Source organism: Budvicia aquatica DSM 5075 = ATCC 35567, from assembly GCF_000427805.1.
Lineage (GTDB): Bacteria > Pseudomonadota > Gammaproteobacteria > Enterobacterales > Enterobacteriaceae > Budvicia > Budvicia aquatica.
In genome coordinates, this window is the sequence record NZ_ATYS01000008.1 from 115,343 (window position 1) to 173,013 (window position 57,671).

General features: G+C 45.2%; 43 protein-coding genes (1 of these 43 cut by a window edge). 11 read left to right on the plus strand and 32 right to left on the minus strand.

What is annotated here, in order from left to right; genetic code table 11:
- Nucleotides 1-1,772: the 5' portion of an aminopeptidase N gene (gene pepN, locus YWE_RS0104910; protein WP_029093508.1), read on the minus strand. It extends 847 nt beyond the left edge of the window; the window shows 1,772 of its 2,619 coding nt (coding positions 1-1,772); it begins with the start codon at nucleotides 1,770-1,772; its stop codon lies beyond the left edge, outside the window.
- 359 nt (nucleotides 1,773-2,131) lie between these two features.
- Between pepN and pncB the strand changes: the two genes are divergently transcribed.
- The 4 genes from pncB to YWE_RS0104930 all read left to right on the plus strand — a co-directional run bounded on the left by pncB (nucleotide 2,132) and on the right by YWE_RS0104930 (nucleotide 7,819).
- Nucleotides 2,132-3,340: a nicotinate phosphoribosyltransferase gene (pncB, locus tag YWE_RS0104915; RefSeq protein ID WP_029093509.1), complete on the plus strand. Its 1,209-nt coding sequence runs from the start codon at nucleotides 2,132-2,134 to the stop codon at nucleotides 3,338-3,340.
- Between the two features lie 258 nt (nucleotides 3,341-3,598).
- Nucleotides 3,599-4,999, plus strand: a complete 1,401-nt coding sequence (gene asnS, locus YWE_RS0104920) for an asparagine--tRNA ligase (RefSeq protein WP_029093510.1) — start codon at nucleotides 3,599-3,601, stop codon at nucleotides 4,997-4,999.
- Nucleotides 5,000-5,281: 282 nt separating this feature from the next.
- On the plus strand, nucleotides 5,282-6,388 hold the full coding sequence (gene ompC, locus YWE_RS0104925) for a porin OmpC (RefSeq protein WP_029093511.1): 1,107 nt from the start codon (nucleotides 5,282-5,284) through the stop codon (nucleotides 6,386-6,388).
- A 240-nt stretch (nucleotides 6,389-6,628) separates the two neighbouring features.
- Nucleotides 6,629-7,819: an amino acid aminotransferase gene (locus YWE_RS0104930; RefSeq protein ID WP_029093512.1), complete on the plus strand. Its 1,191-nt coding sequence runs from the start codon at nucleotides 6,629-6,631 to the stop codon at nucleotides 7,817-7,819.
- Between the two features lie 97 nt (nucleotides 7,820-7,916).
- Here the strand turns inward: YWE_RS0104930 and YWE_RS0104935 are convergent, their stop codons facing one another.
- The 7 genes from YWE_RS0104935 to cmoM form a co-directional block, all read right to left on the minus strand.
- Nucleotides 7,917-8,555, minus strand: a complete 639-nt coding sequence (locus YWE_RS0104935) for an MBL fold metallo-hydrolase (protein WP_029093513.1) — start codon at nucleotides 8,553-8,555, stop codon at nucleotides 7,917-7,919.
- A gap of 147 nt (nucleotides 8,556-8,702) precedes the next feature.
- Nucleotides 8,703-9,275, minus strand: a complete 573-nt coding sequence (gene mepK, locus YWE_RS0104940) for a peptidoglycan L,D-endopeptidase MepK (protein ID WP_029093514.1) — start codon at nucleotides 9,273-9,275, stop codon at nucleotides 8,703-8,705.
- A gap of 264 nt (nucleotides 9,276-9,539) precedes the next feature.
- The gene (gene ldtD, locus YWE_RS0104945; protein ID WP_029093515.1) at nucleotides 9,540-11,339 is read right to left on the minus strand and encodes a L,D-transpeptidase; all 1,800 of its coding nucleotides are present in this window, start codon (nucleotides 11,337-11,339) and stop codon (nucleotides 9,540-9,542) included.
- A 200-nt stretch (nucleotides 11,340-11,539) separates the two neighbouring features.
- Nucleotides 11,540-16,030, minus strand: a complete 4,491-nt coding sequence (mukB, locus tag YWE_RS26670; protein ID WP_051323203.1) for a chromosome partition protein MukB — start codon at nucleotides 16,028-16,030, stop codon at nucleotides 11,540-11,542.
- Nucleotides 16,027-16,743, minus strand: a complete 717-nt coding sequence (gene mukE, locus YWE_RS0104955) for a chromosome partition protein MukE (RefSeq protein WP_029093516.1) — start codon at nucleotides 16,741-16,743, stop codon at nucleotides 16,027-16,029. The genes mukB and mukE overlap by 4 nt, the downstream gene beginning before the upstream one ends.
- Nucleotides 16,724-18,046, minus strand: a complete 1,323-nt coding sequence (gene mukF / locus YWE_RS0104960; protein WP_029093517.1) for a chromosome partition protein MukF — start codon at nucleotides 18,044-18,046, stop codon at nucleotides 16,724-16,726. The genes mukE and mukF overlap by 20 nt, the downstream gene beginning before the upstream one ends.
- Entirely contained in the window at nucleotides 18,043-18,837 is a 795-nt protein-coding gene (gene cmoM, locus YWE_RS0104965) for a tRNA uridine 5-oxyacetic acid(34) methyltransferase CmoM (RefSeq protein ID WP_029093518.1), read from the minus strand. Before cmoM ends, mukF begins: the two co-directional genes overlap by 4 nt.
- Nucleotides 18,838-19,038: 201 nt before the next feature.
- On the opposite strand from cmoM, the gene elyC reads away from it, so the two are divergent.
- Nucleotides 19,039-19,800 (plus strand): envelope biogenesis factor ElyC, encoded by a 762-nt coding sequence (elyC, locus tag YWE_RS0104970; RefSeq protein WP_029093519.1) that lies wholly within the window; start codon nucleotides 19,039-19,041, stop codon nucleotides 19,798-19,800.
- 56 nt (nucleotides 19,801-19,856) lie between these two features.
- Here elyC and kdsB read toward each other — a convergent pair whose 3' ends face one another.
- The 13 genes from kdsB to ansB all read right to left on the minus strand — a co-directional run bounded on the left by kdsB (nucleotide 19,857) and on the right by ansB (nucleotide 34,702).
- Nucleotides 19,857-20,612, minus strand: a complete 756-nt coding sequence (gene kdsB, locus YWE_RS0104975) for a 3-deoxy-manno-octulosonate cytidylyltransferase (protein ID WP_029093520.1) — start codon at nucleotides 20,610-20,612, stop codon at nucleotides 19,857-19,859.
- On the minus strand, nucleotides 20,609-20,791 hold the full coding sequence (locus YWE_RS0104980) for a Trm112 family protein (protein WP_029093521.1): 183 nt from the start codon (nucleotides 20,789-20,791) through the stop codon (nucleotides 20,609-20,611). Before YWE_RS0104980 ends, kdsB begins: the two co-directional genes overlap by 4 nt.
- Before the next feature lie 164 nt (nucleotides 20,792-20,955).
- Nucleotides 20,956-21,942: a tetraacyldisaccharide 4'-kinase gene (gene lpxK, locus YWE_RS0104985; protein ID WP_029093522.1), complete on the minus strand. Its 987-nt coding sequence runs from the start codon at nucleotides 21,940-21,942 to the stop codon at nucleotides 20,956-20,958.
- Nucleotides 21,939-23,684 carry a lipid A ABC transporter ATP-binding protein/permease MsbA gene (gene msbA, locus YWE_RS0104990; RefSeq protein ID WP_029093523.1) on the minus strand — a complete coding sequence of 582 codons (1,746 nt, stop codon included), beginning with the start codon at nucleotides 23,682-23,684 and terminating at the stop codon, nucleotides 21,939-21,941. Before msbA ends, lpxK begins: the two co-directional genes overlap by 4 nt.
- 46 nt (nucleotides 23,685-23,730) lie before the next feature.
- A complete protein-coding gene (locus tag YWE_RS0104995) occupies nucleotides 23,731-26,010 on the minus strand; it encodes a DNA internalization-related competence protein ComEC/Rec2 (RefSeq protein WP_029093524.1) in 2,280 nt (759 codons plus the stop codon).
- Between the two features lie 288 nt (nucleotides 26,011-26,298).
- The gene (gene ihfB / locus YWE_RS0105005; RefSeq protein WP_029093526.1) at nucleotides 26,299-26,583 is read right to left on the minus strand and encodes an integration host factor subunit beta; all 285 of its coding nucleotides are present in this window, start codon (nucleotides 26,581-26,583) and stop codon (nucleotides 26,299-26,301) included.
- A 60-nt stretch (nucleotides 26,584-26,643) separates the two neighbouring features.
- Nucleotides 26,644-28,326: a 30S ribosomal protein S1 gene (rpsA, locus tag YWE_RS0105010; protein ID WP_029093527.1), complete on the minus strand. Its 1,683-nt coding sequence runs from the start codon at nucleotides 28,324-28,326 to the stop codon at nucleotides 26,644-26,646.
- Nucleotides 28,327-28,468: 142 nt separating this feature from the next.
- Nucleotides 28,469-29,146: a (d)CMP kinase gene (gene cmk / locus YWE_RS0105015; RefSeq protein WP_029093528.1), complete on the minus strand. Its 678-nt coding sequence runs from the start codon at nucleotides 29,144-29,146 to the stop codon at nucleotides 28,469-28,471.
- A 242-nt stretch (nucleotides 29,147-29,388) separates the two neighbouring features.
- Nucleotides 29,389-30,675: a 3-phosphoshikimate 1-carboxyvinyltransferase gene (gene aroA, locus YWE_RS0105020; RefSeq protein ID WP_029093529.1), complete on the minus strand. Its 1,287-nt coding sequence runs from the start codon at nucleotides 30,673-30,675 to the stop codon at nucleotides 29,389-29,391.
- An 82-nt stretch (nucleotides 30,676-30,757) separates the two neighbouring features.
- Nucleotides 30,758-31,453, minus strand: a complete 696-nt coding sequence (locus YWE_RS0105025; RefSeq protein WP_029093530.1) for an aspartate/glutamate racemase family protein — start codon at nucleotides 31,451-31,453, stop codon at nucleotides 30,758-30,760.
- Between the two features lie 54 nt (nucleotides 31,454-31,507).
- Nucleotides 31,508-32,593: a 3-phosphoserine/phosphohydroxythreonine transaminase gene (gene serC, locus YWE_RS0105030; RefSeq protein ID WP_029093531.1), complete on the minus strand. Its 1,086-nt coding sequence runs from the start codon at nucleotides 32,591-32,593 to the stop codon at nucleotides 31,508-31,510.
- Nucleotides 32,594-32,858: 265 nt separating this feature from the next.
- A complete protein-coding gene (locus tag YWE_RS26675) occupies nucleotides 32,859-33,545 on the minus strand; it encodes a TIGR02117 family protein (RefSeq protein ID WP_051323204.1) in 687 nt (228 codons plus the stop codon).
- 107 nt (nucleotides 33,546-33,652) lie between these two features.
- Nucleotides 33,653-34,702 (minus strand): L-asparaginase 2, encoded by a 1,050-nt coding sequence (ansB, locus tag YWE_RS0105040; protein ID WP_029093532.1) that lies wholly within the window; start codon nucleotides 34,700-34,702, stop codon nucleotides 33,653-33,655.
- Between the two features lie 211 nt (nucleotides 34,703-34,913).
- On the opposite strand from ansB, the gene ycaO reads away from it, so the two are divergent.
- From ycaO to YWE_RS29495, 6 genes are all read left to right on the plus strand, one after another.
- Complete coding sequence (gene ycaO / locus YWE_RS0105045; RefSeq protein WP_036015165.1) at nucleotides 34,914-36,665, plus strand: 30S ribosomal protein S12 methylthiotransferase accessory factor YcaO; 1,752 nt, start codon at nucleotides 34,914-34,916, stop codon at nucleotides 36,663-36,665.
- Between the two features lie 373 nt (nucleotides 36,666-37,038).
- Complete coding sequence (gene focA / locus YWE_RS0105050; protein ID WP_029093534.1) at nucleotides 37,039-37,890, plus strand: formate transporter FocA; 852 nt, start codon at nucleotides 37,039-37,041, stop codon at nucleotides 37,888-37,890.
- A gap of 62 nt (nucleotides 37,891-37,952) precedes the next feature.
- Nucleotides 37,953-40,235, plus strand: coding sequence for a formate C-acetyltransferase (gene pflB / locus YWE_RS0105055; RefSeq protein WP_029093535.1), 2,283 nt, complete (start codon nucleotides 37,953-37,955; stop codon nucleotides 40,233-40,235).
- Nucleotides 40,236-40,496: 261 nt separating this feature from the next.
- Nucleotides 40,497-41,237 carry a pyruvate formate lyase 1-activating protein gene (gene pflA / locus YWE_RS0105060; protein ID WP_029093536.1) on the plus strand — a complete coding sequence of 247 codons (741 nt, stop codon included), beginning with the start codon at nucleotides 40,497-40,499 and terminating at the stop codon, nucleotides 41,235-41,237.
- A gap of 155 nt (nucleotides 41,238-41,392) precedes the next feature.
- Entirely contained in the window at nucleotides 41,393-42,010 is a 618-nt protein-coding gene (locus YWE_RS0105065) for a cytochrome c oxidase assembly factor Coa1 family protein (protein ID WP_029093537.1), read from the plus strand.
- A 226-nt stretch (nucleotides 42,011-42,236) separates the two neighbouring features.
- Nucleotides 42,237-42,431 (plus strand): GNAT family N-acetyltransferase, encoded by a 195-nt coding sequence (locus YWE_RS29495; protein ID WP_084166988.1) that lies wholly within the window; start codon nucleotides 42,237-42,239, stop codon nucleotides 42,429-42,431.
- A 12-nt stretch (nucleotides 42,432-42,443) separates the two neighbouring features.
- On the opposite strand, the gene YWE_RS0105070 is transcribed toward YWE_RS29495, so the two are convergent.
- From YWE_RS0105070 to lrp, 11 genes are all read right to left on the minus strand, one after another.
- The gene (locus YWE_RS0105070) at nucleotides 42,444-43,589 is read right to left on the minus strand and encodes an MFS transporter (RefSeq protein ID WP_029093538.1); all 1,146 of its coding nucleotides are present in this window, start codon (nucleotides 43,587-43,589) and stop codon (nucleotides 42,444-42,446) included.
- Between the two features lie 262 nt (nucleotides 43,590-43,851).
- Nucleotides 43,852-44,406: a ferredoxin-type protein NapF gene (gene napF / locus YWE_RS0105075; protein ID WP_029093539.1), complete on the minus strand. Its 555-nt coding sequence runs from the start codon at nucleotides 44,404-44,406 to the stop codon at nucleotides 43,852-43,854.
- Nucleotides 44,406-45,053, minus strand: coding sequence for a Tat proofreading chaperone DmsD (dmsD, locus tag YWE_RS0105080; RefSeq protein ID WP_051323205.1), 648 nt, complete (start codon nucleotides 45,051-45,053; stop codon nucleotides 44,406-44,408). Before dmsD ends, napF begins: the two co-directional genes overlap by 1 nt.
- Nucleotides 45,054-45,128: 75 nt before the next feature.
- Entirely contained in the window at nucleotides 45,129-45,983 is an 855-nt protein-coding gene (locus tag YWE_RS0105085; RefSeq protein ID WP_029093541.1) for a dimethyl sulfoxide reductase anchor subunit family protein, read from the minus strand.
- Nucleotide 45,984: 1 nt separating this feature from the next.
- A complete protein-coding gene (locus tag YWE_RS0105090) occupies nucleotides 45,985-46,605 on the minus strand; it encodes a DMSO/selenate family reductase complex B subunit (RefSeq protein ID WP_029093542.1) in 621 nt (206 codons plus the stop codon).
- A 10-nt stretch (nucleotides 46,606-46,615) separates the two neighbouring features.
- Nucleotides 46,616-49,054, minus strand: a complete 2,439-nt coding sequence (locus YWE_RS0105095; RefSeq protein WP_051323206.1) for a DMSO/selenate family reductase complex A subunit — start codon at nucleotides 49,052-49,054, stop codon at nucleotides 46,616-46,618.
- Between the two features lie 563 nt (nucleotides 49,055-49,617).
- Nucleotides 49,618-50,910: a serine--tRNA ligase gene (gene serS, locus YWE_RS0105100; protein WP_029093544.1), complete on the minus strand. Its 1,293-nt coding sequence runs from the start codon at nucleotides 50,908-50,910 to the stop codon at nucleotides 49,618-49,620.
- A gap of 106 nt (nucleotides 50,911-51,016) precedes the next feature.
- Nucleotides 51,017-52,360 (minus strand): replication-associated recombination protein A, encoded by a 1,344-nt coding sequence (locus tag YWE_RS0105105; protein WP_029093545.1) that lies wholly within the window; start codon nucleotides 52,358-52,360, stop codon nucleotides 51,017-51,019.
- A gap of 7 nt (nucleotides 52,361-52,367) precedes the next feature.
- Nucleotides 52,368-52,979: an outer membrane lipoprotein periplasmic chaperone LolA gene (lolA, locus tag YWE_RS0105110; RefSeq protein ID WP_029093546.1), complete on the minus strand. Its 612-nt coding sequence runs from the start codon at nucleotides 52,977-52,979 to the stop codon at nucleotides 52,368-52,370.
- A 234-nt stretch (nucleotides 52,980-53,213) separates the two neighbouring features.
- The gene (locus YWE_RS0105115) at nucleotides 53,214-56,741 is read right to left on the minus strand and encodes a DNA translocase FtsK (protein ID WP_029093547.1); all 3,528 of its coding nucleotides are present in this window, start codon (nucleotides 56,739-56,741) and stop codon (nucleotides 53,214-53,216) included.
- 124 nt (nucleotides 56,742-56,865) lie between these two features.
- Nucleotides 56,866-57,360: a leucine-responsive transcriptional regulator Lrp gene (gene lrp / locus YWE_RS0105120; protein ID WP_027274497.1), complete on the minus strand. Its 495-nt coding sequence runs from the start codon at nucleotides 57,358-57,360 to the stop codon at nucleotides 56,866-56,868.
- Nucleotides 57,361-57,671: the final 311 nt, after the last annotated feature.

Below are 57,671 nucleotides of genomic sequence, written 5' to 3' on the forward strand. Positions count from 1 at the left end.
AAATCAAACATTTCGCCTTGCTGTAAGCGACTAACGTTATCTTTAATATGCTTAGCCAATAACATTTGAGCCGCATCCCAACGGGCAAAGTCATTGGTTGCATATTGCATTAAGAACGACAGTTGCTGGTCGGTATAAGGATAATCCAGCTTTACCGGAGCAGAAAATTCACGCAGTAATGAAATAATTGGCTTTTCAGTCACTTTCTCAAAAACAAATGTCTGTTCAGACTGAATAACATTCAGTACGGAGCCCACTGGCCTGCCTTCTGAAAATAACGGAATAATGCTTCCATCATGAGAATAGAGCTCAATACTTAACGGAATATGTAACGGCAGCTTTTCATGCTGATCCTGCGTCGGTGGCGTCATCTGACGAACGGTCAAGATATATTGCTGTTTTACTTCATTATAGCTATCACGCACCGTGAGTTGTGGCGTTCCTGATTGGCTATACCAGCGTCTAAATAAAGTCAGATCAATGCCGGATGCATCTTCCATTGCCTGAACAAAGTCATCACAGGTCGCAGCACTGCCGTCATGACGTTTGAAGTAAAGCTTCATACCGGCCTGAAACTTCTCTTCACCGAGTAGAGTGTGCATCATACGGATAACTTCTGACCCTTTTTCATAAACGGTCAGCGTATAAAAGTTATTCATTTCGATGACCTTATCAGGTCGGATCGGATGCGCCATTGGGCTGGCATCTTCGGCAAATTGGGCACCGCGCATCACTCTGACAGAATCAATTCGATTAACCGCCCGGGATCCCAGATCGGAGCTGAACTCCTGATCGCGAAATACCGTTAAGCCTTCTTTTAGGCTTAGCTGGAACCAGTCACGACAGGTTACCCGATTACCGGTCCAGTTATGAAAATACTCATGGCCAATAACGGCTTCAATATTAAGATAGTCTTTATCCGTCGCCGTTTCGGCCTTAGCCAGAACATATTTGGAGTTGAAAACATTTAACCCTTTGTTCTCCATCGCACCCATATTAAAGAAGTCGACTGCGACGATCATATAGATATCAAGGTCATACTCCAGACCAAATCGAGTTTCATCCCACTTCATTGCATTCTTTAACGAGGTCATCGCCCAGTCAGCCCGGTCCAGATTTCCTCGATCGACAAATAGCTCGAGATCTACCTTACGGCCAGAGCAAGTAGTAAATGTATCACGTAGCACATCGAAGTCACCGGCGACCAGAGCGAACAGGTAACTTGGTTTCGGGAATGGATCTTCCCATTGGATCCAATGACGTCCGTCATCCAGATCCCCTTGAGCAATGCGGTTACCGTTAGATAATAAGTAAGGATAGGCTTTTTTATCTGCCACAATACGCGTTGTGAAACGCGCCAGCACGTCCGGGCGATCTAAATAGTAGGTAATATGACGGAACCCTTCGGCTTCACACTGAGTACATAATGCTTCACCTGAAAGATACAGGCCTTCCAGAGCACTATTCTTAGCCGGATGAATATCATTAATGATGGTTAAAGTGAAACGATCGGGAAGTTGATTGATGATCAACTGACCATCTGACTGCTGGTAATCAGCCCAAGGTTGTTGATCCACACTGACAGAAATTAAGGTTAGATTTTCACCATCAAGAATTAATGGCGCGTTACGCTCACTATTACGCTGAACCTGCGTCACAGCGGTAACCCGAGTGGTTTCCGGTGACAGTTCGAAATCTAATGCAATATCGGTAATAGTAAAATCAGGTTTGGTATAGTCGTGGCGATATTTCGCCTGTGGCTTGTGAGTCATAAAAAACCTATGTTGTTCAATCAATTCATAAACTGAGTCTATGCTTCTTCATCTGGAGTTGCAAAATGCTCGACGATTAAATCGGAAAAATAATCATTTGCTTCTCATCTGTTATTCAGTATCGTTGACTCTTAGCTATACCCCAAATAATTCGAGTTGCATTGAGGCGGCAAGGGAGCGAGTCACGATGAGCTTACTCAGGTAAGTGATTCGGGGAGCGCGTGCAGCCAAGAAATATGTAGCTTGAAGTATGACGGGTATAAATGCCGGAACATCTTCTCGCTTTTTTAAGTGAATATAACAGGTATACTCTCCGGATATTTCAGGGCGTCACTCAATGAGAAAACAGTAATCGCAACATGAAACCACACGCTACCCCTATCCTTACCTCAATATTAGATACCGACGCTTATAAACTGCATATGCAACAAGCCGTTTATCATCGTTATCGTAATACCACTGTCGTTGCCGAGTTTCGTTGCCGCAGTGAAGATCTTCTGGGTGATTACGCTGATGAAATCCGCCAGCAAGTAGAACTGATGCGTGATTTAGCCCTAACAGAAGATGAATATACCTATCTGGCTTCCCTACCCTTTTTCCAATCTGACTACCTTGAATGGCTAAAAAGCTTTCGCTTTGATCCCTCTCAGGTTCAGGTCATTAATGATAAAGGCAGGCTGAAAATCCGTATTACCGGCCTTTGGTATCAAACGATTCTTTGGGAAGTTCCTTTATTAGCGGTTATCAGTGAAACCATTCATCGTAACCGAACCCCGGATATTGGCGTTGAACAGGCTGTTTCTTATTTACGCGAAAAACTGACTCGATTCCGCCATGACTATGCGGACGTTGATTTATCACAGTTTAAGCTGTCTGATTTTGGTACCCGCCGTCGCTATACTAAAGATGTTCAACATGCGATCGTCAGCGTATTGCAGCAGGAGTTCTCGCCTTATTTAATCGGTACCAGTAACTATGATTTAGCCCACCGACTAAATCTGCCGCCTATCGGCACTCAGGCTCATGAGTGGTTTCAAGCCTTCCAGCAAATTAGTCCGGTATTAGCCAATAGCCAACGTGCGGCACTACAAGGATGGCTGGATGAGTATCCTGACCAGTTAGGCATCGCGTTAACTGACTGTATTACAATGGATGCATTCCTGCGTGATTTTGGCACCTATTTCGCCACCCAATATGAAGGTTTGCGGCATGACTCAGGGGACCCTTTTGAATGGGGTGAAAAAGCTATCGCCCATTATCAGGCGCTTGGGATTGATCCCCTCAGTAAGACATTAGTCTTTTCTGATAATCTGGATTTAGATAAAGCGCTGGCGCTTTATAAAAGGTTCCATAAGCAGATTAAATTAGTATTTGGTATTGGCACCCGCCTGACCTGTGACATTCCCGGCGTTAATCCGCAGAATATTGTGATTAAGCTTATTCAATGTAATGGCAAACCAGTCGCTAAACTGTCAGATAGCCCGGGTAAATCAATCTGTCAGGATAAAGGCTTCGTTAAAGCGTTACACAAAGCGTTTAACCTGCCGCTGGCAAAGCGCGATAACTGATATCACTCAATTAAAACCGCCTTTTGGATATAAAAAGGCGGTTTTTTTTAGTAACGTTATTCGCCGGAACGCCACTCAAAACGTCAAGAAGTTAAGAGTACATCGCTAAATTATGAACAAAGTTCAAATTATGTTGTAGATATTACTTTTTTCTACTTGTCAGATGGCGTGCAACAAGTAACATAGCAAAGTTATTCTCCCGATAAATATGGGAAATAAACCTTATTCAAATACATTAACATCATAAGAGAGAACTTTATGAGCGTAGTGCCTGTAGTCGACGTACTGCAAGGCCGTGCTGCGGTTGACAGCGAAGTCACCGTACGCGGTTGGGTGCGTACCCGGCGTGATTCTAAAGCCGGTATTTCCTTCCTGACCGTCTATGACGGATCATGCTTTAATCCGTTACAGGCTGTCATTAATCATTCTCTGCCTAATTATCAGGATGAAGTGTTACACCTGACGACCGGTTGCTCGGTTATAGTGACAGGGACTGTGGTTGCCTCACCGGGTGAAGGTCAACCTGTTGAACTACAGGCAACCAAGGTAGAAGTTACCGGTTGGGTTGACGATCCGGATACTTATCCGATGGCGGCTAAACGCCACAGTATCGAATATCTGCGCGAAGTGGCTCACTTACGCCCGCGTACCAATATTATTGGTGCCGTAGCCCGCGTCAGACATACGTTGGCCCAGGCTATTCATCGTTTCTTTGATGAGCAAGGCTATTTCTGGGTTTCGACGCCAATTATCACTGCGTCGGATACCGAAGGTGCCGGTGAAATGTTCCGCGTCTCTACCTTAGATTTAGAAAACCTGCCTCGCACAGATAAAGGTGCCATTGATTTCGGTCAGGACTTTTTTGGTCGTGAATCATTTTTAACCGTATCCGGTCAGCTAAATGGCGAGACTTATGCCAGTGCCCTGTCGAAGGTTTACACCTTTGGCCCGACCTTCCGTGCAGAAAATTCAAATACCAGCCGTCATTTAGCTGAATTCTGGATGGTCGAACCAGAAGTCGCCTTTGCCGATTTAAATGATGTTGCAGCGCTGGCAGAAGCGATGCTGAAGTATGTCTTTAAGGCAGTGTTGGCTGAACGGGCTGACGATATGGCCTTCTTTGCTGAGCGTGTCGATAAAGAGGCTATCTCTCGCTTAGAGCAGTTCGTCACTTCGGACTTTGCCCAGGTTGACTACACTGATGCCATAGAAATTCTGTTAAGTTGCGGGCAAACGTTTGAGAATCCGGTGAGCTGGGGGATTGATTTATCCTCAGAGCACGAACGCTACTTAGCTGAAAAACACTTTAAAGCACCGGTGGTAGTGAAAAACTATCCGAAAGATATTAAAGCATTCTATATGCGCATGAATGAAGATGGCAAAACGGTTGCAGCCATGGACGTTCTTGCACCGGGCATCGGTGAAATTATCGGGGGTTCTCAGCGTGAGGAACGCTTAGATAAGTTCGACCAGCGTCTGGCAGAAATGGGCTTAAATAAAGAAGATTACAGTTGGTATCGCGATCTGCGTCGTTATGGCACAGTTCCGCATTCAGGATTCGGTTTAGGATTCGAACGTTTAATTGCTTATGTTACCGGCGTACAGAACGTTCGGGATGTAATACCTTTCCCAAGAACCCCTAGAAACGTATCATTCTAAAAAATGAAATAAGTTCAATTTTTTTAAAGGCCAGAGATTCTGGCCTTTTGTTTTTCAAAACTTAGACCAATATCACAAAGTTCAATCACATTAACATTTAGAAATACATATTTTCCGCTTGTAACTTCTTTAGTATATTAGTAGCATTTAAAGGCTAGATAAACTGCCCCACGAATGAAAAACTGCGGGTGGCTACAAAAATGGCATCAAATGTTTACCAACTTTAAAGTTGGAAGCAGTGGCAGATGTCTAACAACTCCAACGAGGGAAGTTATTAAAATGATGAAACGTAAAATCTTAGCAGTGATCGTTCCAGCCCTTTTAGTTGCTGGTACAGCAAACGCAGCCGAAATTTACAACAAAGACGGCAATAAATTAAGCATCACCGGAAAAATCCAAGGTTCACACCTGTTCTCCGATGATAAATCAGCCGACGGCGATAAGACCTATGCGCGTTTCGGCTTAAAAGGTGAAACCCAAGTCAACGATCAAGTTGTTGGTTACGGTTATTACCAGACTGAACTGAATGCAAGCAACAGTGAAGGTTCTACCAAGAACTCACAAAAAACTCGTCTGGCTTATGCTGGTCTGAAAGTGGGTGATGCTGGTTCTTTCGACTACGGTCGTAACTACGGCGTTCTGTATGACATCGGCGGCTGGACTGACGTTCTGCCAGAGTTCGGTGGCGACTCTTACCAACAAACTGACGTCTTTATGACTCAGCGTGCTGGTGGCTTAGCAACGTACCGTAACAAAAACTTCTTCGGTATGGTTGACGGCTTAAACTTTGCCGTACAGTACCAAGGTCGTAACGACTCAACTGACCGTAACGCTACAGATCGCAACGGTGACGGCTGGGGTCTATCATCTACCTATGATTTAGGTATGGGTCTGTCTTTAGGTGCTGCTATGGCATCATCTGACCGTACTAGTGGCCAATCCGCTGATGGTGAAGGCGATCGCGCTGACGCGTACACTGGTGGTATCAAATACGACGCTAATAACGTCTATTTAGCTGCTATGTACAGCCAGACGTATAACATGACTACCTTTAATAAAAACTCTAGTTCAAACTTTAAATCAGCGTTTGCTAACAAAACTCAAAACGTTGAGTTAGTTGCACAGTATATGTTTGACTTTGGCCTACAGCCATCACTGGCCTGGGTTTACTCAAAAGGTAAAGACTTAGACTACTCTGTTGGTGCTAGAACTTATGATAGCCAAGACTTAGTAAACTATGTTGACGTTGGTGCTACTTACTACTTCAACAAAAACATCTCAACTAAAGTTGACTATAAAATCAACATGATGGATGAGAATGACTTTACTAGAAGTGCTGGCATCACTACTGATGATGTGGTAGCTGTTGGTATCGTTTACCAGTTCTAATTCATATTTTATGAATAGCTGACAAAGGCACCTTCGGGTGCCTTTTTATATTTTATACCATCAGAAAAAACGCCATACCATAAGTATACCAAGGTGACAGTATCATTAGATTTTTCAATATATTCTGCAGCCTTATCGTTTTATTTACTTTTTCATTCTAAACATTTGTCAAACCCGATAAATTGACGTTACTCTGGTTACACTTTTCTCCGTTAATCTAATCCATGGAAGCTACTCACTATGTTTGAACATATTACAGCCGCGCCCGCTGACCCTATATTAGGATTGGGAGATCTTTATAATGCTGAAACCCGCCCTAATAAAATCAATCTGGGCATCGGCGTTTATAAAGATGAAACTGGCCAGACCCCGGTACTTGATAGCGTAAAAAAAGCCGAGCAGTATTTACTTGAGAATGAAAAAACTAAAAACTACCTTGGCATAGCCGGACTGGCAACTTTTGCTACCTGTACTCAAGAATTACTGTTTGGTCGCGCAAATTCGATTATCACAGATAAACGTGCCCGCACCGCACAGGCTCCGGGCGGTACCGGAGCACTACGGATTGCCGCAGATTTTATCGCATCAAATACCAATGCCAAACGCGTATGGATTAGTAACCCAAGCTGGCCTAATCATAAAAACGTTTTTAACGCCGCCGGATTAGAAACGCCTGAATACACCTATTACAATGCTGAACAACATTCTCTGGATTTTGACGGCATGCTGGCCAGCCTGGAAAAAGCTCAGGCCGGTGATGTGGTTTTATTCCACGGGTGCTGTCACAATCCAACCGGTATCGATCCTACCGAAGAACAGTGGAAAGTACTGGCTAAGCTGTCTGCGGAGCGTGGCTGGCTTCCCCTTTTCGATTTTGCCTATCAGGGTTTTGCTAAAGGTTTAGAAGAAGATTCCCAGGGCCTGCGTATTTTTGCCGCATCTAACCCTGAACTGATCGTTGCCAGTTCCTATTCTAAAAACTTTGGCCTCTACAATGAACGGGTTGGAGCCTTCACTTTAGTGGCAACCGACAGCGAAACGGCTGAGCGCGCATTTAGCCAGGTTAAATCGGTTATCAGAGCCAATTACTCCAACCCACCGGCTCATGGCGCTTCCATTGTTGCTGCCATACTCAGTAACCCAAGCCTGCGTGAAAGCTGGGAACAAGAGCTGACGGATATGCGTCAACGCATTCATCGCATGCGCCAGCTTTTTGTTAATACCTTACAAGAAAAAGGCGCTCAGCAGGACTTCAGCTTTATTACCCTGCAAAACGGTATGTTTTCCTTTAGTGGCTTAACCCCGGAGCAAGTACTGCGCTTGAGGAATGAATATGCCATCTATGCGGTTAACTCTGGCAGGATTAATGTGGCAGGTATGACATTAGATAATATGGCCCCGCTTTGTGAAGCTATCGTTGCGGTGCTTTAAGAATATCGCAGCCAGGCGTTGTTAGTACTGATAAAAACCAAAGGACGTTGAAAAACGTCCTTTGGCTATTAACGCTTTTATTAAAAATAACGTTAATCTAAAGCCGATCGGCAACAAAAGGATTAGTCTGGCGCTCGTCACCAAAGGTCGACATTGGCCCGTGCCCCGGAATAAACTGCACATCATTACCCAACGGCCATAGTTTCTCGCGAATAGACGAAATCAAATCAGAATAATTTCCCCGCGGAAAATCCGTCCGCCCTATCCCGCCGCAAAATAGCACATCGCCGACCGAGGCTAATTTAGCTGACGCTGAAAAGAAAATGATATGGCCTGGCGTATGTCCCGGCGTATGGCGAACGAATAATGTTTGATGGCCAAAACTCACTGAATCGCCCTCATCCAGCCAACGATCGGGAACAAAGGCAGTACAGTTTTCTAAACCAAAGCGGGCACTTTGTTCTGCCAGACTTTCCAGTAAGAAGCTATCATCCTTATGCGGACCAACAATAGGTACCCCATAATGTTGAGCAATTTCAGTCGCAGCACCCACATGGTCAAGATGTCCATGGGTTAGCAATACTTTTGCCAACTTAACCCCTTGAGCTTCAATTGCGCTGATTAATAGCGCCGATTCCCCACCGGGATCAACAATGGCCGCTTGTTGGGTCTCTTCACACCATAATAGCGTGCAGTTTTGCTGGAATGGCGTAACGGGAATAATTTGATATTTCAAAGAAACACTCCATTAAGGCTAAACGTCTGTAGGTTTTTAATTAATGTCCCATACTACTGGGTTAAGGCTCATTTGTTTAGCACCCATGATTAAAATTATCCCCATAAAAAACGCTCAATTAAGAGCGTTTTTTATGCAAATTAAAACTTACCAAGTTCTTACCGGTCCGGTATCGACGTGAACAAAGTTACTTCCGGGATAATAACCGACACCGCCTGATTTCAGCTGTAACGCAGCATCCCTCAGATTTTTTAACGGCACACCGACAATACGGATGTCGGCCGCTTTTCCTAAAGTATGATAACTGTGTTTAGCCACGCCACGTTTCTGTGTACGCATACCATTGTTGGTATTCACGCTACGATAACCGCAAATCAATTCAATCGGTTTATTTAACCCAAACTGCTTCTGCAAATAGTAAAGCTTATCGTAGAGCTTTGGATCAATGGTAATCACCTGATCGGTACGACGATCGCGAAAAATATGATTCAACCGAGCCAGCTCGGTTTTGTTATAGCTCTTACCATTAAAATAGGTCGATTTTATCGTCTCATTAGTATTGATATTTTTAATCAGCAAGGTGCGAGTACGAGACTGGCTCTGACTTTTGGTGGTAGCGGTTTTAGGGGCAGCTAACAAGACATTTGGAACTAATGCCAGGCTCAAAGCTGCACCACCAAGAGTCAGCCATTTACGGCGATGATGATCTATTTTATCCATAGTTTCTATTTGTACTCAGTAAAGCAATTTAATTTTACACAACCGATTAATAATCAATCGCATACCAACTTGGTCAATAAGCTATTCGCCAGCATGGCTCGGTGCCTCAGCTGACAGAAAGCATGTTGAATGATTATCGATAAGTATTGGAACCATTTTTACCATAACATAAAATGATTCAGTGGTTGTTTCAACGAGCGCTTAAAATGTAAGCGCTCGTTAATATACATGATATAGGACAACCGAAATGGCGAGGTTACTGCATTAATGCAATAATTTTTCTACCTGAGGTAACTCTTTAATACCCTCTTTGGCTGCCCGGTCGTAGCCATAAATATCAGTACGGAATTCAGGATTGCCATCGGCAGATACCCATGAAGTCATATAGTAAAGTTGTACCGGTATCTTTTCACGGATAGGCGCATAAGTTGTACTGCCACGCTTAAGCGTCCCCTGAATTTTTGCATCATCCCATCCGGCATCATTAAGCAGCATTCCGGCTAATTCAGAGGCCTTGTTTACCCGAATACAACCAGAGCTCAATGCCCGCATATTTCGATCAAACAGGCGGTGATTAGGGGTGTCGTGTAGGTAAATAGCATCATTGTTCGGCATATTAAACTTAAAACGGCCTAACGAATTGCTCCGACCCGGCGCCTGCTGTAAGCGATAATTAGATGAGCCTTCTGACCAGTCAATGGTACTTGGATCAACAGCCTCGGCATTATTGCCCCAGCCGGCATAAACGGTATATCCGGCACGCTTCAAATATTCGGGGTCACGCTTAGCCTTAGGTACAATATCTTCACGAATCAGTTTAGTCGGTACATTCCACGGTGGGTTAACCACCACATTATTCAATGCACTGCTCATCAGCGGCGTTTTTCGGCTCGAAGAACCAACAATAACCTTAGACTCTAAAATCAGCTCACCATTGATATAATAAACCAATGAGAAATCTGGAATATTGACAAAAATGCCGGTATTCATTGCGTCAGGTAACAGACGTAACCGTTGAATATTTAACGCTAATACGGCAGCCCGAATTTGCGGCGCCATATTCAGTGAATCGCGGGTGCTGCGGCCAATCACACCGTCAGCTTCGAGTCCGTACATTTGCTGAAAACGTTTCACGCCATCAACTAAGTCAGGGGTATAAACCAGCAATTCAGATGCAATAGCTTTAGTCTCTTCATCAACCTTCACTGCTGTCGCGGCAGAGGCTTCGGGACTTGGAATCACTTTGTCTTGGGCCGCTTGTTCTGATGACTCTTTTTTCGCGGTCATCACGCCGCTGCGGGTCAAAATATCTCTCAATACCGGAACATCTTGACTGGTATTTCCCGGACGTAAGCTCTGCTTTGAATCTTCCATTTGCGGCCAAGGCTGAGCATCACCAATAATCGGTCTCAATGCTTTATGCATACCGGCATATTGGCTATTTTGTGGCGCCAGACTTTGAATAAACTTGGTCATATCGCCGCCGTGTACGGCAACTTGCCACTGCTGTAATCGTTCGGCTGACGGAGCGGCTAACTTGTAAGAACCTGAGTTATAAAGCCAGCGGCTACCATTGGCACCGACACCTTCAACAAAATGTAAATAGCCCACCAATGCGTCAGACAAAATAGCGTCACGAGCTAAACCTGTAACCTGCGTATCCGCCAGTAATTTAGCCCATTGACCAAACTGAGGATTAATTCCCGCTAACGCCATTTCAGCCAATTGTTGTTGGAATTGTTGCTGAAGCTGAACGTCTGCCCACATCAGTTTCATATCTGACGCGGCATAAATCGGCGCAAGCTCGGATAAATATTTTAAAGACACGTCTACGGGTAATGATGCTGTTAACATCTCCCGGCTCTGGCTCACATTTATCGATGCCGGTGGTTGTTGTACTGCGACAACAGGTGCTACTTCAGCAGCCGTTGATGCAACGTCTTCAACCGCCGAACTGGTGTTTTCAGGCTCAGTAGCCCATGCGCTGACCGGAGATGAAACCAGCGTCGCCAGCGTACATCCCATAATTAAACTATGGAGAGTTTTTCGTTTTACCAACAACATCCCTTGTCCTCTACTTAACTAAAAATATCATGAACTATTGCCCGTGCCCGGGAATAACTAATAAGTGAGCCAGCGTTAAAATAGCTCGATCAATACATCCTGTATTACTTGGTATCCGAAAAATACGGCCGCCTAATGGCGACCGGATTACAGATTATCCTAATGGGCTCTCAATAAACAATGCCATAAGGCTATATTTATTATAGCAACCCTTCAGAAACATTCATTTCTTGATCTTGTTCAATTTGTTGTGGTTTGTCCGCATCAGTTTCAGCGCTCTTCTCTATGCCAAAGCCGCGTAAGCCAACCACGTGTACATGTTCATGATTTTGGAATACTTTACGCACCAGCTTATAGGTTGTCCCTTTTTCAGGGCTGATATTTTCCGGTGCTGCAATGATTAACTGCATCTCCAGACGATCGCAGAGCTCAAACAATGTGGCAATAGAATTAGCATCCAGGCGGGCTGCTTCATCAAGGAACAGTAAGCGGCATGGTGCAATATCTTTACCCCGTAAACGCCTTGATTCTTCTTCCCAGCTCTGAACAACCATAACCAGAATAGACATACCGGTACCGATCGCCTCACCGGTAGATAACGCACCGCTTTCAGCACGCAACCAACCATCAGAACCCCGAAAAACTTCAACTTCCAGCTCAAGATAATTACGATAATCCAGCAGCTCTTCACCAATAGTTTGTGGCGTACGCTGCCCCATATCAATATGCGGATTTAAGCGCTGATAAAGCTTAGCTAAGGCTTCAGAGAACGTCAGGCGGTTACTGCTAAACAGGTCCTGATGTTGTTCCTGCTGCTCCGACAGAACTTCCAACAGCATAGAGTGAGCTTCACGAACGTTAACATTTAAGCGAACGCTCTTAACCTGACCAAATGCAACAGCCTGTAAGCCCTGATTGAGCATTCTGATACGGTTTTGCTCACGTTGAATTGTTTTACGGATAATATTCGCGACGCTCTTCGAACTGATAGCCAGTTTTTGTTCGCGAGCTGTAAGCTCTTCAGTCAGGCGGGCCAGCTCAATTTCCATCTGCTCGATGGCTTCAACCGGATCGTCTGTACGAATGATATCCTGACGAATACGCTCACGCAGGTGCTGATAAACCGCAATGTAGAACTGAATTTTCTTCTCTGGCCGTTTCGGATCTTCCGAAGCGCGCAGCACATCACGTAAATGCTCATTGTCAGCAACGGCCAGGCGCAGTGCACCCAAAGCCTTATCCGACATAGAACGCAGCTCTTCTGCATCCATATAGGCCAATTCACGGCGATGTAAGCGGCGCTGCACATCATTATCTTTAACTAAGCGCATCACCATGCACCAGCCGGCTTTAGCGGTGACTACCTGCTCACGCATCTGGTGATAATCACGCTCAATTTTACGTAATTTCTTCTGCAGGCTATCCATTTCTGCTTCACAGAAAGTAATCTGCTTTTCTAGCTGATTGCACAGCTGGCGGTTAGTGCTCAGACCGGCATAAAGCTCATCGCGACGCTGCCTTGCTCTGGCTTCGGCATTAGGATCGGCCTGAACGCCAATATCCAGCAACTCTTGCCCAAGTTCTTTAAGCATATCGCGCTTAGCTTCATAAGAACTTTTCAATGATGCCAGTACCTGACTGAACTGTGTAAATTGAGTCTGATAACTCCGTAATTGCTCACGCGCACGGGTACGGTCTGCTTCAGCATGCTCCAGCCGCTGACGCAGCTTATCATTAAGATCGGAGTTTTCAGTCAACATCCCGGCTGAGTCACTGTAGCTAAAATGAACCCGACGCTGGACAACTTCAGTGAGAGAGAACGCCTGTTGTTTAGCCTGACGCTGAACGCTCTGGGCCTGAGCATAATTGCTCTGTAAGTTTTCGTGTTGCTGCGGATCGCTTTGCAGTACGGCAACAATCGGCTCCAGCTTAGCCAGCGTTAATCCATGCTGTTGAATATAACGGGCAGCGTCCTGAGCCTCTTCTAAATCTTCACGGATAACATCTACCCGCTCAACCAAGGTTTCATCAGCTAATACATGAAGCTGTGGCATAACGCGGTTAAGTTGGCTAATGCTCTCCTTAACCTGATCTAACTGCTGCTTATGCTGGCGATCCTGATTTTCATGGCCGTTTAACTCACGTTCAATTTCACCACGGCGGCTGGTTAACTGACGGATTTCGGCTTCAGGATCGCTTTCAAAGGCAACAGAAAGGTGGCTGCCGACAAAACGGCTGAACCCCTGATGCAGACGCTGTGTTTTTTGTACGTCAAAAGAAATAGTGGCATAACGCTCAGCCAATTCCTCACGCTCAGCATTTAATATCTCAAGACGATTTTCACGGGCTGCCCGCCCAAAAAGGGGAACCTCAGGGAAACGTGAATAACGCCATTGGCGATCGGAAACCGTAACGACAACGGCACCTGTTACTTCTTCAGCGGCAAATACGCTGTCATCGAATGACTGCGGATCCCCTTCGATCAAATAGAGATCTTCCGGACAGTCATCTAAGGCTTCAAGTTGATCCCTAATCAAAGAGAGATCGGGAACAACGATACCATGGCGTGCCGGACCGTATAACGCCGAAAAATACGGAGCGTCATCCAGAACAACATCATCATAAATTTCAGACAGTAATACGCCACCAAAGCGTTCAGCTAACGCCAGCAAACGGCCATCTTCGGCACCGCTAGGCTGACTTAGTCGCTCAATTTGCCGTTCGATTTCTCGCTTCTGTTGAGAAATAAGATCGCGTTCCACGGTGGTTTCACGCTCTTTTTCTAACAGATATTGCATCTGCTCAGTTACCTGAGCACTGTCTTCTAAGGTTTCACCACATTGCTCACTAAGCTGAGCCAAAGCATCCTGAGCGGCAATCCACACCGGAGCTCTGTCAGACAGCAATTTTATTTTGCTGTTAGCCAGTTCAAGTTCCTGACGCAGAGCCATACGCTGCTCACCAAAGCTTGCCGCTCCCTGAGAAAGCTCTTCTAAGCGTAATTCCAGCTCACTACGCACTTCATCAAGCTCTTCTAACTGGTAGTCTTTGCCCGCTTTTTTGCAGAAATCTCGCAATAAACGCTCGGCCTCTTGTTGCTCACGCAACCGCTGTTCCAGTTCAGAAAGCTGAATGCGTAATGCATTTACTCGCTCTGCCTGATGCTGTTGTGATGACCAGTCACGTAATAAATCTTTAGCTGTCTTCCAGGCCTCTGACCGGCTGACATCACCGGCCATTTTGCACACCAGTTGATAGGCTTCTTCAAACTGGCTGTGTGCTGCATCAGCCACGCTTAGCTTTTGTTCCAGTTCGAGGAGGGCTTCAGTCGCCTGTTGTTCACGGGCAGAGAAGGTATCTAACCATTCATCTGCATTATCGGCGGTCAGCTCAGGTAATTGGCAAAGCTCACGAGCACGCTCTAAAGCTTGTAAAGCATGCTGATATTGAATTGCGCGGGTTTGTTGCACATCCAGTGCTTGCTGATAATCAGCCAGTTGACTTTTTAATTCATCAACTTCGAGTTCTGACGTTTCCGCTCGGGCCTGATATTCAGCTAATTGCTCCGAAGCTTCGGCAACCACTTCATTTTGCTCTTCCAGACGATAGGTTAGTTCGTCTAAGTCACTCTGATAGCGCTCAATCTTTTCCTGCTGGCGCATCGCGGTTTGAACCAGGTTCAAGTGATCGCTGGCAGCCTGATAGTCCATCTCCAAATCGGATTGTGCACCCGATTGCTCTGCCAGTTCACGCGACATCTCCACGTGACGATACTGTTCGGTTACCAGTTGAGCTCGACTGCCCAGCAAATCTCGCCGTAAAACCAAGGCATCATCCAGATGAACTCGACGTTCATTGGCATGGCGCATATAGTCCGCGGCAACATAGGATGTCGCTTCAGAAATAAGGTGCTTAAACAGATCGCGATCGGACTGAGTAACCCGAATCGCTTCCAGCGTCATTCGGTTCTCGCGCAGCGCTGACTCCATATCCTGGAACGCTTTACGTACACCGCTGTTTTCAGGTAATAAATAATCGCGCAGGGAACGGGTGATTGCGCTGGAAATCCCGCCGTACAGCGAGGCTTCAATTAAACGATAAAACTTGCTGCGATCGGATGACGAACGTAAACGCTTAGGAATCACCCCCAAATCAAACATCAGCGCATGATAATCAGCGATAGAGTTAAACTGCTTAAACTGCACGCCTTCCATCGCTTCAACGCGTTCTTTTAACTCAGGCAATGGTAAAACTCTGGCCTGACGTTCACCTACGGTTTCAGTCAAAATTTGAGTGGGCTGGACTGAACTCGGTAGCCCTTGAATAGTGAAAGGTTTGATATCAACTTTACGATCCCGCCCGGCAACCTGCTGCAGGCGCACACCGCACAAAACCCGTTGATTTCGAGAGTTAACCACGTCTAAAGTAGCATAACAGACACCCGCTTTTAACTTACCGTATAGCCCTTTATCCCTGGAACCGCTGGTTGCACCAGCCTCAGTGGTATTACGGAAGTGTAATAACGTCAGATCGGGAATCAGCGCCGTCACAAATGCGGCCATGGTGGTTGATTTACCTGCCCCGTTACCGCCGGATAAGGTAGTTACCAGCTCATCGAGATCAAAAGTACGGGCAAAAAAACCATTCCAGTTAACCAGCGTTAACGAGCGAAATTTACCGCGTTCAATCATTCCTGTTCATCCTCTGCGCTATCCGCTACGTTTTCGGTATTTTGTTCGTCATCAGCCAGTGACAGGCTATTTTCCAGAGGCATTGCTTCACCATCACGGATCATACGTAACTGTGCTTCACGCGCATCATCACTGCTACGAACGTCAGCACCGAAGCGGAAAACGGCTTCAGTAATACGAAATTTGGTACTATCGGTGCCAATAAAGATCACCATGCCAAGCCGGCGTAACCGGTTAAGTGAAGTGCGGACTTTTTCCTGCAATTTTTGGCGGTCTACGTCTGAGCCCGTTGAACGCTGATTGACATACTTTAATAATTTACTTTCATCAGCTAAAGCAATCAGCTCTTCATACAGCTCTTGACCGCTGAAAATACCTTCCTGTGCCAGCCTTTCCGGACTCAGGTAGAGATAACACAATATTTTCCCAACCATCATGTCCAACTCAGACAGCACCGAGCGTGAAATAAGCGTCGTAGAACGCGGACGAAGATAAAAGAAACCTTCCGGAGCGCGGATTAATTCCACATTATAACGCTGATAAAAAAGTTCTAATTCATCCTGATAGTCCATCAGGTAGGCGTGATTATCTAACTCATCAATTCCCACATGACGACCAGAGCGTAACTGGCTATCAAGCGCAGGAAAAATAGGGTTGGCAATTGCCTGAGCCAGCTTTGCTGGCATTACTTGTTCAATATTTGTCGATGACATGGGCCTGCACCTTTGCTCCGAAGTCGTTAATCGGCTGCCATTCGGCAGGCAATCCGGAGAAGTCAGCATCCGCAACACCTAATCTGACGGCCTGATCGACTAATAGCCGGGCGACATCAAAGTGTCGGGTGCGAGGGAATTGAGTCAGATAACTACGCATCACAGCGCCAAGATCAAGCGGGCGAGCCTCTTGTTTATAAACATCCAGGGCTGCTTCAATATGCGCGGCTATTTGCTCTCGCATTTCGGTAAATTCTTCAAATTCTAAATCAGGTGGAAGTTCGCCCGTCACTTCTTCACTTCGCAGCGCCAGTTCTTCATCACGCATATCAAACAGGCGGTCTGCGTTGGCGTAGGTCAATGCCCACGGCTGCTCGAAGTAAGTTTGTAATGACAGTCTCAAGCGTTGAGCAAATACCCGATTCTTATCCATATCGATAGCCGTACGGATAAATTTATGTACGTGTCGATCGTAGCCAATCCACAGGTCGATAGCCTGTTGACCCCAACTGATAATACGATCTAATTTTGATTGCAGATCCAGTACCAGCTTATCAACAAACATCAATTCAGCATTGTTCATGGTTGCATCTTGAATCCGTAACAAACTTGCCTGAAGCTTGTCACCTGCGGCTTCTAACGTATCTTGTAATTCACGTAAGGTACCGGACGTTTCCATCAACAACAGCTCACAGCTTGAAATCGCTGCACGCCAGTCTTTACTTAACAGAGCGGCAATATCATCTTTTACGTTTTGCTGCTGCTCATCCATAATACGCTGAGTTAAATCAATGCTATCGAAGATCTCCGCCACCGAATACTTTAGTGGCGCAAATACGTTTCTGTGCCAATGAAAATCATCACCGCCTTCCTCCGCCGCTTCAGCGGCACGTTTAAGCTCTTGAGCAACAATTGAAAGTTGCATAGAGAGGCGCAAAGTTGAGAATTCACGCTGGCGAATATAATAATCGGTAATCCCAATGCCCAGCGGCGTTAAACGGTAAATTGCATTACCATCGGCCAATTCGCTGGTAAATCGGTTTAATAGACGCTGTTTCACCATGTCGTTAATGGCATTATTTGCACGCACTGAGACCGTTTCATGAGTTTGTTCAAAACCTTTACTCACGTGTCTGAACGCGTCAATCAGTTCCCCTTCACTCATTTCACCGTCTAGTCGATCGCTATTCAGCGTGGCAATTGCGAGCAGAAAAGCAAGACGTTCCGTAGGTAACGACAAAGAGAAGTCATTTTTACGTGCCCAGGCGACCAGTTCAGGTACAGTCTGGGAAAATTCACTCATAATTCATCCTTTACGCCTGACTCTTTTGGCTTTTGTGCCATAACATGAATATAACGCCCAAGACTAACAAATGGCTCTTGCCGGCAGTAACGTAATTCCAACTCTAATAACGCAGCGAAATCCTGTTGCTGCTGTTGTTTATTCTGCGTGTAATCATGAAACACCCGCACGCCGCTCTTACCGATGGTTTTCATCTGCATTTCATGCAGCCAGTTATAAACCAGCTGGGGTTCCAAAGGCCGATCCGGTGATAGTGTCCGACGTTTCTTTTTCTGCATTCCGGCTTGGATATAACCAAAGTTACCGAGCGTTATATTTCGAAATAGCAGCGCATTATAGTTATAGAACATCAACGACAACATGCCCTCAGCCCGAAGACATTGAATGAGTGCCTCTAAGGCACCACGCTGATCGCTAATCCATTCAAGCACGGCATGGAATAATACCAGATCTACCGGTTGCTCTAAATGATGTATAACATCCTGAGCGGCACAGTGGATAAATTGTATATTATCGCTTACGCCTTTTTCTATGGCAGCTTGCTCAGCTCTTTTAAGCATTTCAGCAGAGATATCACAAAAAATAACCTGATGACCACGGGCAGCCATTTCACAGGCCATTCCCCCTTCACCACCGCCGGCATCGAGTATACGCAGCGGCCTCAGGGGCATTAGTGTAAGCAAACGATCTAAATCTTGCCAAAGGACAGCCTGTCGGATTTCACCTTTTGTTGTGCCATAAATATTCTGAGAAAATTTCTCAGCAATATCATCAAAATTACGATCCTTCATGGTGACTCACTTTCAGCAATCAATATTACAGCATAGACAACGATCAAATTTGCTCCACTCAGATTCAGTGATAACCAGCAGACTTAAACCTATCGAGAATTTTTCAGCCTGCTATTTTGACATAGGCTGATATAGAATAAATCTTATTAACGCCGGTTTAATGCCGGTTGATGTTTTTTCATACAGTACGCCAGAGGTTTCATGCTATTTTTGTTAAAAAAAATTATTGGTGGTCTGTTACTTCCACTACCTTTTCTACTATCACTAATGGCTATTGGCCTGATTTTACTCTGGCTTAACCGCTGGCAAAAAAGCGCTAAGTGTCTTCTGACCTTTAGCTGGTTAAGCTTACTGTTACTGAGCTTACAACCGATAGCCGACCGATTACTGATGCCGAGTGAAAACCAATATGCCACTTATCAGGATACCACACCGGTTGATTATATTGTCGTTCTGGGCGGTGGCTATACTTATAATCCTGACTGGGCTCCTAGCTCAAATCTGTTTCCCAATAGTTTGCCAAGAGTGACGGAGGGTATACGCCTTTATCGTCAGCATCCCGGGGCTAAGCTGATATTTACCGGAGCCGCGGCAATATCAAACCCGATGCCAAATGCCAAAGTTGCCGCGATGGTAGCTGAAAGTCTTGGCGTTCCCGAGCAGGACATTATTGTGCTGGCTCAGGCTAAAGATACGATAGAAGAGGCTCAAGCAGTGGCTCAAATTGCCGGACAAAAAAAGCTATTACTTGTGACTTCCGCCAATCATTTACCCAGAGCAATGACTATTTTTCAGTCAGAAGGCTTGAACCCTATACCAGCACCGGCCAACCAAATGGCTACCTTGGGGCCGCTTAACCCATGGGAAAAAGCATTCCCCTCAGCCTATTATCTGTCACATAGCGAACGCGCATGGTATGAAGCATTAGGCAGCTTGTGGCTAAAAGTAAAAGGAGCTGATTAACGCCGCCTGTTTAATATTTTGACCATCAGTAACTATCACCGATGGTCAAAATGATATCAGAAGCGATGGCCCAGAGCCTCTCTGACTCGGAATAAATCCTCGGCAGTATCAACGCCCACGGAAGGTATAGCCTTGGCAACATCGACATGAATTTTTTCGCCGTACCATAGCACCCGCAATTGCTCTAGCATTTCAATTTGCTCAAGCTTACTTGGCGCCCATTCAATATAGCGACGAATAAAACCGGCACGATAAGCATAAATACCGATATGGCGTAGGTAGAAATCACCGATTTCCTCGCAGGAAACGGCAAAACGGTTGCGTTCCCAAGGGATAGTCGCTCGAGAGAAATAGAGCGCATAACCATGACTATCAATAACCACTTTGACCGCATTGGGGTTAAATGCTTCTTCCGCAGAGGTTATAGGCACAGCAAGCGTTGCCATGCCGGCATCAGAACCGGCTAAATTATCTGCTACCTGGCTAATGATTATGGATGGAATAAGAGGCTCATCACCCTGAACGTTAACAATAATTTCGTCATCAGGAAGATTATAGTGTTCAATAACTTCGGCTAAACGCTCAGTACCAGAATTATGGTCCGGGCTGGTAAGACAGACTTCACCACCGGCTGCTTCAACTGCCGCTTTAACATCAAGGTGGTCGGTCGCCACAATAACTCGAGATGCACCCGACTCCAACGCCCGCTCCATCACGTGTACAACCATAGGTTTACCGGCAATATCCGCTAATGGCTTACCGGGTAAGCGCGTTGAGGCATAACGCGCAGGAATAATGGCGATAAAACTCATTCCGACTTCTCATCCAAAGTTAGCTTGCGCGCTTCTGTTTCTAATAAAACAGGAATACCATCACGGATAGAAAAAGCTAAGCTGTCTGCCTTGCAGACCAACTCTTGTTGTTCCTTATCAAACATGAGTTTTCCATTACAAACAGGACAGGCGATAATTTCCAGCAGACGATGATCCATACTCAACCTCTAATTATGGAACCAATGATTCAGTTTACAGTCGGCAAGAATAACATATCCGCCCTCAAGGTTTAATGATAAACACCGACTTAGTGCGCTTTATCACTATTAACAATAAAGGGGATTCTGTGGGGAGTGGCTCAGCGTTGAGATACTGCGGGATATTATTTGTATTGCTGAATTTTTGCCGTAATCAGATTAAGCAGTGCTTCAGCATCAGCGGCGGGCAGTTCTGCATTCACCGGTAAATACCACCAGTTATCATTGGCAAAGCTTCTGCATTTCACCGCATCCTTCTCCGTCATCAATAACGTTTGCTCCGCACTGACTAACGGATCCAGTAATTCATGGCTATAGGGTTGATGATCGGAAAAGGCATATTCCTGACAGGTAATAACACCTAACTCTTTTAAGGTATTAAAAAAACGTGGCGGATGCCCTATTCCGGCCATAGCAACAATGGTCGGTAACGCCAATACAGATTTACGTTCACCTGAAATCAAATTTACCGCTTCACCGGGCTTAAGCACCATAGGGATTTCATCATGTTCAGGCTGACCACCGTTAGTAATAACCGCATTAACCGAACCTAAGCGCCCCACTCGCTCACGCATAGGCCCAGCTGGCAGCCACCAACCGTTACCAAAACGACGGATACCATCAACCACAACCAGTTCAATATCCCGCTGCAGGGCATAATGTTGTAGTCCATCATCAGTAATAATGACGTCTAAAGCATGTTGGCTAAGGAGAGCGCTAACCGCAGAACAGCGGTCAGGCGCCACAGCAACGGGCGCTCCGGTTCTCTGAAAGATAAGTACCGGCTCATCACCGGCAATATCTGTGGTGGTATTGTGATCCAAAATTAACGGATAGCTATCGGACTTTCCGCCATATCCTCGAGAAACAACCCCGACATGGATCCCCTGTTGACGCAGATTCTCAACCAGCCAAATAACGACCGGCGTTTTACCATTACCGCCCGCAGTTAAGTTGCCGACCACGACAATAGGTAACGGTGCCCGCCATGAGCGAAGTAATCCGGTACGATAGCCAAATTGCCGAAGACCGCTAATCAGACCATACAGCCATGAAAGCGGTAGCAACAAAAGATAAAGCTTTGACTTTCCGGACCAGATTCTTTCAATCATTGGCTAAACTGCATCTTATGTAACTGAGCATAAGCGCCATTATTATTAATCAGGGATTCGTGGTTACCCCGTTCAACAATACAGCCATCCTCGATCACCAGAATTTCATCGGCCTTTTCAATGGTTGACAGGCGGTGAGCAATCACCAAAGAGGTCCGGTTTTTTTGCAGTTCATCTAACGCCGATTGAATTGCTCTTTCCGATTCAGTATCTAATGCCGACGTTGCCTCATCCAGAATCAGAATCGGGCTATCGCGCAATAAAGCCCGGGCAATGGCAATCCGCTGGCGCTGCCCGCCGGACAGTAATACGCCATTTTCACCGATAATAGTATCCAGCCCGTTCTCCATCTTATTGATGAAGTCCATGGCGTAAGCCATGGTAGCCGCCTTTTCAATATCTGCACGGGAATATTTGTCAGTTCGGGCGTAAGCAATATTATTCGCAATAGTGTCATTAAACAGATGAACGCTTTGAGAAACCACCGCAACCTGATTACGCAACGATGCTAAAGTAAACTCACGGATTTCATGACCATCAATCAGTATTTCGCCTTCTTGAATGTCATAGAACCGGGTCAGAAGATTAGCAATTGTCGACTTACCTGAACCGGAACGACCAACTAAGGCTACCGTTTTGCCTTCAGGAATATTCAGATTGATATTTCGCAATGCTGGAACGTCTTTAGTCGGATAGGTAAATGTCACATTGCGCAATTCAACGTTTCCTTTCACCCTATCGATATTTAATTTACCAGTATCCTTCTCCGGTTCCATATCGAGAATGGCAAACAGCGTCTGGCAAGCGGCCATACCGCGCTGAAACTGTGCATTGACGTTAGTCAGTGACTTCAGCGGCTTCATTAAAGCAACCATCGCTGAAAATACCACGGTAATCGTACCCGGAGTCAGTGTCTCCATGATGCTGGGATATTTAGCGGCAAATAAAACGAAGGCCAGGGCTGTCGATGCAATTAATTGGACTATTGGATCTGAAATAGCCGATGCAGCCACCATTTTCATACCCTGCTGGCGCATCCGGTTACTGACTTTATTAAAGCGGCTTGTCTCAACTTCTTGTCCGCCGAAAATCAATACTTCCTTATGGCCTTTCAGCATTTGCTCCGCGCTTGCCGTAACCTGTCCCATGGTGTTTTGCATATTTTTACTAATATTACGAAAACGCTTAGAGACGAAACGAATGACAAGAGAGACAACCGGGGCAAGTACGATCAAGATTAAAGACAGTTGCCAGCTGTAATAAAACATCATAGAAAAAAGTGCCAATATATAAGCACCTTCCCTAACAACGGTAATTAATGCACCTGAAGATGATGAAGCAACCTGTTCTGAATCATAAGTAATGCGCGACAGTAATGTACCGGTCGACTGCTGATCAAAGAAGGAAACCGGCATATTCATCATATGGCCGAACAGACGGCGGCGAACGGTCATAACAACCTGCCCGGAAACCCATGATAAGCAGTAGGTTGAGGTATAGCTGGTTATTCCACGCATGACCATCAGTCCCAATACAACGAATGGCATCCAAGCTAATACATCACTACCGACTTTACCAAAGTCATCCAACAATGGCTTAAGCAGCGAGATCATTAACGCATCGGTGCCAGCATTTAATATTAAAGCAATAGCTGAAACAATCAGCCCTAGCTTAAAAGGACGGATCATTGGCCACAGTCGGCGAAACGTCTGCCACGTGGAAAGGTCTTTATCATTCAACATTCAATTACCACATTGTGTGAAATAGCGGGTTATTCTACTCATTATGCTACAAAGAACCAAACCACTGATGATACCAACGAGGCATTAATTGCTCTCTGAAGCCCAATATTTCGTAATAGTCCTTATAAAACATAGCACTAACCTGACCTGATTTTGCAGTAGAAATCCATTTAATTTCAGCATCGTCATAGCGTTTTTTTACTTTTTCCGAGGGTAAGCGCCATCGATTAAAGCGTGCTACCGACGTTAGCGCCACATCAGGCCTGACGGCTTGTAAAAATGTTGCTGTTGATGATGTGTTGCTTCCGTGATGGGGAGTTTGCAAAATATCACTGGTCAATTCACTGCCTAACGTCCTGACCAACGCTAATTCTTGGGCCCTTTCTAAATCACCGGTTAACAAAATGCTGTGTTGTCCATCATCAACACGAATAACACACGAATCTGCATTATACGCTCGCTTTTTACTTTTTATTGGCCAAAGCACGCTAAAGGTTAAACCTTGCCACTGCCAAGAGTCTCCCTGTAAACAGCTTAATCCTTTTGCGGTTGTCGGGCTTCTGAGCCATACGTTGGGATAAGCGATTAAAATATCCTCAACCCCACCGATATGATCCAAGTCATCATGACTAATAATTATGCCTTCTAGGGTTAGCCCATGCCAACGCAGGAATGGGATAATTTCTCGTAACGCGGCAGAACTCCCTTGCCAACGGTTTCCGGTATCATAAAGAATAGCCTGATCTCCACGCCGTATAACAATGGCCAGACCATGACCAATATCCAGCATATCTACTCGCCATAATATTGATGACTGATTCCAGGCGGGGAAAAAAATAACCGCTAACAATATCCATGGAATAAAGCGAGTCGACTGCCACAGTGACATACGCCAATAAATAACCACAAACCAGCCCAAAAAGCTGATAGCAATGATATGGTATGTCAACATGACCCAGCCATCTTGGAATTTATTCAATAAAGATAAGACAAATAATAAGGATTGATCGGCCCCCCACCATAAAATAGAGGACAAAGATGAAAACCCACTCAATATTAATCCAAATAATATTGCCGGTACGGTAATAAAAGAAACCAGAGGAACAGCAATCAAATTACTCAACAATGCCGTCCAACTTAACCCATGAAAAATAATAACCTGCATTGGCACCAGTAAAATCATCATAGCCAATTGCAAGTAAGCCCATTGAATAATAATCCAACGCCGTTTATGCATATAAGCGGGTAATGGCACCCACTGAAACCAAAAAATCAGTCCGGCTACCGCACCACAAGACAGCCATAAGCTATCAGATAAAATCATCATGGGATCGAACAACAGCAACATCGCAATAATACGTAACCAGACTTGCCATGCGGTCCAGTTTGTCCCTCGCCATCGAAGTATCATCCATATCGTTAGCGCCATAAAAGCCCGCAAGGCAGGGGGATTGGCTCCCGATAGCCACACATATAATGCCGCCGTTCCCCAGCTAATCACTTGAGGAAAGTTCAGACCAATATAACGAACCGGAAATGTAAACTGAATCATTCTGGCAGTCGTCCATCCAACCAGCGCCGCCAATGAGATATGCAGACCAGAAATGGCCATCAAATGGGCAGTACCGGTTTGTAGAAACAACTTCCGATGTTCGGCGGTCATTAACCCTCGCTCACCAAAAGCCAGTGCTAATAAAATACCCTGAGATTTTAGGTGAGTTGTCGCAGAATAAACCCGCCGTATAAGTTTCTGACGTATATCAACAGACGAGTCTAATAATTCGGCTTTCTTTACATAGCCAATAAATAGCTGATGATTTGCTATCGCCCTTCGCTGTTTATCATATCCCCCCTGATTAAGCTGGCTATGAACAACACGAAATAAAACGTTTAACCTCCAGGTTTGGCCTGCAGCCATTTGATTAGAAATATCCCTGGTTGAAGTATTAAAATAGAGAGGAATATCAATACGCTCCAGAAAAGAGAGTTTACGATCGTCTACCTCAAGTACGCGAAACACAATCTTAGGAAATTGTTCACTGCCGATACCTGAAGAAATAACCTGCCCACTGACGGTCAGTTTTTTATCTGAATAGTGGTCTATCTGTTGATATAACCGTTCAGCACAGTAACTCCCCCATAGAAAACTCAGCAAAATTAATGCAATTAGCTTGGCGTGATAATATTTAGCAATGGCTAAGAGAATTGCTGTACCTGCTAAACACCCCCAAAGAACCATTGAAGGCAGCACAGGAATAAATAACAGGGGCAATATCCCGACAATAATGGCCGCTGCAATATGATCGACAGAGAAAGCTGAATTCAATTGAAGTGTCCTGAAATTTTATTAGAAATGATTAAAAAAATTCAGGATCAATTATTAAAAATTAGAGGCGAGAAAACGAAGGTCTATTTTCAGTCTTTCGAGCAATGGGGAATTTATATGGTGATAACCAGAGTGTTGCATAAATCTATTGGATATTTGCCGCAAAATATTAATAAGGAAATTATGGTTAGCATTGAGATATAAAAAATCCGGATGCGGAAACCGCCCCGGATTTTACATTATCTGAAAAGGAATTAACCTTTTGGCTCGCAAGCTTTAATTTATGGATTAACCATAAATATTTGCGCGATCGCGTAACTCTTTACCTGGTTTAAAATGCGGAACATATTTACTTTCAAGTTCCACTTTCTCACCAGTTTTAGGGTTACGTCCTACACGCGGGGCACGGTAGTGAAGAGAAAAACTGCCGAACCCACGTATTTCAATGCGTTCGCCACCGGCTAAGGTAATAGCCATATGTTCCAGCATTTCTTTCACTGCATCTTCAACCGCTTTAGTTGGTAAATGAGTGTGTCTACTAGCGAGTCTTTCTATAAGTTCAGACTTGGTCATCGTTCCTCCAAGCTTATCAGCTCAACTACCGAAGGGACAGCCAGTGGCNGCCCCCTGCCATTATTCGCCTTTAGCGGCTTTAAATGCTTCAGCCATAGCGTTAGAGAAACCACCGTCTTCTTGCTTAGCAGTGCTGTTATTCACTGTAGCAACGGCTTCTTTCTCGTCAGCTTCATCTTTAGCACGTACAGACAGGCTGATAATACGGTTTTTGCGATCTACACCAGTGTATTTAGCTTCAACTTCGTCACCAACACTCAGGACTAAAGTTGCATCTTCAACACGGTCACGGGTTGCTTCAGAAGCACGCAGGTAGCCTTCAACGCCACCAGCTAATTCAACTGTAGCACCTTTTGCGTCAACTGCTGTAACTTTACCAGTAACAATTGCACCTTTCTTATTGATAGCAAGGTAATTGTTAAATGGATCTTCAGCCAGTTGCTTAACGCCTAAGGAGATACGCTCACGTTCTGCATCAACTTGCAGTACAACTGCAGCGATTTCGTCACCTTTCTTGTAATCGCGAACGGCTTCTTCACCAACCACGTTCCAAGAGATGTCAGATAAGTGAACCAGACCATCAATTCCGCCGTCTAAGCCGATGAAGATACCAAAGTCAGTGATTGACTTGATCTTACCTTCAACACGCTCGCCCTTATTATGGGTTTCTGCGAATTGCTGCCATGGATTCATCTTGCACTGCTTCAGGCCTAGAGAGATACGACGACGTTCTTCGTCGATATCCAGAACCATAACTTCCACAACGTCACCAACGTTAACAACTTTGGATGGGTGGATGTTTTTGTTGGTCCAATCCATTTCTGAAACGTGTACCAGACCTTCAACGCCTTCTTCGATTTCAACGAAGCAACCGTAGTCAGTCAGATTAGTCACACGACCAGTCAGTTTAGTACTTTCTGGATAACGCTTAGCAATTGCGACCCATGGATCTTCACCCAACTGCTTCAGACCCAGTGAAACACGGGTACGATCGCGGTCGAATTTAAGAACTTTAACCAGGATTTCATCGCCAACATTAACGATTTCGCTAGGATGCTTAACGCGCTTCCAAGCCATATCAGTAATATGTAACAGGCCGTCAACGCCACCCAAATCAACGAATGCACCGTAGTCAGTAAGGTTCTTAACGATACCTTTAACTTCCATGCCTTCTTGCAGGTTTTCTAGCAGTTGATCGCGCTCTGCACTGTTTTCTGATTCGATTACAGCACGGCGAGAAACAACGACGTTGTTACGTTTTTGGTCAAGTTTGATAACCTTGAACTCAAGCTCTTTGCCTTCTAAATGCAGCGTGTCACGAACAGGACGCACATCTACCAGTGAACCAGGTAAGAACGCACGAATGCCGTTAAGCTCAACGGTAAATCCACCTTTGACCTTGCCATTGATAATACCAATAACAGTTGCAGCTTCTTCTGAAGCTTTTTCCAGCGTGATCCAAGCTTCATGACGCTTAGCTTTCTCACGGGATAGAAGGGTCTCACCAAAGCCATCTTCGATAGCGTCCAGTGCTACATCAACTTCATCACCAACCTGGATTTCCAGTTCGCCCTGAGCGTTTTTGAACTGTTCTACTGGGATTGCAGATTCAGACTTCAGACCTGCGTCGACCAGAACAACGTCTTTATCAATAGCGACAACAACGCCGCGTACGATGGAACCCGGACGGGTTTCAATTGTTTTCAGGGATTCTTCAAAGAGTTGAGCAAAAGATTCAGTCATGTTGTTAATCTTCAGGATTCTTAAGTTTAACGTCCATCTAACATCTAGTCCGATGGGGTTGTTATAAATGCCCTGCTTACATCCTTGCAGCAGAGTGACACACAAAAGTTCGAGGCCGTCATTATCAGGCGACGAACAGTAATTATTTTAGCACATTTCGGGCATAAACTAATGCGTGTTCGATAACTTCTTCTATCGACATATTGGTTGAATCCAATATCAGCGCATCACTTGCAGGCACTAAAGGCGCTACAGCCCGATTACGATCCCGGTAATCCCGTTCCTGTATTTCGGACAAAAGACGTTCAAATTTAACACAAAGGCCATTTTGCTGCAACTGTAGCATACGCCTTTGGGCTCTTTCTTCTGCACTGGCATCCAAAAAGATTTTTACCGGAGCATCAGGAAACACAATCGTTCCCATATCGCGACCATCAGCAATCAGGCCGGGGAATTCCCGAAAGGCCCTTTGACGACGTAATAACGCCTCCCTGACCCGAGGAAGTGCCGCTGCTTGCGATGCGGTATTGCCTACCGTTTCATTACGAATCTGGCTAGTAACGACCTCGCCTTCTAGAATCACTTGCAGTTTATTTTCTTGCGTAATGAACTGAACGTCTAAATGAACCGCCAGAGGCACCAGAGCCTCTTCAGACGTAATGTCGACATTATGATGTAATGCCGCCAGTGCCAATACGCGATAAATAGCGCCTGAATCGAGTAAATGCCAGCCAAGATTTTCGGCTAATGCCTGACAAAGCGTCCCCTTACCTGCACCACTAGGACCGTCAACCGTTATTACCGGGGCAATTGCCGCCATACCTATCTCCTTAAGCGAGAGAATCAATCACAATGCTTGAGCATTTCAAATTCAGCTGATTATACCCATCATCAGCGATAACTGACAGGAGATGTATTGGATTTACCAGAGGGAATTGGCCGGAGGGCTATGATTTTATGCAATAGATAAATAAACGGAGAAATGAGTAAGCAATTAATTCAATCAATAAAACGGCGTTACAACGGCCTGAATGGACTAATGTAACGCCTGATCAGCAATTCTTATGCTAACTGACTTAACAGGGCAAACTGCTTAAAGTAGTCAGGGAAGGTTTTTGCCGTACATTTTGGGTCTAAAATAGTTACCGGCGTATCGGAAAGCGCAACCAAAGAGAAGCACATCGCCATACGATGATCGTCATAAGTGGCTATTTCTGCATGATTAAGCGTTTTAGGCGGCACGACTCGAATATAGTCTTGCCCCTCTTCAACTTCGGCCCCCACTTTTCTTAGCTCAGTCGCCATCGCATTTAGTCGGTCGGTCTCTTTGACCCGCCAGTTATAAATATTACGGATAAGCGTCTCACCTTTGGCAAACAGTGCCGTTGTCGCAATAGTCATAGCGGCGTCAGGTATATGATTCATATCCATATCAATGCCGTTAAGTTCGCCGCGCTGGCACTCAATAAAATCACTACCCCAGGTGATTTTTGCCCCCATCATTTCCAGAACGTCAGCAAAGCGAATATCACCCTGAACGCTATTTTTACCAATTCCGGTAACTCTTACCGCACCGCCTTTAATCGCTGCTGCGGCCAGAAAATACGATGCCGATGAGGCATCGCCTTCAACCAAATAATTTTCAGGTGAAATGTAGTGCTGCTGGCCTTGAATATGAAAAACCTGATAGTTGTCGTGGCTGACATTAACGCCAAAGTCACGCATCATATGCAGGGTAATATCGATATAGGGCTTAGAAACTAAATCACCTTTAATGGTAATTTTAGTCTCTTTGATTGCCAGCGGCGCGGTCATTAACAATGCCGTTAAAAACTGGCTGGAAACGGAACCATCAACGGAAATATCTCCGCCTTCGAATCCGCCACGTAAGCGAAGCGGTGGATAGTTATCTTGTTCAAGATAATCAATCTTAGCTCCGCCTTGGCGTAAAGCGTCAACCAGATGGCCAATAGGGCGTTCTTTCATCCTTGGTTCACCGGTAAGGACAATATCTCCATCACTCAAGCAAAGCGCCGCGGCCAGTGGTCTCATTGCCGTTCCGGCATTGCCTAAGAAAATCTCTAACGCACTGTTCGACTTTAAAGGGCCATCAATACCTTCAATATCACAAATAGTATGGCAATCAGATAATTGATAATGAATACCTAATGCTTTTAACGCATTAAGCATATGTCTAACGTCATCGCTGTCCAGCAAATTCGTTAACCGGGTTTTACCTTTCGCCATCGCAGCGAGTAACAACGCACGGTTTGAAACACTTTTTGAGCCGGGTAAATTAATCGTCCCGTTAAATTTTGCAATAGGCTGCAGAGTTAAAGATTCCAACATGTATCAATCATCTCTTTATATCGTATTTTTATTAATCAGAAAGCTATTACCCAAAAATAGCTTTCTGATGATGAATTAGCCGCTATGGCTTAAGGGATATTTCTGCAGCCTGAACTGCGTGTATTTTTGCCGTGTCATACAGCGGAACGGATGCATCTTGCTCGCTGACCAGCAGCCCAATTTCGGTACATCCAAGAATAATACCCTGAGCGCCGTTATCCACTAGCCGTTGCATAATCTGGCTAAAAGCTTTGCGGGACTCATGGTTAATCTTCCCTAAGCAAAGCTCCTGATAAATCACCTGATGGACAATTTCCCGCTCAGCTTCATCAGGAACCACCACTTGAATATGGTGCTGTTCACTCAAGCGGCCTTTATAAAAGTCTTGTTCCATCGTAAAGCGGGTGCCTAGTAATCCGACCTTTTTAATGCCCTGCTGTTGAATCACACTGGCAGTGGCATCAGCAATATGACAAAGGGGGATAGAAACCGCTGCAACAATCCGGTCATATACCTTATGCATCGTATTAGTACAAATAACGATGAAATCAGCCCCGGCAGCCTCAAGTCGCTGAGCGGCATGGGACAATAGCTCACCGGCAGCATCCCAATCACCCTTCATTTGTAAACGCTCAACCTCTTGAAAATCAACGCTGAACAGCACGACTTTGGCCGAATGCAAACCACCAAGGTGATGTTTAATGGTTTCATTAATATGGCGGTAATAAGGAATGGTTGATTCCCAACTCATTCCGCCAATTAGTCCGATGGTTTTCATCTGGCCAGTTCCTTATTTAAGAGTCTAACTTTTCTAATTTACAGCGCTAACAGATTAGCCATGACGACGTTCAAAATCAGCCATAAACGCAGTTAATGCTTGTACGCCAGCTAATGGCATGGCGTTATAAAGTGACGCCCGCATACCGCCTAAAACACGGTGGCCTTTCAGTGCGTGCAGGCCGGCTGATTTAGACTCTTCAAGGAAGACTTTATCTAAATTACCATCAGCAAGCTGGAATGGAACGTTCATCCACGAACGGTTAGCCGGAGCAATACCGTTACGATAAAAATCGCTGCGATCGACAAAGTCATACAGATGCGCGGCTTTTTCTTGGTTACGGCGACCAATCTCAATCAATCCGCCCTGAGCTTTTAGCCACTTGAACACTAAGCCAGACAGATACCAGGCAAATGTGGGCGGCGTATTGAACATCGAATCACACTCATTCAATACGGTGTAATCCAGTATCGATGGGGTTTCTTTACGAGCCTTGCCTAACAAATCTTCCCGAACAATGATCACCGTAATACCGGCTGGGCCAATATTCTTCTGAGCACCGGCATAAATCACACCATAGCGGCTGACGTCCATCGGACGGGAAAGTATGGTTGATGATAAATCTGCAACCACAACCTTATCGCCAAAATCCGGTTGTTCATCGATGGCAATACCACCGATCGTTTCATTAGGGCAATAATGAACATAAGCGGATTTATCATTTAATACCCAATCTTTCATTGGCTTAATGCCAGATAAACCATCAATTTGAGTTTTTACATCAATGGCATTAGGTGAACAATATTTTTGAGCTTCTTCAATAGCGCTGTGAGCCCAGTATCCGCCATCAATATAATCAGCCTGATTATTATCCCCTAACAGATTGAGCGGAACGGCAGAAAATTGTGCGCGCGCTCCGCCATGACTAAATAACACTTTATAATTTTCAGGAATTTTAAGCAGATCGCGTAAGTCCTGCTCAGCGGTTTCAGCCACCTGAATAAACTCTTTACTACGATGGCTAATCTCCATCACCGAAGTGCCCAGTCCTTGCCAGTCACAAAGTTCTTGCTGAGCCTGACGCAACACTTCCACCGGCAACATTGCCGGGCCTGCGCTAAAATTAAATACCTGTGCCATTTATCTTCACCGCCCTGATAGAAATTATGTGTTTCATTTTAGAAAAGAGATTATCGGTTTTATCATTCACTTAGTTTTGCTGCAATGCTTATTGTGGATAAGATTCGATTAAATCAATCAAGCTAAATAATCTATAGCGGGATAGGGAAACACAGAAATACTGCCCATTTGAGTAAAAATGAAGGAATAAGCCAGCTAATTTAGGAAAATTAAGATATTGACGTCACATTGTCGCCGATGACAGAAGAAATACCATCGTTATTGATTATTGTGTGACGCAAATTTGTGGCACAAGATCTGACTTCCGATATTCAGTTTGGTGAGTTTTAAGGTAATCCATCACGCTGCCAGAGGTCATTTTAAAGGTCGTTGAAATATCCATGCCGGCACTTTTCAGACCTTTAGCCGTCCAGTTATTGCAGGTGTTAAACATTGAGTAACGCCCGACGCCATCATAAAACTCGCTATTGCCATAAATTCCGCGTTTCAAACGTATAACCTCGCCCTGTTCATCGCGGTTAAAACTGTCGGCAATAAAAGCCACCAGGCTATTTAATTGATTATCGGTTATTTCAACGCTGAAAATATCACTTTCACTAAAGTAGCGCTCTGGATCTGTGGGCACAGAAACCACATGCATTACTGCACCAGTCGACCAGAACATAGCCTGTAACGTTAAGCCCGTTGTCACTTCCTGAGCCTGATAAAAACCTTTATCTCCCCAACCAATCTCATACCAATTCCCATGGCTAAATCGTTCAGTTAACTGTGGCAGATAAATGTCCATTCTCTTCGCTGGTACCACAATACCCGTATGCCAACCATGGCTAACAATATAAACCTGATTAGAGCTACTCTCTTCAGGTTCAGACAATGGAATACTGACATTAGGCAGGCCGGAACATCCGGCAATCAACAAAACGGACAGCAACACACAATATTTTTTAAGCATACGCGTTTTCCTTAACTCGTCTATTAATGACATCCTGTCTTTTCGTATCGAAATATAGACGGTGGACAGCGCAGAATTATACGCTGTCCCGTAACCACTCACTATGATTAATATTCGTTAAAAATTCGCTGAATTTCAGCCGGATCTTTAGTTTTGGTTAATGCCAGTTGCAACAGCACTCTCGCTTTTTGCGGATTTAATGTGCCTGACGCCACAAAACCATATTTCACATCATCAATCTCAGCATCTTGGGTGGTTGAACCCGTCGGCACACGAGAAGATCGAACCACGGCTACACCTTGTTCTCTTGCCTGAGTTAATGCTTCAAATAACGTATTATATAAATTACCGTTACCGACACCCGCCGAAACGATGCCTTGAGTACCTTCCGCGATTAGAGCCTTAACCGGTGCCGCTGAAGCATTGGAATAACTATAAACAATGTCAACTTTCGGTAATGACGTTAGTGAGCTAACGTCGAATGAGGACGCATTAGTATGCTTGCGAGTCGGCATGCGCTGATAGTCAACTTTGCCATTATGAATATATCCCAGAGCACCATAGTTCACGCTTTTAAAGGTCTGTACTGCTGTCGTGCTGGTTTTAGTGACATCGCGAGCATCAAGCACAGCATCGTTCATCGCGACTAAAACACCCCGGCCAGCCGAATTCTTATCCGATGCGACAACCACGGCATTATAGAGGTTGAACGGTCCGTCAGCACTCATTGCCGTTGCCGGCCGCATAGAACCAACCATAACCACGGGTTTATCACACTTAACCGTCAGATTGAGAAAATAGGCTGTCTCTTCCATGGTGTCAGTACCATGAGTAATGACAAAACCATCGCTGCCGGAACACCCCTGATTAATGGCATTGGCCAACTTTAACCAGACCTGATCGTTCATATCCTGTGAACCGATATTAACAATCTGCTCACCTTTAATTTTAGCAATATCTTTAAGCTGAGGTACTGCTTCGACCAATTTATCAACGCCAAACTGGCCCGCTACGTAGTTTGATTTTGTTTCAGAAATGCCGCCGCCAGCAATGGTTCCACCGGTAGCTAATACAGTAATTGTAGGTAGTTCAGCGAGGACGGGCAGCGTAAAACAGCATAACAGCGCACCAAGGGCGGACTTTTTAAATACCAACATACTCATAGCTCCTGTTTGCAATTATCAAGAATGACAAAATTGACTAATTGAATTATCTACATATTTTAGTTTTTTTCTGTGACAGTCCGCCCGAGAACTAACATTACTAGAGCTATGACTAAAAACACCGTATGATTAACACAATGATAACCGTCCCACCCCCGATAATTTCTTCGGTAAATCAAGAGCCTGAACATTAATGCAAACAGATATGCAAACCTTTATTCCCGGCAAAGACGCCGCACTGGAAGATTCTATCGCCCGCTTTCAGCAAAAGCTAAATAAGCTAGGATTTAACATTGAAGAAGCGTCCTGGCTAAATCCCATTCCTAACGTTTGGTCAGTTCATATTCGGGACAAGGATTGCCCTCTGTGTTTTACCAATGGGAAAGGCGCAACCCAAAAAGCAGCCTTAGCTTCAGCGTTGGGAGAATACTTTGAACGTCTGTCGACTAACTATTTCTTTGCTGACTTCTACTTAGGCAAAACCATTTCACAGGGTGATTTTGTCCATTATCCTAATGAGAAATGGTTTGCAATTCCGCAGGATGACTCTCTGCCAGAAGGAATATTAGATCCTCATTTACAGCGCTTTTATGATCCTGAACAAAATCTGGCCGCCAGCGGGCTTGTCGACTTGCAGTCAGGCAATACAGAGCGTGGCATTTGTGCTCTGCCCTTTACCCGTCAATCCGACCTACAAACCGTTTATATCCCGATGAATATTATCGGAAATTTATATGTATCTAACGGTATGTCAGCTGGCAATAATATGAATGAAGCGCGAGTTCAGGCGTTGTCAGAGATTTTTGAACGCTTTGTAAAAAATCGCATTATCGCAGAAGCGATCAGCCTGCCTGAAATTCCGGCAGAAATTATCAAACGCTATCCGCAGGTTGAGGAAGCCATTAACACACTGGAAGCCGAAGGGTTCCCAATATTCTCTTATGATGCCTCGTTGGGGGGTAAGTATCCGGTTATTTGTGTTGTGCTGTTCAATCCGGAAAATGGGAGCTGTTTTGCCTCCTTTGGCGCTCATCCTGATTTTGGTGTAGCCCTTGAACGTACCGTAACCGAATTACTTCAAGGCCGCAGCCTGAAAGACCTCGATGCTTTCAGCGCACCGACCTTCGATAATGAAGAGATTGCTGATTACGCTAACTTAGAAACTCACTTTATTGATTCAAGCGGCTTAATATCTTGGGATTTATTTAAACAACAGTCTGACTATGACTTTGTTGATTGGAACTTTAGTGGTTCAACAGAAGAAGAGTTCAGCACGTTGATGGATATCTTCAAGCTTGATGAGGTTGAAGTTTATATCGCTGATTATCGGCATTTAGATGTCGATGCTTGCCGGATATTAGCGCCGGGCATGTCCGATATTTACCCAGTGGAAGACCTACAGCTGGCTAATAACAATATGGGACAGCATTTAAGAGAGACGATTCTTAACTTACCATCAAGTAATTTGCCGCCGGCTGAATATTTGGCATTAATCGAACAGTTAGATAATGAAGGTTTGGATGACTTTGTTCGGGTTCGTGAACTATTGGGAATGGCTACCGGTTCTAATAATGCGTGGAGTATCTTGCGTATCGGTGAGCTTAAATCGATGTTAGCTCTGGCCGGGGGTGACTTAGACCAAGCATTAAGCTGGGTTGAATGGACACAAGAGTTTAATGCATCCCTGTTTGATAAACAAAGACGAAATTATTATCGCTGCCTGCAAACGCTGCTACTAATGAAACTCGATCCTGAAGAACGCGATGAAGAACAGTTGAACCCTGCTTTTTACCGCATGTATGGTGAAGACACCGTAAAAACCGTCTGGAGTAATATTCACGGAGAACAACGCTTCTACGGCATTTTTGATATAGATCAAGATTTAACAAATCTTCAAGCACACCAGTCATTACTCGCTGCTTATCAAAAACTACAGACGGCTAAACGTCTGGCGTAAATAACTAATTAAATAACAAGGTTCTTTATATAAAATAGAGAACTTTGTTACTTTAATATTCATTAGTAAAAAAAAAGAAATTAATGTTAAAAAATAGTAAAATAAAACATTATTCACCCTTAAAATAAACACATTCCTTGTGATTTATTAACAGTTTAAATATTCCATTAAAATCACATTAAAATTTTTTAGTAAATATTAAAAATATTTTTATCAAACCAATTCAATAGGTTACATTAAAAGCAACAGGTTATTAGCACGTTTTCCTAAATATTAATTTCACTCAGAATGATCACCATCAATTTTTGCAGTATAATGTTCAAATAGTATCAGCAAGCAATTTAGTCGCCTTAGACGCAAGAGATCTTATCCAGTGAAAGCAGATAATCCCATTGCATTATTATCTCCGGCAGCCATGGCTCAAGTAGCCGAGAATGCGGGAATATATAAAGTAGCGAAACGTCCTATTATTACCTTTTGCTCAGCTATTTTGGCTGGCGTATTCATTTCTATTGCCTTCGTTTTCTATATCACCGCGACAACAGGAACCGCCAATGTCCCCTTTGGCATGGCTAAGTTTCTGGGCGGCGTCTGCTTCTCATTAGGATTAATGCTTGTCGTTGCCTGTGGCACCGACTTATTTACCTCCACCGTACTCACCTGTATTGCCAAGGCCAGTAATCATATTACCTGGGGCCAAATGTTCCGTAACTGGACCAACGTCTATCTAGGCAATTTTGTCGGCGCCCTGCTATTTGTTGCTATTATTTTTATGGCCGGTCAAATCAGCGCAGCTAACGGGCTTTGGGGGCTGAATGTGTTACAAACGGCTGACCATAAACTGCATCATACCTTTGTTGAAGCCGTGGCTTTAGGTACATTAGCTAACCTGATGGTATGTTTAGCCGTATGGATGAGTTACGCTGGACGCAGTTTAATGGACAAAATGTTCATCATGATATTGCCAGTCGCCATGTTTGTAGCCAGCGGTTTTGAGCATAGCATCGCGAATATGTTTATGATTCCTATGGCAATCGTCATAAAGAATTTTGCATCTCCTGAGTTTTGGCATCTTATCAATGCGACTCCGGAGCAATTTCCAAGCCTGACTATAAGTAACTTTGTTGTTGATAATCTTATCCCGGTAACAATAGGTAATATTATCGGTGGATTGATGGTAGGTATGCCGTATTGGGCAATGTATTTACGTGGTGAGAAGCACTAGTACAGTGATTCTTACATTCAAAGTTAATTCAAGTTCCATAGTATATTAAAGGTAGGTGAAAAATGACCGAACTTAACCAAAAGTTTGTCAAAGCGTGGGAAGGATTCAAAGACGGCGAGTGGAAACACGGCGTTGATGTTCGTAGCTTTATCCAAAAGAACTATACCCCTTACGAGGGCGATGAGTCTTTCTTAGCAGGTTCAACCGAAGCCACTGACAAGCTTTGGGACAAAGTGATGGATGGCATCAAAATCGAAAACCGCACCCATGCGCCGGTTGATTTTGATACTGATGTTGCTGCAACCATCACCTCCCACGATGCGGGCTATATCGAAAAAGCTTTAGAAACCATCGTAGGTTTACAAACTGACGCCCCATTAAAACGTGCTCTGATTCCATTCGGCGGCATTAAAATGGTTGAAGGTTCTTGTAAAGTTTATGGCCGTGAATTAGATCCACAGCTGAAAAAAATCTTTACGGAATACCGTAAGACTCACAACCAAGGCGTTTTTGATGTTTACACCAAAGACATCCTGAACTGCCGTAAGTCAGGTATCCTGACCGGTTTACCAGATGCTTATGGCCGTGGCCGTATCATCGGTGACTACCGTCGTGTGGCTGTGTACGGTATTGATTACCTGATGGCTGATAAATACGCACAGTTCCAGTCTCTGCAAGAGAAAATGGAAAACGGCGAAGATTTAGAAATGACCATCCAACTGCGCGAAGAAATTGCTGAACAGCATCGTGCATTAGGTCAAATGAAAGAAATGGCGGCTAAATATGGCTATGACATTTCTGGTCCTGCTAACAACGCTCAAGAAGCCGTTCAGTGGACTTATTTTGGTTACTTAGCTGCCGTTAAATCTCAAAACGGTGCTGCAATGTCTTTCGGTCGTGTATCAACGTTCCTTGACGTGTATATCGAACGCGATCTGAAAAATGGCACATTAACTGAAATTCAAGCGCAAGAACTGATCGACCACTTAGTGATGAAACTACGTATGGTCCGTTTCTTACGTACGCCTGAATATGATGAGCTGTTCTCAGGTGACCCAATTTGGGCAACTGAATCATTAGCAGGTATGGGTGTTGATGGCCGTACTCTGGTGTCTAAAACCAGTTTCCGCTTCCTGAATACGCTATACACTATGGGCCCTTCACCAGAGCCAAATATGACCATTCTGTGGTCAGAAAAACTGCCAATGAACTTCAAGAAGTATGCGGCTAAAGTCTCTATCGATACCTCATCTGTACAGTATGAGAACGATGACTTAATGCGCCCAGACTTCAACAACGATGACTATGCTATCGCTTGTTGCGTAAGCCCAATGATTGTTGGTAAGCAAATGCAGTTCTTCGGTGCTCGTGCAAACTTAGCCAAAACCATGCTTTATGCAATCAATGGCGGTATGGATGAGAAAATGAAAATCCAGGTTGGTCCTAAAGAAGCACCTATGACCGATGCCGTTCTGGATTATGATAAAGTGATGGATCGTTTAGACCATTTCATGGACTGGTTAGCAAAACAGTACGTGACCTCTCTGAACATCATTCACTATATGCATGATAAATACAGCTATGAAGCTGCACTGATGGCTCTGCATGACCGTGATGTAGTTCGTACTATGGCATGTGGTATCGCTGGTCTGTCTGTTGCTGCTGACTCACTGTCTGCAATCAAATATGCCAAAGTTAAACCAATCCGCGATGCTGATGGCTTAGCAACCGACTTTGAAATCGAAGGCGAGTATCCGCAGTTTGGTAACAACGACTCTCGCGTTGATGATATTGCCTGCGATCTGGTTGAGCGTTTCATGAAGAAAATTCAGAAACTGCGTACCTATCGTCATGCAATTCCAACTCAGTCAGTTCTGACCATTACCTCTAACGTTGTTTATGGTAAGAAGACGGGTAATACGCCAGACGGACGTCGTGCCGGTGCGCCATTCGGACCAGGTGCTAACCCAATGCACGGCCGCGATCAGAAAGGTGCTGTTGCATCCCTGACTTCTGTTGCAAAACTGCCGTTTGCCTACGCTAAAGATGGTATCTCTTATACCTTCTCTATCGTTCCAAATGCACTGGGTAAAGATGACGATGTACGTAAAGCTAACCTTGCAGGTCTGATGGATGGTTACTTCCACCATGAAGCCAGCATCGAAGGCGGTCAACATCTGAACGTTAACGTAATGAACCGTGAAATGCTGTTAGATGCAATGGAAAATCCTGAGAAGTATCCTCAGTTGACTATCCGTGTATCTGGCTACGCAGTACGTTTCAACTCGCTGACTAAAGAACAGCAGCAGGACGTAATCACCCGGACATTCACTCAAACCATCTAATTTCCTTGTTAGAGTGAAATATCATAGAATTGAGGCCCTGCATAACGCGGGGCCTTTTTTATTGATACCTTTATTTATTGATACAGAGCATGTTTTGCCGGAAATCTTTGTCGCCATAGCGTAAAATAAAGGTTTCAGGCAAAGCTCATCGGTAAACCCGACGGGATTAACCTGATAACAAATAACATTGTCATCTGCCCTTCACACGACGGCAAGATAATTTAGGTCCTCGATAAGGACCCACTTTGGAGTACAACTGCAATGTCAGCAATAGGCCGCATCCACTCTTTTGAATCCTGTGGTACCGTCGATGGTCCGGGTATCCGTTTTATTGTTTTCTTTCAGGGCTGCCTTATGCGTTGTCTCTATTGCCATAATCGAGATACCTGGGACACCCACGGCGGCAAAGAAGTGACTGTTGATGAGCTAATGAAAGAAATCGTGACTTATCGCCATTTTATGAACGCTTCCGGCGGCGGTGTTACTGCATCCGGTGGAGAAGCCGTTCTTCAGGCTGAGTTTGTCCGCGACTGGTTTCGGGCGTGCCGAGAGGAAGGCATTCATACCTGTTTAGATACCAATGGTTTTGTCCGTCGTTATGATGCCGTTATCGATGAGTTGCTCGACGTGACTGACTTAGTGATGCTCGACCTTAAACAGTTAGACGATAGTATTCACCAGAATCTGGTGGGCGTATCTAACCATCGTACCCTAGAATTTGCCCGCTATTTGGCCAAGCGTAATCAAAAAACATGGATTCGATACGTTGTCGTTCCGGGCTGGTCTGATGATGATAAATCGACTCATATGCTGGGTGAATTTACCCAAAACATGACCAATATCGAAAAAATTGAGCTGCTGCCTTATCATGAATTGGGCAAACATAAATGGATTGCCATGGGTGAGGAATATGGTTTGGAAGGTGTAAAACCACCAACAAAAGAAATCATGGATCGAGTAAAATCTATCCTTGAAGGCTACGGGCATAAAGTCATTTATTAATAGCCTATCTACGGTCTAAATCCGTTTTGTCTCTACTCTCTGCGGGCGAGTCTCTTTTTGGACATTCGCCCGCTTACTTTTTCTGTCATAATCGACACAGACCGATAAAATGACCGATGAACTCACACTAGCTCAACTGAAATATAAGGAAATATATGGAAAACTCATCAGGAAAAGGGGCTTTAGCAGAAATACCTGCTGAAATTAGAGGCTGGAACTGGGGTGCATTTTTTCTCCATTGGATATGGGGCATTGGTAATAATACCTTTATCGCTTTTTTAGTCTTTATCCCCTTCGTCAATTTAGTTATGCCTTTCGTGCTTGGAGCCAAAGGTAATGAGTGGGCGTGGCGCAACAAAAAATGGGCTAGCGTAGAAGAGTTCAAGCGTATCCAGAGATTATGGACGCGTTGGGCTCTCGGGCTTATCGTCGTTTTCGTTCTGATGATAGCTGGCATCATTTGGGGCGTAACTGCAACGCTGAAAAGCTCCGATGTCTATAAAGAAAGCGTAATCTTAGTAACATCCAACCCTATCACGACAGAACTGTTGGGAACGCCAATCAACAGTGGAATTCCTACCGGTAATATTTCAGTTAATGGAAACAGTGGGTCTGCCGATATCAGTTTTAGCGTTGAAGGCAGCAAAAGCAGCGGCGTGGTTTATGTTGTAGCCCATAAAGAAATGGGTGAATGGATAATGGAATCTAATAAATTCAAATCCGATCAGACCGGCGAAGCTATTGATCTACTTACCGAACCGGCACAACAGTAAACAACTTTAGACTAAGCGATAAACGATAAGCGTAATCATCTTATCGTTTATCACACCTTCCGCCACACACTCGCCTTAATGTAAAGAACACCATGGAAAACGCATCGGGTAAGGGCCCTCAGGTTACCCCCCCCAAGAAAATTAAAGGCTGAAACTGGGTTAATGCCTGTCAGTTAAGGGCAGTCAATAAACTTAAGCCAATGATTCGCCTAGTTATCGCGGAACCATTCTTGCCGATTTAGCCGTCGACGAAGATTACCAGAAACAGGGTATTGGCAAGCAGCTAATTAGAGAAACCCAAAAAAGAATAAAAGACAGTTGTCGTATTGTCTTGCTGGCAGCCCCTAACGCCAATGACTATTACCCGGCCTTAGGTTTTGAATCAAATCCCAGAGGCGGGGTTCTTAATACCCCACTCTAAACGATATATTATTTATTGCATTGCCAGAGGAGTATGGTGTCGCCCTGCTTTACTGAACAACATGACCATAAAAATCAGCGCGGCTATGGCTATTACCGCAAAAAGCAACCGATCGGAATAATGCTGCATCAATGACGCCGTCAGCGCCGGTCCGGCCAAACTTCCTACGGTATAGCTCATTAATAATGCCTGATTCATTGCAACCAGCTCATCCTGCGCCGCTTTTTCACAGGCCCAGGCCATGGCTACCGGATATAGGGTAAAACCAGACAGGCCTAACATAAACAGAGCCGGAGCCAGAGAGTAGTTATTTAACACGGCAACTGAACTGATTATAATGACAAAAACTTGAATTCTGAGCACAAATAATCGGCCATATCGGTCAGCCATTTTACCTATCGGTAGCTGCCCCATAATGCCGGCACCGATCATCAATGCCATCCAGTACCCGACCTGCGCATCCTCAAATCCGGTATGAGAGAGGTAGAGCGGTAAAAGGCCATATAATGAGCCTAGAACAACGCCGGAAATAATGCAGCCATTGATTCCTAAGCGTGCATCTCTGCGTTTAAGCATTGACCAGACGTTTAATGATTTTCCCTGTTGCTCCGGTTTTGAAAATCGGGCGAACAAAAGCGGTAATATCGCAACAAATAGCAGTGTGACAGCCCAAGGCAATATGCTATTTAACGCAGTAGGTACCCAGCCAAGTAATAATTGACCTAATAACATTCCTGCATAGTAAATAACCATATAAGCGGCCAGAAGTTGGCCCCGATTCTTAATGGTACCGCTGCGTAATAAAGCGCTTTCTACCACAACCCAGATAACGGCACAGGCCGCACCCGCCAATAAACGCCACAATGACCAACTGATAAAACCCGCTGAAAGGCCTAATCCGATAGTAGCTATAGCAAATAATATACAGCTGTAATTATAGGTTTTATTAAAACCCCAATAATTAATAAAAAATCCTGCCACTAAAGTACCTAATAAATTACCGGCAAAATAGGAGGAACCAACAATACCAATTTTCCAAGTTGGTAAAGACTCATGGACCAACCAAAGAGGGACTAATGTATTGAGTACGGCCATTGATGTAGTAAACAGCAATAGGCCTGCTAACAGTAATATTACCGGGCGACTAAAAGCGGACATGTTAAGAAAAAACCAGAGAAGCTTAAATAATTGCGCGCATCATCGCACCGCAATAAAAAAAGTCAATCGATGAAAATACCTGGTATTGAATTAGTTATTCTCCGATATATTATTGAAAAATAAAACCCTTAAAATACAAAGCATTAAATTCATTTTTCATTATAATCAGCATTTAGTTTTTATGGTTCTGAGAATTGAACTAATTAGACAGAATAAATATATGTAGAAAACCATAATAAGTCTGAACAAAACTGAGTAATGTTTAACCTTTTGGCAGTAATGAAATATGGCCGTGGTAACAGGCAAGCTTACATTTTCCACAGCCGTTACACAGCGATTGATCAAATATGACCTGATTAGCCGGAGCAAAGTTAATCGCCTGTTCCGGGCAAGCAATAACACACTGGCGGCAATAGTTGTTCATCCGCCCAAGGCAACTCAAGCCGATCGTGGGCTGTAATCCGGTATTAGGTTTGATACTCGACTCAAGCGCACCCTTAGAGCAGACATCAGTACACTTATTGCAAAAATCGCAGTCAGCATATTCAATATCGACTGCCGCCCTGCCCTCTTTTAGCACAATCAAGCCATAAGGACATGCCGGAACACAGTCACCGCATCCATCGCATAGTCGGACAAACAGTGCCTCTTCCACAGCCCGAGGTGGCCGCCCTGCAGCACGTAAAATATCCTGTTGGGCCACGCTGACCTGAGCCTGATGCCCGGCATTAAATAAACCGCGAAACAGCCCGCGACGGCTCACCGTACGGTGAGTCATCCAGGCTTTATAATATTGCGCATCACGGTTGTCAGACATTAGAAGAATAGCTCTTTACCAACAACTAACGGACTATAGCGCCGCTGCCAATCATCCAAAGTTAAGCGGGTTAGCCGGGCGATTCCCTGATAGAACGGATGCTGAGCTTTCTCATCCAAAAGCGTCAGAAAACGGCCACTCCAAGGCAACAAATGCTCCGCTAATAACGGTGTAATTTGCTCAGGGCGACTCTCTGCAAGCCACGCCGCCAGCATCAGCAATAGACCAATATGATCTTCCGGCTCACGCTGCTGCTGTTGAACTTCAATACCTAGCGTTGACTGCCAGCGGCGTAGTGCCAACGTTGAGTCACCAAAAATTACAGATTCATGATCCAGATATACCGACCCCCAAGGCGGGGCGGGTAAAGCATCAGGACCAATAAACAAACGTTGATAAGCCTCATCTAACGTCTGCCTGTTTTCAGACTCCAAACCAGAACGAATCAGTAGCGCTACCTGCTGAACATCTACTATATCACCACATGGCCATTCAGTAGCCCATCCATCGTGGCTTAACAAATCAATAATGGGTGCAACATCGGCTTTATCCGGTGAATAATAAAATATCGCCCCCAACATACGGCCAGTCAAAGAGACCACTTCAGCATTTGACAATGGGTGTTCTGACGTAACAGATGAATTCATAAATAGCCTTTCAATTAAACCGGAAAGATAAGCGCAGGATAACCTAAATATTCCCCCGCGCCATATCACTGATTATTATCCGCCGAAGGTCATACCCACCGTCATATGCAAGTTATAGAACACCGCTCGACCGATAATTTCACCGCAGACCACCAGAATAAAACCGGCCAATAAGCTCGTGCAGCCCGGCTGTTTTCCACGTATTAACGGGCATATCCAGCAGCCTAAACCGAGAACCACCAGGGCAAGGCGTAGCGCCATCATCTGACCATATTGCGGTACTAGCGCCGTTGCTGAGGTAACTGAACTATGTAACTGAGCCAGTTCACTGCCCTGCATCAGACCGGAAGCCGCACTTACCAGTAATGCCGTCACGCTGATAGCTGCCAGGCCTTTACCACCGCAGGCACAGGCTTTGTTTTTCAACATATAACCCAATAATGGCCCGCCGATCAGCATGGTCAGGAAGAAGTTCAGCGTGGTGTAACCACTATGCCAGGTGGGTACTGTATCAATCTGATAAACTCGGCACATGCCATACACAAAGGCCAGGCCAGACAAAATACCAATAACCAGCCACAGTTTACCCAGCCCCGCAGGCATTTTGCCCAATATCGCTATCAACCAGTAACAGCCACCAATCGCAAAAAAGGCAGAGCCCAGCGCGATTTCGTTGCTCAGCCCTGACTCTCCGATACGATTTAGTGAGTTAAATGCTCTCATCGGTGAACCGAGATGCATCATTGATGCAAGAAAAGCGATACCCATAAGTACCCAGATAAAGAACATGCCCTTATGGATAGACTTCTTCTGAACTTCATCCGTTTTACCGCAGAGTAAAACCAGTGCCAGAACAATAAAGCCACCCACAGCGCACTGTCCTAAGACCGTGAATAACATCAGCGGCCATTCATGCCATCCCATACCCATCTTAAACCTCCTTCGGATTGGATAAATGACCTGTGGTATCACCTACCGGGCGACTACAGGCATTTGGCTTCAGCACAATATTCGGACGGGTATACTTGGCCGCCGGTAGCGGAGCCACTTCAGCCAGCGTTCCGTGCTTGGCCCGCAGCTCTTCAATCGGACCGAAATCCAGTGCCCGCAGCGGGCAGGACTCGACACAAATGGGCTTTTTACCTTCGATCAGTACCCGTTCATGGCAACCGTCACACTTAGTCATATGGCCTTTAGCCGCGTTATACTGCGGAGCTCCATACGGACAGGCCATATGGCAATAACGACAGCCAATACACACCTCTTCATTAACCAGCACGAAACCGTCTTCTCGTTTATGCATGGCACCACTCGGACAAACCTTGACGCAGGCCGGATCGTCACAATGGTTACAGGCAATCGACAGATAGTAGGCAAACACATTCTGTTGCCATGCATCGCCGTCCTTCATCCATTCGCCACCGGCGTATTCGTAAATACGGCGGAAACTGACGTCCGGGGTTAAATCTTTATAGTCTTTACACGCCAGCTCGCAGGTTTTGCAGCCCGTGCAACGACTTGAATCAATATAAAAACCGTATTGCGTTGTCATTGGCTACCCCTTAAACTTTTGCCACTTCGACCAGATTAGTATGTTGCGGGTTACCCTTTGCCAGCGGTGACGGTCGCAGCGTCGTCAGCACGTTAATGCTGCCTGCCCGGTCAATACCTTTAGCATCCGGCGTGTACCACGCACCTTCACCAAGAGCAACTACGCCCGGAATCATCCGCGGAGTCACTTTGGCATTAATCTGAGATTCACCACGATCGTTAAAAATACGGATCATATCGCCATTGCTAATGCCCCGTTCTGCAGCATCAATCGGGTTAATCCACATCTCTTGCAACGCAGCCGCTTTCAATACATCAACATTGCCATACGTCGAGTGACAACGGGCTTTATAATGGAATCCAATCAGTTGCAGTGGATATTTTTCACGCAGCGGATCGTCAGAGCCTTCAAAAGTCGACACATGAATAGGTAGAGGAGAAATCACATCGCCTTCCGGCAATTCCCATGTTTTAGCCACGGTAGCTAAACGCTCGGAATAAATTTCAATTTTGCCAGACGGAGTATTCATCGGATTGGCGACAGGATTTTCACGAAACGCCTTATGAGCAATAAAGTGGCCGGCCGGGTCCTGACGTTTAATGATGCCCATTTTACGGAATTCTTCAAACGACGGTAACAGCGCATCATTTTCACAAGACTGCTGATACAGATGGCGTAACCACTCTTCCTGGGTCCGATTTTCAGTAAACTGTTGCTCAACACCCATACGTTTAGCAATTTCAGTGGTCATTTCATAAATGGATTTACATTCAAACTGTGGCTTAATTGCCTGGTCGGCAAAAATCACATAACCCATATTGCCGGAAGAGGCATCAAGGCAAAAATCCATCTGTTCTGACGTTGTTAGGTCCGGCAGAATAATGTCAGCACAGCGGGCGCTGGCCGTCATATGATTATCGATCACCACAATCATTTCACACTTAGTATCATCTTCCAGAATCTTCATCGTGCTGTTGATGTCTGAATGCTGATTCACCATGCTGTTTCCGGCATAGTTCCAGATAAACTTAATCGGTTGTTTTAGCTTATCGGTACCGCGAACACCGTCACGAGTAGCCGTCATCTCAGGCCCACGAACGATGGCATCGGTCCATAAGAAGAATGAAATACTGTCTTTTATTGGATTTTCTAAGGTCGGGAAACGAACAAACGGGATAGCATAAGAACCTTCACGAGCGCCGGTATTACCGCCGCTAATCCCTACGTTACCGGTTAGACAGGCCAAGGTTGCGATGGAACGGGCTACCATTTCACCATTAGCATGGCGCTGAGGTCCCCAGCCCTGACAGATATAAGCGGGCTTAGCAAAACCGATTTCACGCGCCAGCTTAATAATACGATCGGCCGGAATTGCCGTAATTTTCGACGCCCACTCAGGGGTTTTAGCAATGCCGTCATCACCCTGTCCGAGAATATACGCCTTATAATGGCCATTGCGCGGCGCACTGGCCGGCAAAGTTTTCTCATCATAGCCGACACAGTATTTATCTAAGAACGGCTGATCGACCAGATTCTCAGTAATCAATACGTATGCCATACCGGCGACCAATGCAGCGTCGGTACCGGGAGTAATCGGCAGCCACTCATCTTCGCGTCCGGCCGCAGTATCACAATAGCGCGGATCAATAACGACCATTTTGGTATTGGAAATTTCACGGGCTTGTTCAAGAATGTAGGTTATACCACCGCCGCTCATACGTGTTTCAGCGGGGTTATTGCCAAACATCACCACCAATTTACTATTTTCAATATCTGACGTACTGTTGCCCGCCGAGCTACCATAGGTATAGCTTAATCCGGTCGTAATTTGGGCGGTACTATAGGTGTTGTAATGATTTAAATATCCACCGCAGCAATTCATTAACCGCGCAATCAGAGAGTTGCCCGGCGGCCACGAACGAGTCACCGTTCCGCCTAAGGTTCCGGTGGCATACTGTAGATAAACAGCTTCGTTACCGTAATCTTTGATAATTCTTTTCAGGTTGTTGGCTATTTCATCATATGCCTCTTCCCAGCTTATTTTCTTGAATTTACCTTCACCGCGTTTACCTACGCGCTTCATCGGGTATTTCAAGCGATCGGGGTTATAAATTCGGCGGCGCATAGAGCGACCACGCAAACATGCCCGAACCTGATGCAGCTCCTGATAAACATCCTCACCGACATTATCAGTTTCCACATATTTAATTTCACCATTCACTACGTGCATACGCAAAGGACAGCGGCTACCGCAGTTTACCGTACAAGCACTCCATACTGTTTTGGTTGCTTCACTGTCAGGAACGGCAACATCCTGAGCATTCGCCGTACCAAAAGGCAAAGAGACGCCACCGGCAGCAACGGCAAGACCACCGATCGCACTAGTTTGCACAAATGCACGGCGGCTGAGGGGTATCGCTGCGGAATACTTCTGATCGTCAAGGCTCATAAATCACCTATTATTTTATGTCGTTAAACTATTTGACTGGTTAAATTGCTATCACTTAAAAATTCAGGGCTAAAAACAATGCAGAAAGAATAAAAACAAATTGTTTTTAAATAAGAGGATTCATAAAGAATTGGCTATTAACTCCCTAGGAATAAGCATTAAAACTTCCATTTACTAATCTGATACTACCGATAAAGCGGTGAAAGAATATTGCGTTCAGTCAAACTGAATTGATTTATAGTCGTGAATTTATCATTTGTTAATCAATATGATAGATAGAAAGAATAATTAGCATCAACACATCCAACGTATTAACATTTAATCATTGCTAACTGATATGTGTTTATAGCCAATAAATAATAATGATTATCATTACAAAAATATAAAGGCCATTTTTCTATAAGGTGGGATTAATCTGAATAAGCACAAATTGCTAATATTGGCGTTAAAAAACAACGGGGATAAAATATAAAGCATAAAAATAACCGATGGCAGTAGTCAAATAAAACAGGGGCGCTGAATATTCAGCGCCCCTGTTAATCTGGTCTTAAACTTAAAACCAATTAGCCGATAATTTCTAAACCACCCATGTAAGGGCGAAGCGCCTGAGGTACTTCAATACGACCATCGGCTTGCTGATAGTTTTCTAAAATAGCCACTAAGGTACGACCAACGGCAAGTCCTGAACCATTTAAGGTATGAACCAGCGTCGTTTTCTTATCGGCTTTACCGCGATAGCGCGCCTGCATGCGACGCGCCTGGAAGTCCCACATGTTAGAACATGAAGAAATCTCGCGATAGGTATTCTGAGCAGGAACCCAAACTTCAAGATCGTAAGTCTTACTTGAAGAGAAGCCCATATCGCCAGTGCATAATAAAATCTTACGGTATGGCAGACCAAGCAACTGCAGAACTTTTTCTGCATGACCGGTTAGCTCTTCAAGTGCCTGAGCAGAATCTTCAGGACGCACAATTTGAACCAGCTCAACTTTATCAAACTGGTGCATGCGAATCAGGCCACGAGTATCACGACCATAAGAGCCCGCTTCAGAACGGAAGCATGGCGTATGTGCGGTCAACTTCATCGGCAATGCGTCTTCATCAAGAATTTCATCACGCACTAAGTTGGTCACGGGGACTTCTGCAGTCGGGATTAGCGCATAGTTGCTGCTGTCAGCCTCTTCACCCAGCGGCTTAGTATGGAACAGATCTTCACCAAACTTAGGCAACTGACCGGTACCGTACAGCGTCGCGTGATTGACTAAATAAGGAACATAGGTTTCAGTGTAACCGTGCTCATTGGTATGCAGGTCTAGCATAAAATGGGCTAATGCGCGGTGCATCCGGGCAACCTGCCCTTTCATCACCACAAAGCGTGCACCGGTCAGCTTAACGGCGGCGGCAAAATCCAGGCCACCGGTAAGCTCGCCTAAATCCACATGGTCGCGCACAGGGAAATCAAACGTACGAGGCTCGCCCCAGCGGCTGATTTCTAAATTGTCATTCTCATCTTTACCGGATGGAACTGAATCATGAGGAATATTAGGAATATTCAGCGCCAAATCTCGAATTTCTGACTGTAGCTGTTCTAATTCAGCCTTGGCTGAATCAAGACGATCGCCCAGTTGATTAACTTCAAGACGTAAAGGTTCAATGTCTTCACCGCGAGCTTTAGCATCACCAATAGATTTAGATCGTGAATTACGTTCAGCTTGCAATCTTTCTGTTTCGACTTGCAGAACCTTGCGGCGTTCTTCTTGCTTACGCAAGGTCTCTACATCCAGTTTAAAACCTCTACGAGCCAGTTTTTCTGCGGTTGTGTCTAGCTCATTACGTAGTAAATTCGGGTCCAGCATGCCTAATCCTATGCCTATTATTTTAATATTGGTCAATAATAATGCCGGCTGGTTAACTCACAGCACAGCAAGTGTTTTCAACAATTACATTACCGCATCAAAAACGTTAACGGTAGCGTTTTGTCGTGCTATTTTGATCCTGCTCAGCCAACCAGTTCAGCTTTTCAGCAATCTTAGTTTCCAGGCCGCGGGATTCAGGGAAATAATAACGCCGATCGGCCATTTCAGGTGGGAAGTAACATTCTCCAGCCGCATAGCCGTTAGGTTCATTATGGGCATAGCGATATTCAGCCCCTAATCCCATCTGTTTCATTAATTTTGTTGGCGCATTACGCAAATGTTCAGGAACATCATAATCAGCCTGCTGCTGAGCATCCTGTACCGCGGCTTTAAATGCGGTATAAACGGCATTACTCTTAGGGGCGCAGGCAAGATAGACAATCGCCTGTGCAATAGCCCTTTCGCCTTCGGCAGGGCCGACGCGAGTAAAGCAGTCCCATGCAGCGATAGCCACTTGCATACCACGCGGATCGGCATTACCGACATCTTCAGATGCAATCGCCAATAAACGACGAGCTACATATAACGGATCGCCACCGGCAGTAATAATCCGAGCATACCAGTAAAGTGCGGCATCCGGCGCTGACCCTCGAACTGATTTATGCAGTGCAGAAATAAGGTCGTAGAAGCGATCCCCTTTATTATCAAAACGCGCGCTGCGTTCACCAGAGATTTCTTTCAACAGCTCAGGCGTCAGGACTCGCTGCCCATCGGCTGAAATTTCAGCCATATCAGCCATCATCTCCAAGCTATTCAGCGCCCGACGTGCATCGCCGTTAACCAGCTCTGACAACATCCGGCAAGTCTCATCGGGTAAAACAATATTTTGCTTTCCATACCCTTTGTCGTTATCGCCCATCGCCTGTAATAGCACTTTTTCAATATCAGCACTTTCCAGTGATTTCAACAGATAGACTCTGGCGCGGGATAACAATGCCGAGTTGAGTTCAAAGGAGGGGTTTTCAGTGGTCGCACCAATAAAAGTAATGGTTCCGTCTTCAATATGAGGCAAAAATGCATCTTGCTGACTTTTATTAAAGCGGTGGACTTCGTCGACAAACAGTATGGTCCGTCGCCCGGCATCCCGATTGTTCCGCGCTCGTTCAATCGATTCACGAATCTCTTTGATACCAGAGGTTACGGCAGAAATACGCTCAATATCCGCATTGCCATAGTGACCAATAATTTCAGCCAGCGTTGTTTTGCCGGTGCCCGGAGGCCCCCACAAAATCATGGAGTGCAAATGCCCCGCCTCTATAGCCCGAGGTAACGGTTTACCGGGTGAAAGCAAGTGGCGCTGGCCGATATATTCAGCCAACGTGGTTGGCCGCATACGAGCGGCCAAAGGTTGAAATTCATTTTGAGAGAAATCGAGAGGAAGATTACTCACGTAGACCTCACTGGCGTTGGTCGTCTAACGTCACGCCTGCTGGTGGTGTAAAAGTAAACATCGAGGCATCCACAGAGCCACTCTGCTGGCCTTTTAGTACATAGGTACTGCGCTGATTATCTTGCTCAACGGCAACAAAACCTTTGATTGTGCCATCAGGCGTTACGCTGATAGAAAATGCTTTAAGGCTGCTTTTTCCGGCCTTCGGCGTTAACTCAAACTCATCACCTTTCTGCTTAACGTTGTAATTATTCCAATCAGCAGAATCATTACGGGTAATCAGCATAAAGGGTGTATCGCCCGTCACGCTGTTAAGGTTGGTTGCCGTGACTTGCTCAACAAAGGGGTTGTAAAACCATAATGTTTTGCCGTCGGAAACTAAGATACTGTCATCCGGTGAAGTCATATGCCAGCGGAATAGGTTCGGGCGCTTAACCCACAGCTCACCTTCACCATCCTGAATAGCCGTTCCATTTGCATCTTTAACCGATTGAGAGAAACTGGCATGGAAGCTGCTCACTTTACTTAAACGGCTTTGTAAATCTGAACGGGCATCTGCAAAAACGGCAGAGGACATCAGGCCAGACATCAGACAACAGGCGATAAGTAGTTTCTTCATTGTTGCAATTGCTCCAATCTATCTATTTGTGAAAAGCGTCAGTTAAACCCATTTTAACCTGTTTTAACGGTGATAGCTGCACTCTACCTGACAATGGTTGCTGTCGCCTAGTCTTAGGCCGCTAACAATATGATATTTTACTTATCTTTTCAGTGAAATTACCAATAGCTAACGTCTGAATATTGATGAAAATAAGGGTCGCAAATGCGACCCTTATAACGACTCAGATTAATTTTAATCAAATTGAGAACGAGCCAGTACTTCACGGTTACCGTTATGCCCCTGAGGGCTAACAATTCCCTGAGCTTCCATTTGATCGATAATCCGTGCGGCACGGTTATAACCAATACGGAACTGACGCTGAATACCGGAGATTGACGGTTTTTTCTTTTCAATCACAAATGCAACAGCCTGATCAAATAGGACATCCAGCTCTTCGTCACCTTCAAGGCCGAATCCACCTTCACCATCTTCAGTCGTTGCAGTAATGCTCTCAATGTACTGAGGTCTGCCACGGGCTTTCCAGTCCTGAACAACGGCATGAACTTCCTGATCCCGAACGAAAGCGCCATGAACACGCACTGGCATTGATGAGTTAGGTGGAAGATAAAGCATATCACCCATACCAAGCAGCGACTCGGCTCCGCCTTGGTCAAGAATGGTACGTGAGTCAATTTTACTGGAAACGGTAAATGCCATACGCGTAGGAATATTGGCTTTAATTAGCCCGGTAATAACGTCAACAGAAGGACGCTGAGTAGCCAGTACTAAGTGAATACCGGCAGCACGGGCTTTCTGAGCCAGACGGGCAATAAGCTCTTCAACTTTTTTACCCACGGCCATCATTAAATCGGCGAACTCATCAACCAAGACAACGATATAAGGCAGTTTTTCTAGCATGGGTGGCGACACATCCATGCTTTCGCTTGGCTTCCAGAATGGATCCGGAATAGGACGACCCAGATCTTCGGCTTCTTTAACCCGATCGTTATATCCGGCCAGATTTCTTACCCCAAGCGCCGACATGAGTTTATACCGACGCTCCATCTCACCAACGCACCAACGCAGCGCATTTGCCGCATCTTTCATGTCGGTAACCACTTCTGTCAATAAGTGAGGTATTCCCTCATAAACCGACAGTTCCAGCATTTTAGGGTCAATCATGATAAAGCGAACGTCTTCCGGTTTTGCTTTATACAGCATACTCAGAATCATGGCGTTCACACCAACAGACTTACCGGAGCCGGTGGTACCGGCAACCAGAAGGTGAGGCATTTTAGCCAGGTCGGCCACAACGGGCTGACCTGAAATATCTTTACCTAAAACAACCGTTAACGGAGAAGCCGCATCCCTAAATTCAGGGCCGTTCAACACCTCTCGCATATAAACCGTTTGTCGATGTTCATTAGGGAGCTCAAGGCCGACATAAGGTTTGCCCGGAATAACCTCAACCACCCGCACGGCAATCACCGACAGAGAGCGCGCCAAATCACGAGCTAAACTAGAAATACGGGCAGCTTTCACCCCCGGCGCTAAATCAAGTTCAAAGCGAGTGATTACCGGCCCCGGTAAAATATCAACAACGTCAGCCTTAACCCGGAAATCGGCTAAACGACGTTCGATTAACCGTGCTGTTTCTTCCAACAGCTCCATATCAATCGGCGTTGGGTTTACCGGTGGTGCCGCCAGCAAATCCAATGAAGGAAGTGGCGTTGAAGGCTTCTCTAACGGGCGTTCATTACGCATCAGGAATGGGTGAATTAATCCATCCATTGAAGGCTGAGCCGGAGTAACGACAGCGGCAACAGGCTGTTCAACCGGTGCCGAATAAGACTGATGACTTGGTTGAGTCTGGGGTGTAGGCTGATGAGCATAAGGCGCGGATGCCCCAACCGGTTGTGATGAATTAAAACTACTCATATCACCAAACGGCACTTCGTCAATACGTTCAACATCATCAACCTGTGACGGCAACGTAAACAAGGGTTGCTCAACCGGACGATCTTCAATCAGATCATCATCGTCATTATTTGACGCTGATATGCCAAATAACGGATTCGTTGAATCAATGTTTGCTTCACTATCAACATCATCTGACTGATATTCATCACCATAACGCTGGCGTTGATCGTCCGCAAAGGCCCTTCTCAGCTCTTCTTGTTGGATGGCATCATAATCATCTTCAATATCTACAGCATGAGCATTAACGTCCGTTGCATAACCTGATTGTAAACGCTCACGCTCGCGTTGCTCAGCTTCCCGCTGTGACGGTAGTTTAATCCCGTATGACGCTAACTCTCGACGCGTTGGAATTCGTACCGGATTTGGTCTTGGCAGCTCAGGGCCGATACCTTGCTTGACCTGTGTAGTCGCCCCGCTGGAAACAGGCATAAAGGTCATACTTGGCGCTGTAGAAACTGCTGCTGCAGAGGCCGCAGCAACAGCATTTAATGCATTAGACACTGAATCTACATGAGCATCATCATGCTCATCGGCCATCGCAGCCCTAAAGCTATCAGTCGCAGAAGATATTGCAGGACCATCATTATAATTGGCGGCAAAGTGATTATCAGCCGACGGACCACTGAAGGAGATATCCCCCATTGCCGGTTCAGTTTGTTCACCGGCAACATGGTCAGAATGATCAAAAGTAAATGTCGGTTCTGAAGAAATCAGCGGATGCTGCGCATCAAACGGGCTGCTTTCAACAGTTGGAACCGGACTTGGATTCGGCTGGTAAGCATTAGCGGCCTGTGCGGTAGCATCGTGCGCATTATCATTATAGATATAAGGCTGACTAAAACCAGGTTCAGTCACTTCTGATGTCATGGTAGAGGCAGGGCCAAATGATGGCGAGTCAGAAAAATCTGTCATTGCCGCTTCTGAAGGCGTTGCTGGATTAGGCTCTAACTGAGGCTCCATTGCTGAAGCAAACGACAGCTGAGGATCGGCGTCGAAATCAAACTCCTGATTCGGATTAATTTCAGATTCAGCAGGCTGCTGATTAACATCACCCCCGGCATTGACCGATGGCGCACTAAACAGAACGTCATCATCAGCGTCCGCAGCAGAGAAATTGATGGCTACTTCAGACTGGTCTGAACTATGTAGTTGGTCATCAGGCTGATACTCATCCGACTCTTTTCTGCTCTTATTCGACATAAAGGTCAGGCAACCCATAATAAAGGCCCCAATCTTTTCAGCGATCGTTAACCACGACCAACCGGTGAACAACGTAAGGCCGACAGCCCAGACGCAAAGCAAAACCAACGTTGCACCAACGCTGTTTAAATGGGGTAACAGAGCGCTATTAATTAGGCTGCCAATGACGCCGCCAGAAGCGAAGTAGTACCAGTCATCAATACTGATTGCTGATAACCCACACGATGAAAACACCAAAGCCAGCACGCCAATAAAACGCAGTGAGAGTGCAAAAAAATCGATATGGCTTTGACCGCTTTCACGGCGATGAAGCATCCAGCATTGAAAAATAATGATCGGAGGAATGGCGTAAGCCAGCACGCCAAAAATAAACAATAGGGTATCTGCCAGCCACGCGCCCGTCTCACCACCAATATTGTGAATAGGCTCATGCCAGGCCGTTTGCGACCAGCTTGGATCCGCCGGATTGAAACTAACCAATGCAACCATCAGATAGATAGCAAAAATAGCCACGACTAAGAGTCCGGCTTCAAAAAGCCGTTGGCGGCTACTTAACTTCTTCAACTTTGGCTCTTTATCTTCTATATATTCCTGGCTCAAATAAGGCTCTCCAGGTTACCGTAAAATGCATGAACGGAAGCGCCGGGTAAAACCCAGCGCTGAGACTGTATGAATACACAGGAGTGTAACGGAAGTTAGCAGAGTTTGCACCTGCTACAATTCATTATCGCGTTTTGATGACCAAATGGTTACTTTGCTTAACTTCTTCCATCACAACATAAGTACGAGTATCGTTTACACCCGGCAGGCGTAACAAGGTCTCACCTAACAATTTTCTGTAAGCGGACATATCAGATACACGCGTTTTCAGTAGGTAGTCGAAATCACCGGAAACCAGATGACACTCCTGAATTTCCTCTAATTTTTGTACAGCGGTATTAAACTGTTCAAAAACATCGGCAGCGCCACGGTTTAACGTAATTTCTACGAAAACCAGCAGTGATGCGTCTAAATAATGAGGATTTAACAGTGCAGTATAGCCTTGAATAAACTTCTGGCGCTCCAGACGGCGAACACGCTCTAAGCATGGTGTAGGCGACAAACCAACACGCTTTGAAAGTTCAACGTTAGAAATGCGTCCATCCATTTGTAATTCGTTCAAAATATTACGGTCAATACGGTCAAGATCTTTACTAGGGCGTTTTTTGTTGTCTACCATTTTTATGTCTCTCAATATCTTCCTTGTTTCTCGATACACAAGATACCCCAGGAATTGGTATCTAGCGCCTCTATCCAAGCAAATACTGTAGCTATATGTAAGCCTGAGACTAAGTGCTATAACTGATCTTTTGAAAATGTGGAGATAAAAGATCCATCAGAACACTTAGCTTTATGCTAATCGTTATTAGCTCATCACCAGCGTAGCCCGAGACGTTAGTTTCCCGAACCTACTGTCACCACTGCCTGAACACATGTATTACCTGATAAAACTGCACATATAAAACTGTTAAAGCACATATAAGAAGAGTA

Coding starts and splice junctions, on each gene's coding strand:
- pncB (WP_029093509.1), top strand. CDS start 2,132: ATGAAACCACACGCTACCCCTATCCTTACCTCAATATTAGATACCGAC.
- asnS (WP_029093510.1), top strand. CDS start 3,599: ATGAGCGTAGTGCCTGTAGTCGACGTACTGCAAGGCCGTGCTGCGGTT.
- ompC (WP_029093511.1), top strand. CDS start 5,282: ATGAAACGTAAAATCTTAGCAGTGATCGTTCCAGCCCTTTTAGTTGCT.
- YWE_RS0104930 (WP_029093512.1), top strand. CDS start 6,629: ATGTTTGAACATATTACAGCCGCGCCCGCTGACCCTATATTAGGATTG.
- mepK (WP_029093514.1), bottom strand. CDS start 9,275: ATGGATAAAATAGATCATCATCGCCGTAAATGGCTGACTCTTGGTGGT.
- ldtD (WP_029093515.1), bottom strand. CDS start 11,339: ATGTTGTTGGTAAAACGAAAAACTCTCCATAGTTTAATTATGGGATGT.
- mukB (WP_051323203.1), bottom strand. CDS start 16,030: ATGATTGAACGCGGTAAATTTCGCTCGTTAACGCTGGTTAACTGGAAT.
- mukE (WP_029093516.1), bottom strand. CDS start 16,743: ATGTCATCGACAAATATTGAACAAGTAATGCCAGCAAAGCTGGCTCAG.
- mukF (WP_029093517.1), bottom strand. CDS start 18,046: ATGAGTGAATTTTCCCAGACTGTACCTGAACTGGTCGCCTGGGCACGT.
- cmoM (WP_029093518.1), bottom strand. CDS start 18,837: ATGAAGGATCGTAATTTTGATGATATTGCTGAGAAATTTTCTCAGAAT.
- elyC (WP_029093519.1), top strand. CDS start 19,039: ATGCTATTTTTGTTAAAAAAAATTATTGGTGGTCTGTTACTTCCACTA.
- kdsB (WP_029093520.1), bottom strand. CDS start 20,612: ATGAGTTTTATCGCCATTATTCCTGCGCGTTATGCCTCAACGCGCTTA.
- YWE_RS0104980 (WP_029093521.1), bottom strand. CDS start 20,791: ATGGATCATCGTCTGCTGGAAATTATCGCCTGTCCTGTTTGTAATGGA.
- lpxK (WP_029093522.1), bottom strand. CDS start 21,942: ATGATTGAAAGAATCTGGTCCGGAAAGTCAAAGCTTTATCTTTTGTTG.
- msbA (WP_029093523.1), bottom strand. CDS start 23,684: ATGTTGAATGATAAAGACCTTTCCACGTGGCAGACGTTTCGCCGACTG.
- ihfB (WP_029093526.1), bottom strand. CDS start 26,583: ATGACCAAGTCTGAACTTATAGAAAGACTCGCTAGTAGACACACTCAT.
- rpsA (WP_029093527.1), bottom strand. CDS start 28,326: ATGACTGAATCTTTTGCTCAACTCTTTGAAGAATCCCTGAAAACAATT.
- cmk (WP_029093528.1), bottom strand. CDS start 29,146: ATGGCGGCAATTGCCCCGGTAATAACGGTTGACGGTCCTAGTGGTGCA.
- aroA (WP_029093529.1), bottom strand. CDS start 30,675: ATGTTGGAATCTTTAACTCTGCAGCCTATTGCAAAATTTAACGGGACG.
- YWE_RS0105025 (WP_029093530.1), bottom strand. CDS start 31,453: ATGAAAACCATCGGACTAATTGGCGGAATGAGTTGGGAATCAACCATT.
- serC (WP_029093531.1), bottom strand. CDS start 32,593: ATGGCACAGGTATTTAATTTTAGCGCAGGCCCGGCAATGTTGCCGGTG.
- YWE_RS26675 (WP_051323204.1), bottom strand. CDS start 33,545: ATGCTTAAAAAATATTGTGTGTTGCTGTCCGTTTTGTTGATTGCCGGA.
- ansB (WP_029093532.1), bottom strand. CDS start 34,702: ATGTTGGTATTTAAAAAGTCCGCCCTTGGTGCGCTGTTATGCTGTTTT.
- ycaO (WP_036015165.1), top strand. CDS start 34,914: ATGCAAACCTTTATTCCCGGCAAAGACGCCGCACTGGAAGATTCTATC.
- pflB (WP_029093535.1), top strand. CDS start 37,953: ATGACCGAACTTAACCAAAAGTTTGTCAAAGCGTGGGAAGGATTCAAA.
- pflA (WP_029093536.1), top strand. CDS start 40,497: ATGTCAGCAATAGGCCGCATCCACTCTTTTGAATCCTGTGGTACCGTC.
- YWE_RS0105065 (WP_029093537.1), top strand. CDS start 41,393: ATGGAAAACTCATCAGGAAAAGGGGCTTTAGCAGAAATACCTGCTGAA.
- YWE_RS0105070 (WP_029093538.1), bottom strand. CDS start 43,589: ATGTCCGCTTTTAGTCGCCCGGTAATATTACTGTTAGCAGGCCTATTG.
- napF (WP_029093539.1), bottom strand. CDS start 44,406: ATGTCTGACAACCGTGATGCGCAATATTATAAAGCCTGGATGACTCAC.
- dmsD (WP_051323205.1), bottom strand. CDS start 45,053: ATGAATTCATCTGTTACGTCAGAACACCCATTGTCAAATGCTGAAGTG.
- YWE_RS0105085 (WP_029093541.1), bottom strand. CDS start 45,983: ATGGGTATGGGATGGCATGAATGGCCGCTGATGTTATTCACGGTCTTA.
- YWE_RS0105090 (WP_029093542.1), bottom strand. CDS start 46,605: ATGACAACGCAATACGGTTTTTATATTGATTCAAGTCGTTGCACGGGC.
- YWE_RS0105095 (WP_051323206.1), bottom strand. CDS start 49,054: ATGAGCCTTGACGATCAGAAGTATTCCGCAGCGATACCCCTCAGCCGC.
- serS (WP_029093544.1), bottom strand. CDS start 50,910: ATGCTGGACCCGAATTTACTACGTAATGAGCTAGACACAACCGCAGAA.
- lolA (WP_029093546.1), bottom strand. CDS start 52,979: ATGAAGAAACTACTTATCGCCTGTTGTCTGATGTCTGGCCTGATGTCC.
- lrp (WP_027274497.1), bottom strand. CDS start 57,360: ATGGTAGACAACAAAAAACGCCCTAGTAAAGATCTTGACCGTATTGAC.